Source organism: Pseudomonas sp. CNPSo 3701 (assembly GCF_028674975.1).
In the GTDB taxonomy this organism is placed as follows: domain Bacteria; phylum Pseudomonadota; class Gammaproteobacteria; order Pseudomonadales; family Pseudomonadaceae; genus Aquipseudomonas; species Aquipseudomonas straminea.
On record NZ_JAQZSI010000002.1, the window covers coordinates 55,647 to 112,481 of the forward strand.

Below are 56,835 nucleotides of genomic sequence, written 5' to 3' on the forward strand. Positions count from 1 at the left end.
GTGGTCATTCGCGTCAAGGAGCACCGCAAGCCGCAGCAGCTGGAACTCGATCAGGTGGCTGACAGCATCCGTGCCCAGCTGACCAAGACCCGTGCCAGCGAAGCGGCCAAGGCGGCTGGTGAGCAGCTGGTCAGCGATCTGCGCGATGGCAAGGCCAAGCCTGAGGGCGCCGAGTGGCAGGTGGTCGAAGCAGCTACCCGCAATCAGGATGGCGTTGATCCGGCCGTGCTGCAGGCGCTGTTCCGCATGCCCAAGCCGACCGGCGAGAAGTCCGAGTTCAGCGGCATTGCCCTGACCAATGGCGACTACGCCGTGATCCGCCTCAAGGGCGTGAGTGAGCCGGAGCAGGCGCTGAGCGACGAGGAGAAAGCCATGTACCGTCGCTTCCTCGCTTCGCGCAGTGGCCAGGAAGACTTCGCCGCGTACCGCAAGCAGTTGGAAAGCAAGGCTGATATCGAGCGCTTCTAAGCGCCGATCTGCCGCAATGACAAAGGCCCCGGTTTCGGGGCCTTTGTTTATCTGCAGGTTTTGCAGGAATCAGCTGGGCAGCCGCTGAACCTGCAGTGCACGTTCAGGGTGTGGCAGGTTCGGGTTTGACGCGGGTCATGAAGGCCGCTTCCAGAAGCTGCCGGGTGTAGGGGTGCTGCGGCGCCTCGAAGACCTGCCTGGCGTCGCCTTGCTCGACGACCTGGCCCTGTTTCACCACCATCAGTTGATGGCTGATCGCGCGAACCACGGCCAGGTCATGGCTGATGAACAGGTAGCTGAGGTTGTACTTGGCCTGCAGCGAGCGCAACAGGTCGACAACTTGACGTTGTACGGTGCGGTCCAGGGCCGAGGTCGGCTCGTCGAGCAGGATCAGCGCCGGCTTGAGCACCAAGGCCCGGGCGATGGCGATGCGTTGGCGCTGGCCGCCGGAAAACTCGTGGGGGTAGCGGTGCCGGCTTTCGGGATCGAGGCCGACTTCCAGCAGTGCATCGATGATCGCCTGTTCCTGCTCGGCCTCGTTGCCGATACGGTGGATGCGCAGGCCTTCGCCGATGATCATGCCGACTGTCATGCGTGGGCTGAGGCTGCCGAAGGGGTCTTGGAACACCACCTGCATTTCCCGGCGCAACGGCCGCACCTGGCGCTGTGACAGGCCGCCCAGGTGGTGCTCACCGAAACGGATGCCGCCCTGGCTGCCGATCAGGCGCAGGATTGCCAGGCCCAGGGTCGATTTGCCCGAGCCGCTTTCGCCGACGATGCCCAGGGTCTGGCCCCGTGGCAGGCTGAAGTTGATGCCATCCACGGCCTTGACGTGATCGACGGTCCGGCGCAGCAGACCCTTCTTGATCGGGAACCAGACCCGCAGGTCTTCGACCTCCAGTATCGGCTGCGCTTCTTCGCAGGCGACCGGATCGCCATCCGGCTCGGCCGCCAGCAACTCGCAGGTATAGGGATGCTGCGGCGTGGTGAACAGCATTTCGCAATCGGCCTGTTCGACCAGCTCACCGTTCTGCATCACGCACACCCGCTGGGCGATACGGCGTACCAGCTTCAGATCGTGGGTGATGATCAGCATGGCCATGCCCAGACGGGCCTGCAGGTCCTTGAGCAGTTCGAGAATCTTCAGCTGCACGGTCACGTCCAGCGCGGTGGTCGGCTCGTCGGCGATCAGCAGCTCCGGCTCGTTGGCCAGGGCCATGGCGATCATCACGCGCTGGCGTTGCCCGCCCGACAGCTCGTGGGGCAGGGCCTTTAGCCGCTTGTGCGGCTCGGGGATGCCAACCAGCTCGAGCAGCTCCAAGGTGCGCTGGGTGGCGGCCTTGCCGCGCAGACCCTTGTGCAGGGCGAGTACCTCGTTGATCTGCTTTTCGATGCTGTGCAACGGGTTGAGCGAGGTCATCGGCTCCTGAAACACCATGGCGATACGATTGCCGCGGATGCCGCGCAGCTTCTTCTCGTTCAACTTGAGCAGATCCTGGCCAGCATAGGTGATGCTGCCGCTGGGATGCTGGGCCAGCGGGTAGGGCAGCAGACGCAGGATCGAGTGGGCAGTGACCGATTTGCCGGAGCCGCTTTCGCCGACTAAAGCGAGGGTTTCGCCGCGGCGGATGTCGAAGCTGATGTGCTTGACCACACTGCGGCTGTGCTCGCCACTGACGAAGGCAACGGACAGGTCGCGGATTTCGACGAGGTTGTCAGGGTGGCTCATGTCATTTCCTCGGGTCGAACGCATCGCGAGCCGCCTCGCCTATAAACACCAGCAGGCTCAGCATGATGGCCAGTACGGCAAAGGCGCTGATGCCCAACCAGGGTGCCTGCAGATTGGACTTGCCTTGGGCGACCAGTTCGCCGAGCGACGGTGCACCGGCCGGCAGGCCAAAGCCCAGGAAGTCCAGGGCGGTCAGGGTGCCGATGGCGCCGGTGACGATGAAGGGCAGGAAGGTCATGGTCGAGACCATGGCATTGGGCAGAATATGGCGGAACATGATCGCGCCGTTGCGCATACCCAGCGCTCGGGCCGCGCGCACGTATTCCAGGTTGCGACCGCGCAGGAACTCGGCGCGCACCACATCGACCAGGCTCATCCAGGAGAACAACAGCATCAGGCCCAGTAGCCACCAGAAGTTGGGCTGCACGAAGCTGGCCAGAATGATCAGCAGGTAGAGCACCGGCAGGCCCGACCAGATTTCCAGAAAGCGCTGCCCCGCCAGGTCCACCCAGCCGCCGTAGAAGCCCTGCAGGGCGCCGGCAGCCACACCGATCACCGAGCTGGCGAGGGTCAGCGCCAGGGCGAACAGCACGGAAATGCGAAAACCGTAGATGATCCGCGCGAGCACGTCGCGACCCTGGTCGTCGGTGCCCAGCCAGTTGGCTGCCGAGGGCGGCGCCGGGGCAGGGACCTTGAGGTCGTAGTTGATGCTCGAGTAGCTGAAGGGGATCGGCGGCCAGATCATCCAGCCATTCTTTTCCTCGATCAACTCCTGGATGTAGGGGCTCTTGTAGTTGGCCTGTAGCGGGAACTCGCCTCCGAAGGTGGTTTCCGGGTAGCGCTTGAGCACCGGGAAGTAGTACTGGCCGTCATAGCTGACCACCAGCGGCTTGTCGTTGGCGATCAGCTCGGCGCCCAGGGTCACGAAGAACAGGGCGAGAAAGATCCACAGCGACCACCAGCCGCGCTTGTGGGCCTTGAAGCGATCGAAGCGGCGTTGATTGAGCGGGGAAAGTGCCATGGCTCAGGCCTCCCTGCTTTCGAAGTCGATACGCGGATCGACCAGGGTGTAGGTGATGTCACCGATCAGTTTCACGACCAGGCCCAGCAAGGTGAAGATGAACAGGGTACCGAAGACCACCGGGTAATCGCGGTTGATCGCTGCCTCGAAACTCAGGAGGCCCAGGCCGTCGAGGGAGAAGATCACCTCGATGAGCAAGGATCCGGTGAAGAAGATACCGATGAAGGCCGCCGGAAAGCCGGCGATGATCAGCAGCATGGCGTTGCGGAATACGTGACCGTAGAGCACTCGGGTGTTGCTCAGGCCTTTGGCCCGGGCGGTGATCACGTACTGCTTGTTGATCTCGTCGAGAAAACTGTTCTTGGTCAGCAGGGTGAGGGTGGCGAAGTTACCGATCACCAGCGCAGTCACCGGGAGCGCCAGGTGCCAGAAGTAGTCGTAAATCTTGCCACTAAGGCTCAACTCGTCGAAGTTGCTCGAGGTCAGGCCGCGTAGCGGAAAGAAGTCCCAGTAGCTGCCGCCGGCGAACAGCACGATCAGCAGAATGGCGAACAGGAACGCGGGAATCGCGTAGCCGACGATGATCGCCGAGCTGGTCCATACGTCGAAGGCGCTGCCGTGCCGGGTGGCCTTGGCGATGCCCAGCGGGATGGATACCAGATACATGATCAGGGTGCTCCACAGCCCGAGAGAAATGGACACCGGCATCTTTTCCATGATCAGGTCGATGACCTTGGCATCACGAAAGAAGCTGTCGCCGAAATCCAATTGGGCGTAGTTCTTTATCATGATCCAGAAGCGTTCGGGCGCCGACTTGTCGAAGCCATACATCTTCTCGATCTCGGCTATCAGTTCAGGGTCCAGGCCCTGGGCGCCGCGGTAGTTGGAGCCGGCGGTGGACACCTCACCACCGCCGCCACCGGAGATACGTCCAGTGGCGCCCCCGGCAGCGGCATCGAAGCCCTCCAGTTTAGCGATCATCTGCTCCACCGGGCCGCCGGGCGCGGCCTGGATGATCGCGAAGTTGATGACCAGGATGCCGAACACAGTCGGGATGATCAGCAGCAGGCGCCGCAGGATATAAGCCAGCATCTAGCGTTCTTCCTGCTCTGGGGTGGCCTTGTCGTCGCTACTGACCACTTCGCCGACCGGCTTTTCCTGCCACCAGGTCATCAGACCGTAATCGTAGAGCGGCGATTTCTCCGGATGGCCGAAGCGCTTCCAGTAGGCGACGCGATAGGCGTCCACGTAGTAGTTGGGCACTACGTAATTGCCCCACAGCAGCACGCGGTCCAGCGCCCGGGTGTGAGTGATCAGCGACTCGCGGGAATCGGCCTGGATCAGCCCCTCGACCAGCTTGTCGATGGCCGGGTCACGCAGGCCGATGAGGTTGCGGCTGCCCGGGTTGTCGGCGCTGCTGGAATGCCAGAATTCACGCTGCTCGTTACCGGGCGAGCTCGACTGCGGCCAGATCGCCGAGGTCATGTCGAAATCCCGCGAGCGCAGGCGGTTGATGTACTGGGAGACATCGACGCGGCGGATCTGCAGGTCGATGCCCAGCTCGGCCAGGTTGCGCTTGAAGGGCAGGATGACCCGCTCCAGGTTGGCCTGGGTATTGAGGAACTCGAAGGTCAGCTGGTTACCGTTGGCATCGACCATCTTGTCGTTCTCGATCCGATAGCCGGCTTCGGTGAGCAACTGGTAGGCGCGGCGCGCCTGGTCGCGAATGATGCCGCTGCCGTCGCTGACCGGCGGGGCGAAGGACTCGGTGAACACGCGGTCGGGAATCTGTCCGCGCAGCGGCTCCAGCAGCTTCAGTTCGGCCGGGCTGGGCAGGCCGCGGGCGGCCATTTCCGAGTTTTCGAAGTAGCTGTGGGTGCGCTTGTAGGCACCGTAGAACAGCTGCTTGTTGGCCCACTCGAAGTCGAATAGCTGGGCGATGGCCTCGCGTACTCGCGGGTCCTGGAACATCGGCTTGCGGGTGTTGAACACGAAGCCCTGCATGCCGGCCGGGTTGCGGTTGGGGAAAGCTTCCTGGATGAAACGCCCGGCGCGCAGGGCCGGTGAGTTGTAGCCGGTGGCCCAGTCCTTGGCCGAATACTCAAGGTTGACGTCGAACTGGCCAGCCTTGAAGGCCTCCAGGGCGACGGCCATGTCACGGAAGTACTCGATGCGGATCTGATCGAAGTTGTACAGGCCGCGAGAAACCGGCAGGTCCTTGGCCCACCAGTCCTTGACGCGCTCGAAGCGGATCGAGCTGTTCGGCGAGAAGTCGGCGATCCGGTAAGGGCCGCTACCCAATGGCGGCTCCAGGCTGCCGCGGGAGAAATCACGGCCTTGCCACCAGTGCTTGGGCAGTACCTGCAGCTGGCCGAGAATCAGTGGCAGTTCGCGGTTGCCGGCGTGCTTGAAGTTGAAACGCACGGTGCGCTCGTTCTCGGCTACCACCTCGGCGACGTCGGCATAGTAGTGCCGGTACATGGGGTCGCCGTGTTCGAGCAGGGTGTTGAAGGTGAATATCACGTCCTCGGCGGTCACCGGGTGGCCGTCGTGAAAGCGTGCCTTGGGGTTGAGAAAGAAGCGCGCATAACTGTCGTCGGCAGCTTTCTCGACCTTCTCGGCGAGCAGTCCGTATTCGGTGAAGGGCTCATCGGGCGAGTGGTAGGTGAGGGTGTCGTAGATAAGCCCGATGCGGTCGGCCGCGTTACCCTTGGGAATGAACGGGTTGAAGCTATCGAAGCCGTTGAGGCCCGGCAGACGCAGCACGCCGCCCTTGGGCGCATCCGGGTTGACGTAATCGAAATGCTTGAAGTTAGCCGGGTATTTCGGCGCCTCGCCGTACAGCGTCAGGGCGTGTTGCGGTGCGGCCTGGGCCAGGCTGGCGAGGCCAAGCAGCAGCAGGGCGCTGCCGTGCATCAGAAATGAACGCAAAGGATGCGTCATTGTGTGGTCTCCGTGGGTTTCAGCCACCAGGTGCGCAGCCCCAGCGTGTAGGGCGGCGTGGCGACGAAGGCAAAGCGGTTGCGGTACGCCAGGCGGTGATAGTCGATGTACCAGTTGGGAATGGTGTAGTACTGCCAGAGCATCACGCGGTCCAGGGCGCGGGTCGCGGCCACCTGTTCGTCGCGGCTGCGGGCCGACAGCAGTTTTTCGAGCAGGGCATCGACGACCGGGTCGTGGATGCCGGCGTAGTTCTTGCCGCCCTTCACGTTGGCCTGGCTGGAGTGGAAGTACAGCGATTGCTCCAGGCCCGGGCTGAGGGTTTGCGGCAGGGTGAGCAGGATCATGTCGAAGTCGAACTGATCAAGGCGTTGCTTGTACTGGGCGCGATCCACGGTTCTCAGGTTGGCCTGAATGCCGATGCTGGCGAGGTTCTCGGTAAATGGCTGAAGAATGCGCTCCAGATTCGGGTTGACCAGCAGGATCTCGAACTGCAATGGCTGGCCCTTGGCACTCATCAGCCGCTGGCCGGAGGGCTTCCAGCCGGCTTCGGCGAGTAGACCAAGGGCGCGGCGCATGGTTTCCCGGGGGATGCCCCGCCCATCGGTGACGGGCATCTTGAACGGCTCGGTAAATAGCTTGGCCGGCAGTTGCCCGCGAAACGGCGACAACAGCAACCATTCGGCGCCCTCCGGCTTGCCCTTGGCGGAAAACTCGCTGTTGGGGTAGTAGCTGGCGGCGCGGGTGTAGGAGCTGTTGAACAGGGTGCGGTTGGTCCACTCGAAGTCGAACATCAGACCCAGGGCTTCACGCACTCGCGCGTCCTCGAAGGTGGTGCGGCGCGTATTCATGAACAGCGCCTGGGTCTGGGTGGGAATCTGATGGGGGATTTCCGCGCGGATCACGTCACCGCGGGTCACCGCCGGAAAGCGGTAGTTGTTGGCCCAGTTCTTCGCCTGCTGCTCGATGTAGAAGTCGAATTCGCCGGCCTTGAAGGCTTCGAAGGCGACATGGCTGTCGCGGTAGAAATCCACTTCGACGCGGTCGAAGTTGTATTTGCCGCGGTTGACCGGCAAGGAGGCGCCCCACCAGTCCTTGACCCGCTCGAAGGTCAGGCTGCGCCCCGGATTGACACGCGTGATGCGGTACGGGCCGCTGCCCAGTGGCGGTTCGAAGGTGGTGGCCTTGAAGTCGCGGTTCTTCCAGTAGTGCTGGGGCAACACAGGCAGTTCGCCGAGGCGCAGGATCAATAGCGGATTGTTGGCACGCTTGAGCACGAAGCGCACGCGGTGGCGATTAAGAATATCGACCCGTTTTACTTCCTGCAGGCTGGTGCGGTACTGCGGGTGGCCTTCCTTGAGCAGCAGTCGGTAGGAGAACGCCACGTCATAGGCGGTGATCGGCTTGCCATCATGAAAGCGCGCCTCGGGTCGCAGGTTGAAGACCACCCAGCTGCGGTCTTCGCTGTATTCCACGGAGCTGGCGATCAGCCCGTAGCTGGAGGCCGGCTCGTCACCGGAGGGATCGTATTGCCCGGTGCCGGCCATCAACGGCTCGTTCAGCTCGGTCACGCCATATTGCAGAAAGTTGGCGGTAGCGACCGGGCTGGTGCCCTTGAGCGTATAGGGGTTGAGCGTGTCGAAACTACCGGCGGCCATGATGCGCAGGGTGCCGCCTTTGGGAGCTTCCGGGTTGACCCAGTCGAAATGGGTGAAGCTAGCGGGATACTTGAGCGCGCCGAATTGCGCATAGCCGTGGCTTTCGCTGAGCGTTGCCCAGGCCGGAAAGCTGGTGGCCAGGCCAAAAAACAGCGAGAGGAGGGGGCGTCTCAAGAGCAGTATCCGATCCGGGGCAGCAAGGTTTCCGTACAGTAACAGCTTGTCTGTACAGGAAAAAGAGCGGCCCCAGCGGTGAACTGCAAGTGTGTTGCAATGCGCGTCAGTTGGCCAGGCGCAGGGTCAGTACCTGGCCCGGTTTCAGGGCCTTGCCGGTGCGGGGATTCCAGCTTTGCAGCTTCTGCATCTGCACGTTGAAACGCTTGGCGATCATGTGCAGGGAGTCGCCCTTGCGTACCTTGTAATAGGTGACGTCGGCGACGGCTTTCGCGCTGGAGCTGTTGCCACCCTGCAGCTTGATGGTCTGGCCGACGCGTAGCGAGTTGCCCTTCAGGGCATTCCAGCGCTGGATGTCGTTGACCGAGACGTTATGCGCCTTGGCGATCTGCCAGAGGTTGTCGCCATTGCGAATGGTGTAACTGCGCGAGGCAACGGCAGTATTGACGGCGCGCTGCGGCGCCTCATCGGGCACCGCTTGCAAGCTGGTCGGCAAGCTCAGGTGCTGACCCACGGCCAGGGTATTGCCAGTGAGCTGGTTGAGCTCCTTGATGGTGGCCACGCTGAGTTCGTAACGATTGGCAATACCGTGCAAATTGTCACCGGCACGCACCACGTATTCCTGCAGACCACGGTCTTCGGGCTTGAGCGTCGACAGGTTGGCGGTCAGCAGTTCGACTTTCTGGGTCGGTACCAGCAGATGCTGGGGGCCGTCCACGGTCACGCGCTTCTTGAAGGCCGGGTTGAGCAGGTACAGCTCGTCTTCATCGACTTCGGCCAGGGCGGCGACGCGGGCCAGGTCCATGCGCTGCTTGAGCTCCACTTCCTCGAAGTAGGGCTCGTTGGCGATCGGCGCGAGGCTCACGCCATAGGCGTCTGGCGCCATGATCACCTGGGACAGGGCCAGCAGCTTGGGCACGTAGTTCTGGGTTTCCTGGGGCAGCGACAGGTTCCAGTAGTCGGTCGGCAAACCGAGCTTCTGGTTGCGCTCGATGGCGCGGCTGACCCGGCCTTCGCCGGCGTTGTAGGCCGCCAGGGCCAGCAGCCAGTCGCCATTGAACATCTCGTGCAGGCGCGCCAAGTAATCCATGGCTGCCTGGGTAGAGGCCGTCACGTCGCGTCGGCCGTCGTACCAGCGGGTCTGGCGCAGATTGAAGTTGCGCCCCGTGGAGGGAATGAACTGCCATAGCCCGACGGCATCGGCCGGCGAATAGGCGAAGGGGTTGTAGGCGCTCTCGATCATTGGCAGGAGCGCCAGCTCCATCGGCATGTTGCGCTCTTCGAGACGCTCGACGATGTAATGAATGTAGGGGTTGCTGCGTTCCCCAGCCTTCTCGACGAACGATGGGTTGCTGGAGAACCACAGGCGCTGCTGCTCGATACGCGGGTTGACGCCAATGGCGTCCTGCAATTTGTAGCCGCCGCGCACGCGCTCCCAGATGTCCTTGGGTTGCTCGGCCTTGGTCGTGCCGTTGATCCATAGCGGCTGATGCGGCGTTCTGCCGCTCAGATCCACCGCTGGCCCATTCTCCACCTGCTGTTGATCGAGGCTCTGGCAGCCGCTGAGCACAGCACAAACAGCCAGGGCGAGCGCTGGATAGCGCAAAGCCAATGCCTTTGAATTCAAGGAGTTAGGTCGAGAGGAGGGCATTGATTGTGGGGGGGGTCCTGGATCGAAAGTCGGGCGATTCTAGAAACCGATCCAGGAGTGGTCAAGTTTTGACCAGGATTTTGCGGGACAGTCGGCGCTTCAGAAGCGGTCTTTCCAGGCGCGTAGTGCGGCAAACACCTCGCTTTCGCTGGCCAGGGGGCGACCTTCGCGGCTGGCGATCATTTCTTTAACCGATGTTTCCGCAGCGCGCAGAAATGGGTTGGTCGCGCGCTCGAGCCTGAGGGTGGATGGCAGGCTGATCTGCCCGTGCTGACGCCACGCTTCGACCTGGGCGAAACGCTCGGCGATATCCGTATTCGCCGGCTCGACGGCCTTGGCGAAGCGCAGGTTGCTCAGGGTGTATTCATGGGCGCAATAGATCAGTGTGTCGTCCGGCAGAGCGGCCAGGCGCTGCAGCGACTGGTGCATCTGCACCGGCGTGCCCTCGAACAGGCGGCCACAGCCTGCGGCGAACAGGGTGTCGCCACAGAACAGCCAGTGATGATCGGGCTGATAGAAGGCGATATGGCCCAGGGTATGGCCAGGCACTTCGATGACCTGCAGGGGCAGACCCAGCACGTCTATATGGTCGCCATCGGCCAGTGCCTGGTCGCGGCCCGGAATGTTTTCGTTGGCCGGCCCAAAGACCCGAGCGCCGGTGTCGCGTCGCAGCTGCTCGACGCCACCAACGTGATCGTTATGGTGATGGGTGATCAGGATGTCGCTCAGCGTCCAGTCGCCATGCTCACGCAGCCAGGCTTGCACTGGGGCGGCGTCGCCAGGGTCGACCACTGCGACACGTTTTTGCTGCTCATCCTGCAGCAGCCAGATGTAGTTGTCGGAGAATGCGCTGAGGGCTTCGATCTTGATCATCAGGTGGTCGCCAAGCCGGGAACAAAGATGCATCTTAGGGGCTATTGACGCTTCAACGCGAGCCGTGTTCCCTCTGCGTGCAACGTCAGTGGACTCAGGGTGTCATTGGTAGAGATGGCCCAGCAGGTACTTTCATGAACGAGCATCCGATGAGCACGCGAACATGACCGACAATCCCTTCGCCCAGGCCGATGCCGACTGGTTGCAACTGATCGGTGCGGCCCGGCAATGGTTCGACGGCCCGCTGGGCCGCTTGCTGCTCGAGCAGGAGCAGCGTTTGCTCGACGAGGAACTGGCGCGTTTCTTTGGCGGCTATCTGGTGCATTACGGCCCCTGTGCGGACACGTCGCTGGAAACCCAGCAAATCCAGCGCAGCGTGCGCCTCGGGGCGCCATTCGCCGGTACGGAGATCGTCTGCGAGGAGCAATCCTGGCCGCTGGTCGAGCACGCCGCCGATGTGGTGGTACTGCAGCACGGTCTGGATTTCTGTCAGTCGCCCCACGGTTTGTTGCGCGAAGCCGCGCGCAGCGTGCGGCCGGGTGGTCACCTGCTGATCGTTGGCATCAACCCGATGAGCGCCTGGGGCGTACGCCATCTGTTCGCTCACGACGTGTTGCACGAAGCCCGCTGCATCGCGCCGCGGCGCCTGGGTGACTGGCTCAACCTGCTGGGCTTCGCGCTGGAGAAACGCCGCTTCGGATGTTATCGTCCGCCGTTTGCTTCGGCGGCCTGGCAGGCCCGGTTGGCTCCCCTGGAGCGCTGGGGTGGCGCCTGGCAATCGCCGGGCGGCGGGTTCTACGTACTGGTGGCGCGCAAGCTGGTGGTCGGCCTGCGCCCGTTGCGCCAGTCCCGCCGTGAGCCCATGGGCAAACTGGTGCCCATGCCGGTGGCCAAGATCAGCCGTCGCGACCGCGACGGCGCCTGATCCGGCCACGCAGATCGAAATCAGACCCTAGATAAAGGCGGCGCATGTCCGATCAAGTTGAGCTGTACACCGATGGTGCCTGCAAGGGCAATCCGGGCGTCGGTGGCTGGGGAGCATTGCTGGTGTTCCAGGGCGTGGAGAAGGAGTTGTGGGGCGGCGAGGCCGTGACCACCAACAACCGTATGGAACTGATGGGCGCGATTCGCGGCCTGGCGGAGCTGAAACGCCCGTGCAATGTGCGCCTGGTCACTGACTCGCAATATGTGATGAAAGGCATCAACGAATGGATGCCCAACTGGAAGAAACGCGGCTGGAAAACTGCCTCGAAGGAGCCGGTGAAGAATGCCGACCTGTGGCAGCAGCTGGATGAGCAGGTCAACCGCCACAATGTGACCTGGGAATGGGTGCGCGGCCATATCGGCCACCCCGGCAACGAGCGGGCCGATCAGCTGGCCAACCGTGGCGTCGAAGATATCAGGAGCATGAAGCGTGCGTAGAGTCGTACTGGATACTGAAACCACCGGTATGCCGGTAAACGATGGCCACCGGGTCATCGAGATCGGTTGTGTGGAGGTCGAGGGGCGGCGCCTGACCGGGCGGCATTTCCACATCTACCTGCAGCCGGACCGTGAGATCGATGAAGGCGCCATCGCGGTGCACGGCATCACCAACGAGGATCTCAAGGACAAGCCGCGTTTCAAGGATATCGCCGACGAATTCTACGAGTTCATCAAGGGCGCGCAGCTGATCATCCACAACGCGCCGTTCGACATCGGCTTTCTGAACAACGAATTTGCCCTGATCGGCCAGCACGAGCGTTCGGACATCGCGGCCTATTGCGACGTACTCGACACCCTGCAGATGGCGCGCGAGCGTCACCCGGGCCAGCGCAACAGCCTCGATGCCCTGTGCAAGCGCTACGGTGTCGACAACTCCGGCCGTGAGTTGCACGGCGCCTTGCTCGACTCGGAGATTCTCGCCGACGTCTACCTGGCGATGACCGGTGGGCAGACCAATCTGTCGCTGGCTGGTGAAGGCGCCGACGGTGATGGCAGTGGCCGCCAGCAAGCCACGCCGATTCGCCGGCTGCCCGCCGATCGCCCGCGTGGCGCGGTGATCACTGCGAGCGCCGACGAGCTGGCTGCCCATGCCGCGCGCCTGGCAGTCATCGAAAAGGCCGCCGGTGCGCCCGCGCTGTGGGCGCAGATGGAAGCGGCCGAGCAGGGCACATCCGCCTCCTGATCGGTCAATTGCGACCTTTTCGTACAGCGCTCTGCGCGAGGGGTTCCGTCCTCTGCGGCGAGTCTCTACCCTGAGGACATAGCGGGTTCATCCCGCATGACCTTAGGTGTAACCGATGTACAAAGACCTCAAGTTCCCGGTACTCATCGTTCATCGCGATATCAAGGCCGATACCGTGGCCGGCGAGCGGGTGCGGGCGATTGCCGCCGAGTTGGAGCAGGACGGCTTCACCATTCTGTCCACCGCCAGCTCCGCGGAAGGCCATATCGTCGCCTCGACCCACCACGGGCTGGCCTGCATTCTGGTCGCCGCCGAGGGCGCCGGTGAAAACCGCCACCTGCTGCAGGACATGGTCGAGCTGATCCGCATTGCCCGACGCCGCGCGCCGCAATTGCCGATCTTCGCCTTGGGTGAGCAGGTCACCATCGAGAACGCCCCGGCCGAGGCCATGGCCGACCTCAATCAGCTGCGCGGCATTCTCTACCTGTTCGAAGATACCGTGCCGTTCCTGGCCCGCCAGGTGGCCCGCGCCGCGCGCAATTATCTCGATGGCCTGCTGCCGCCGTTCTTCAAGGCGCTGGTGCAGCACACCGCGCAATCCAACTACTCCTGGCACACGCCGGGGCATGGTGGTGGCGTGGCCTATCGCAAGAGCCCGGTCGGGCAGGCGTTCCATCAGTTCTTCGGCGAGAACACGCTGCGCTCCGATCTGTCGGTCTCGGTCCCGGAGCTCGGCTCGCTGCTCGACCACACCGGCCCCCTGGCCGCCGCCGAGGAGCGCGCCGCGCGCAATTTCGGCGCCGACCATACCTATTTCGTGATCAACGGCACCTCGACTGCCAACAAGATCGTCTGGCATTCCATGGTCGGCCGTGACGACCTGGTGCTGGTCGACCGCAACTGCCACAAGTCGATCCTCCACGCCATCATCATGACCGGCGCGATTCCCCTGTACCTATCGCCGGAGCGTAACGAACTGGGCATCATCGGCCCGATTCCGCTGAGCGAATTCACCCGCGAGTCGATCCAGGCCAAGATCGACGCCAGCCCGCTGGCCCGCGGTCGCGAGCCCAAGGTCAAGCTGGCGGTGGTGACCAACTCCACCTACGACGGCCTTTGCTACAACGCCGAGCTGATCAAGCGCACCCTGGGTGATTCGGTCGAGGTGCTGCACTTCGACGAAGCCTGGTACGCCTACGCCGCGTTCCACGAGTTCTACGCCGGCCGCTACGGCATGGGCACCAGCCGCGAGGCCGGCGGCCCGATGGTATTCACCACCCATTCGACCCACAAGCTGCTGGCGGCCTTTAGCCAGGCCTCGATGATCCACGTGCAGGATGGTGCGCTATGCCAGCTCGACCGCGACCGCTTCAACGAAGCCTTCATGATGCACATCTCCACCTCGCCGCAGTACGGCATCATCGCCTCGCTGGACGTAGCCTCGGCGATGATGGAAGGCCCGGCCGGGCGCTCGCTGATCCAGGAAACCTTCGACGAAGCGCTGAGCTTCCGCCGTGCCCTGGCCAATTTGGGGCAGAGCCTGAGCAGCGAGGACTGGTGGTTCAGCATCTGGCAACCGCCGCAGACCGAGGGCGCCGACGATGTGGCGACGCCAGACTGGCTGCTGCAGCCGGAGGCCGACTGGCACGGTTTCGGTGACGTCGCCGAAGACTACGTGCTGCTCGACCCGATCAAGGTGACCCTGGTGATGCCCGGCCTTACCGCCGGAGGCCGTCTCGACGAGCGCGGCATTCCCGCTGCGGTGGTCAGCAAGTTTCTCTGGGAGCGCGGCCTGGTGGTCGAGAAGACTGGCCTGTATTCGTTCCTGGTGCTGTTCTCCATGGGCATCACCAAGGGCAAGTGGAGCACGCTGCTTACCGAGCTTCTGGAATTCAAGCGCAGCTACGACGCCAACCTGCCTTTGACTTCGGTGCTGCCTTCGGTAGCCCGCGAAGGCGCGCTGCGTTACCAGTGCATGGGCTTGCGCGACCTGTGCGATGCGCTGCACGACTGCTACCGCGAAAACGCCACCGCCAAATCGCTCAAACGCATGTACACGGTGCTGCCGGAAATCGCTCTGAAACCGGCTGATGCCTACAACCAGCTGGTGCGCGGCGAGGTGGAGGAGGTGCTGGTCGACGACGTCGAAGGGCGCATCGCTGCGGTGATGCTGGTGCCCTATCCGCCGGGCATCCCGCTGATCATGCCGGGTGAGCGCTTCACCTCGGCCACCCGCTCGATCATCGATTACCTGCGTTTCGCCCAGGCCTTCGAACAACGCTTCCCGGGTTTCGATGCCGATGTGCATGGCCTGCAGCGCCACGAGGGCGAGCATGGCAGTTACTACACCGTCGACTGCATCATCGAGAAGTAGGGCGCCCATTGGCGTGACGTGCACTGCGTCACGCCGACCATGATCGACTTTCCGGCGCCGCTTGCTATAGTGGCGCGATTGCTTTGCGGCGTGTGTCGCAGGCTATTCGGCCTGCTTCAAAAAGGATGACTTTCATGGGGCAATACCAAGCTTTTCGTGTCGAACTGCAGGAAAAGATCGCCCATGTGGTGATTGACCGCCCGGACAAGATCAACGCGATGAACGCCGCCTTCTGGACGGAGATCATCGATATCTTCCGTTGGGCCGATGAAACCGATGAAGTTCGCGTGGTGGTGCTGTCTGGCGCCGGCAAGCATTTCTCCTCCGGCATCGACCTCAACCTGCTGGCCCAGGTCAGCAGCCAGCTCGGCAAGGACGTGGGTCGCAATGCCCTGACCCTGCGCCGCAAGATTCTCGAACTGCAGGCCTCGTTCAATGCCGTCGACCAGTGCAGCAAGCCTGTGCTGGCCGCCATTCAAGGTTATTGCCTGGGCGGCGCCATCGATCTGGTCAGCGCCTGCGACATGCGCTATTGCAGCTTGGACGTGCAGTTCGCCATCAAGGAAATCGACATTGGCATGGCTGCCGACGTCGGCACCCTACAGCGACTGCCGCGCCTGATCGGCGACGGCATGCTGCGCGAGCTGGCCTACACCGGCCGCACCATCGAGGCTGCCGAGGCGCGGGAAATCGGTCTAGTTAACCGCGTATTCGAGACCCACGACACATTGCTGAGTGGCGTGATGGACATTGCCCGAAGCATCGCCGCAAAATCGCCGGTTGCCGTGCGCGGCACCAAGGCGATGATCGGCTACATGCGCGATCACCGGGTCGACGATGGCCTCGACTACGTCGCTACCTGGAACGCTGCCATGCTGCAATCGGCCGATCTGCGTGTCGCGATGATGGCCCATACGAGCAAGCAAAATCCCGAGTTCGCTGATTGAGCGCGGTTTCATCACCTGTGCGGGAGGCACATTAGCGAATGGTTTCTGGAGCATCGTCACTGGGCCTGGTTCGCGACGAACTGTTTGCCACGATCGAAGAGGCCGAAGCGAGTCTCGAGCAGTTCATTGTCGAGCGCAACAATGGCACCCTGCTGCAGCAGGCAGTCGACAACCTGCAGCAGGTGCGTGGCACGCTCAACCTGATCGAGCTGACCGGTGCGGAATTGCTCGCCCAGGAAGTGCTCGACCAAGCCACCGATATTCCGGCCGGCATCGGCAGCGAGCGCGACGCCCAGCTGGCGGCGCTCAGCAATGCGTTGCACGTGCTGCGTCGCTACCTCGAAGGCCTCGACGCCCATCGCCAGGAAATGCCCGAGCTTCTTCTGCCGGCGATCAATGATTTGCGTCAGGCCTGCAAACAGCCGCCGCTGCCGGAAAGCTTCTTCTTCAGTGTGCGGCTCGACCAGGCTCGCCCGCGCATGGTGCCGCCGGCACTGGACGCCGCCGCCAAGGAAAGCGAAGGCCGCCGCTTGCGGCAGATGTATCAGGTCGGCCTGTTGGGTTACATCCGCGAGCAGAATCCGGCAGGCAGCATGAAGCTGATGGGCCGTGCCATGAGCCGCCTCGACGGCCTGTTCGCCAACGAGCCGCGCGGGCGCCTGTGCTGGCTCGGCGCAGCCGCTCTGGAAGCACTGAACGATGGCCAACTGCTGCCGCGCAAGTCGCGCAAGCAACTGTTCTCGCGCATCGACCGCGAACTGCGGCAGATGCTGGTCAACGGCTCCTACGAGCCGCCGCGTAGCCTGCTCAAGGAGTTGCTGTATCTGGTGGCGCTATCCGCCGGCCGCGGACCACTGGCGGGCGAGGTGCGCGAGTTATTCGGGATCACCGCGCTGCCGTTCACCGATCACCTGCTCGAAGAGGAATACCAGCGCCTCTCCGGCCCTGGCAAGGCGGTGATGCGTTCGCTGAGTTCGGCGATTCGCGAAGAGCTGGCCAGCGTCAAGGACCTGCTCGACCTAAGTGAGCGCGGCACCCTGCAAGCCGATGGCCTAACCAGCCTGCATGCGCTGCTCGGCAAGCTCAGCAAGACCCTGGCCATGGTCGGCCTGAGCTCGGCCGGCAACTCTCTTGCTAACCAGTTGCCGACGGTCAGCGCCTGGTGCGAAGGCGCGCCGGTCGAGCCAGATCAACTTATCGCCCTGGCCGACGCCGTGCTGTATGTCGAAGGCATGGTGGCGACCTTGGAGCGCGGTGAGCGCATTACCGCGCCGCGTGCCGAGCCTGAAGTGTGTACCTTCGCCCAGCATCAGCTGTTCGAGGCGCGCATCGTGGTGCTCGACGAAGCTCGCGCCGGTCTGGCGCTGGCCAAGCGGGCGATCACGGCCTATCTGGAATCGGCTGGCGATCGTATGCACCTGTCCAACGTGCCGTTCAGCCTGCAGGCCGTGCGTGGCGGCCTGTGGTTCCTAGGTCAGGAGCGCGCGGCGAACCTGGTGGGTGCCTGCGCAGACTATATCCAGGCGCAGATGCTCGACACCGACCAGATGCCTGCTGAAGCTCGTCTCGAAGTGCTCGCCGATGCCCTGAGCAGTCTGGAATATTACCTGGAAGCCGATGCCGGCCTGGCCCAGCCCAGCGTGCTGGATCTGGCTGAAGAAAGCGTTCGCGCCCTGGGCCAAGAGGTGGCCGCCTGATGGCCGCGCATTGGCAACCCGGGCTTCTTGATAGTGATCAGCCTGGCGGGCTGATACTGGCCCATCACCGTCAGCATTTTCTCGGCGACACCAATGGCCTGCTGTTTCCCCGCGAGTGGTTGAAGCAGCAGGAACTGCCGGTGATCGCCGAGCATGGCCTGGGGCACTTTCGTGGCGAGCCGGTCTATCTGCTCGAGCTGCAGGGCAAGGCCGAACTGTCGGGCTGCCATTGGCAGTCGTTGCGCCAAGAGATGCTCGAAGGTGATGCCGAGCTGTTCCAGATGCTCGGTTTTGCCGCGCAGATCGGCACCTGGGCCAGTGACAACCGCTTCTGCGGCAGTTGCGCCACGCCGATGCTGCAGGTCGTCGGCGAGCGCGCCATGCAGTGCCCAGCATGCAGCTTGCGCCATTATCCGCGGCTGTCGCCGAGCATGATCGTGCTGGTCACCCGCGGTGATGAGGTACTGCTGGCCCGCTCGCCGCGTTTCGTCAGCGGCGTGTACAGTACCCTGGCCGGTTTCGTCGAGGCTGGTGAGTCCGTAGAGCAGTGCGTCGCCCGCGAGGTACGTGAAGAGGTGGGCGTCGAGGTTTGCAATATCCGCTACCAGGGCAGCCAGAACTGGCCGTTCCCGCATTCGCTGATGTTGGGCTTTCATGCCGATTACGCCGGCGGTGAGATCGTCATGCAGGAAGAGGAGATCGAGGACGCCCGCTGGTTCTCTATCCATGCGCTGCCACCGTTGCCGGCCTCGCGCTCGATCGCCCGTTACCTGATCGATTCGTACGTGGCCAGCCGTCTGGCAGGCCCTTGAAAAACTACCTACGTTGCCATTGCTGCGTTAAAAACAGCCTCGCGTGCGAGCCCAGTCAAAATGCTCATTTACAGCACGTAAACTGCGCTCTTGACTCACTTCGTTCGCCCTGCGGGCCAGCCTTCGGCTGTTACTCCGCTGCGCTACGTTTAGGCTGTTTTTTGTGGGGGCGCCCAGGCCTTGCACTGACTTCCTCGCCTACGTTTTTCAAAGGCCTGTTAGGCGGCGCTGAACCAGTGCTGCCAGACTAGCCGCGTCGTCAGTCCCAACACCACCAGAATGAAGACCGGGCGGATGAACTTCGAGCCGCCGCCAATCGCCGTGCGCGCGCCGAGAAAGGCGCCAGCCATCAGTGAAAAGCCCATGCACAGGCCCAGCACCCAGGCCACTTGCCCGGCGGCGATGAATACCGCCAGGGCACAGGCGTTGCTGATGAAGTTCATCGAGCGCGCCACACCGCTGGCACGCACCAAGTCCAGTGGGTACATGAGCAGCGTGCTGACCGTCCAGAAGGCGCCGGTTCCCGGGCCAGCCACACCATCGTAGAAACCCAGGCCAATGCCTTGCGGCCATTGCCGGCGGCTAGCGATGGGCAGGTCGGCGTCCAGCGGGGCGTCTGGCGTCTTGCCGAACAGCAGGTAGAGACCGCAGGCGAACACCACCACCGGTAGCATCTTGTTGATCCATTCGGCCGGCATCCAGTGCACCAGTACCGCGCCGCCAATGGCGCCGATGGAGGTGGCGACCATCGCATTCTTCCACTTGCCCGGGCTGAACAGCTTGCGACGGTAGAAGGTGTAGCTGGCGGTCGCCGAACCGAAGGTCGCGCACAGCTTGCTGGTGCCCAGTACCAGATGAGGCGGCAGGCCGGTAGTGAGCAGGGCAGGGATGGTCAGCAGACCACCGCCGCCGGCGATGGCGTCGATGAAACCGGCGATAAACGCGACCAGGGCGAGCAACAGCAGCGTCGTGGGATCGACGGCCATCTCAAAGGGAAGGGACATAAAAGGCGACCTGTATCCAATTGTGTGGCAACGGCGCTATTCGCAGGCGAATGCGCTGCGCATAATGCCGACATTTTCACTGACAAGGAATCGATTCGATGCAGTACGACGCGCTCGCCTGGGCAACGGCTCTGCTGGCATTGCTGGTGTTGTTCATCGCCCTGCGCATTCTGTTCGGCGGGCGCTGGTTTCTCGCCTGGCTGCGCGGCACCAGCGGCCTGATATTTCTCGCTGCTTCGGCGCTGGTGGGCCTGGTGGCCTACGACCTGAGCCGCTACGAGCCGTTGCCCGCCAACAAGCCACTGCTGGCCCTGAGCTTCCACCGTACGGCCAACGTCTATCAGGTGGATATTCTCGAGAATGGCGTGCAGCGCAGCGTCAATCTGGAGGGCGATCTCTGGCAACTGGATGTACGTTTGCTGCAGTGGAAGGGCCTGGCCGCGCTGATCGGCCTGGAGCCTGGCTACCGGCTGGAGAAGATCAACAGCCGCTTCCTGTCCATCGAGCAGCAGAGCCAGGCGCGTTACACACAGGCCGAGCTGACCAGCAGCTTGTACGGCGTAGACCTGTGGCGCTGGCTGCGCCTGGGCCAGCACGATCTGTTCATGTTCGATGCCCAGGCGCGCCGCGTGACCTACCTGCCGATGGCCGACCAGGCGGTGTTCAACGTCAGCCTGACACCAACTGGCCTGTTGGCCGAGCCGATGAACGAGGCGGCTCATCAGGCGCTCAAGGATTGGCAGTGAGTTGCTGCAACTCGTATGTGGCCCACGTGGAATAACTGGAACGTGCGGGATGCGGGAGCGGACGTCGAGCATAGCTTTTGTAGGAGAGGCTTTAGCCTCGAGCTCTTTGTTTGCCGTAATAAAAAGCTCGCGGCTAAAGCCGCTCCTACGAAATCGCTGTTGATTATCTGTGGGAGCGGGCCATGCCCGCGAAAAAATCACGAGCATGGCCCGTTCCCACAGGTAAAGCAGTTATGTCCGCTTGTCTATACCTAGCAATTCGAGTCGCGAACAGGTTTCAGGACAGGAACCCGCCATCGACATTCAACGCCACGCCCGTGGTGTAGCTCGACGCCTCGCTGGCCAGGTACAGCACCGCGCCGGCCATCTCGCTCGGATCGGCGACGCGCTTGAGCGGAATGCGCTGCAGGGCGAAGTTGAGGATCGCCTCGTTCTTGGTCAGCGCTGACGCGAAGCGCGTGTCGGTCAGCCCCGGTAGCAGGGCATTGCAGCGGATGCCGAACTGCGCGCATTCCTTGGCGAACACCTTGGTCATGCTGATTACCGCTGCCTTGGTCACCGAATAGATGCCCTGGAATTCACCCGGTGACACGCCGTTGATCGACGCCACGTTGATGATGCTGCCGCCGCCGTTCTCCTTCATCAGCTTGCCGCCTTCGATGGACATGAAGTAATAGCCGCGGATGTTCACATCGACAGTCTTCTGGAACGCGCCCAGGTCGGTATCCAGCACGTTACAGAACTGCGGGTTGGTCGCCGCGTTGTTGACCAGGATGTCGAGTCGCCCGTAGCGCTGGCGAATCTCGGCGAACACCGCCTGAATCTGCTCCATCTCGCCGATATGGCAGGCCATCGCCACGGCCTTGCCGCCCTTGGCGACGATGGCATCGGCGACGGTCTGGCAATCGTCGAGCTTGCGGCTGGCGACGATCACTTCGGCGCCCTGTTGGGCGAGCAGGTGGGCGATGGCTTCACCGATGCCGCGGCTGGCACCGGACACGAAGGCGATCTTGCCGTCGACGTCGAATAACTGGGTCTTGGACATGGCGTGGGTCTCAGTAAGGAAGGGCGTCAGAGCGATGAACGGGCGATGACCCCGAGGGCCATCTGTTCGAGCAAGGCGTTCATCTGCACGAAGGAGGCGAAGCGCTTGTCGGCGGTTTGCCCGTGGTAGTAGCGGTAGTAGATCTGCTGGACGATGCCGGCCAGGCGGAACAGGCCGTAGATGTAATAGAAATCGAAGCAGTCGATGCGGATGCCCGCGCGCTCGGCGTAGTAATCCACGAAGGCCTGGCGGGTCAGCATGCCGGGCGCGTTGCTCGGCTGGCGACGCATCAGTTGCACCGGGGCGGGGTCGTCCGCTTCGATCCAGTAGGCCAGGGTGTTGCCCAGGTCCATCAGCGGGTCGCCCAGGGTGGTCAGCTCCCAGTCGAGCACGCCGATGATGCGCAGTGGGTCGTTGGCATCGAGGATCACGTTGTCGAAGCGGTAGTCGTTGTGCACGATGGCCGGCCGCGGGTGGTCGGCCGGCATCTTCTCTTGCAGCCAGCTGCGGACCGCCTGCCAGCCGGGCGCATCGGGGGTGCGCGCGTTGTCGTAGCGCTCGCTCCAGCCGCTGATCTGCCGCGCCACGTACCCATCGGGCTTGCCCAGGTCGGCCAGGCTACAGCGTTGATAATCGACCTGGTGCAGCTCGACCAGGCGGTCGATGAAGCTCTTGCACAGGGAGGTGGTCTGATCGGCCGTGAGCTGCAGCTCTGCCGGCAGGTCGGCGCGCAGGATGATGCCGTCCATACGCTGCATGACGTAGAACTCGGCGCCGATCACCGATTCGTCGGTGCAGTGCACGAACGCCTGCGGGCAGTACGGAAAAGCGTCTCTGAGTTGGTTGAGAATACGGAATTCACGGCCCATGTCGTGGGCTGACTTGGCCTTGCGGCCGAAAGGCGGGCGGCGCAGTACCAGTTCGCGGTCGGCGTAGCGCAACAGGTAGGTCAGGTTGGAAGCGCCCCCGGGGAACTGGCTGATCTGCGGTTCACCCTGCAGATCGCTCAGATGGGCCTTGAGGTAGGCGTCGATGGCGCGGGCATCGAGTTCTTCGCCCTGGCGGATGGCGCCGGGTCGGTCGGTGAGTGTCATCCCTATCCCTTCTCGTTGTCATTGGCGGTGATGATCGGGTCAATCTAATCAGCTGGGCGGCCGCTCACAAGCGTGGCGCAGGCTTATCTATGTAGCTGTTGGTGGCGAATCAAACCCGTTGATACGCCAAGCGGCAGGGCAAAGATTGCCGTGAGTTATTTCGAGGTTGGCTCTGCCGATAACCCTAGGGGTGGTCGCCAAAATAGCGGGCAAAAAAAACCGGAATCCTGGGATTCCGGTTTCGCGATTCGAGCCGATTGCCTGTACTCAGACCGAGAACAGTTCGCTCAGCTTGAGCGCCAGCATCATGTCGCCTTCGGCGCGCAGCTTGCCGGCCATGAAGGCCTGCATGCCGTCGGTTTCACCGGTGGTGATGCCTTTGAAGGTTTCCTTGTCCATGATCAGGGTGACATTGGCGTCCGGGTGCTCGCCATGGCCCACGTCGCAGGTGCCGTCCTTGACGATCAGGTAGTGGTTGTCGGCATCTTCGATGTTGAACTGGAAAACCAGGTCCAGGCCTTCGGCGGCGCTGGGGTTGAACTTGGCTTTCATGGTTTGGACGATGTCTGCGACGCTCATGGTGGTTTCCTTGTGGTTTCCGATTGTTCTGCGCCCTTGCGGGCACGTTGACCGTCGCTCAGCGATAGGTAATGAGCGATGGAGTGTTCAACAGCTGCAAATGGGCGTGGCTGTTGAAGGAAGCTAGGGTCACCCGCTCGCCCTGGAACTTCAGGCAGCTTAGCGAGGTGTTGATGATTTGCCAGTTCATGGCGAACGCGCTGGCGACCGGCATGCCGGTCAGCAGGTGGATCAAGGCGGTGATGGTGCCGCCGGAGGTGAACACGGCGATGCGCTCGCGGGGCTGGGCGCTATTCAGCAACCGTTGCAGGCCGCCATTCACCTGATCGAGAAATGCCTGCCAGCTTTGCAGCGCCGGCGCGTCGTAGTCGCCGCCGATCCAGGTGTCGAGCAGGCGCACGAACAAACGCTGGAACTCGGCGCGGTTGTGCGCGGCATTACGCATCACCTCCAGCGCCTGGGGCTCGTGGGGCAGCAGCGCCGGGAGCAGGGCGCGGATCACCCCTTCGGCATCGAATTCGTTGAAGGCTGCATCGGTTTGCAGCGCAGGCGCCTCGGCAAGCTGTTCGAGCACCAGTCGGCCAGTATCGGCCTGACGCTTCAGGCTGCCGCTGACTGCGCGATCGAGCTTGAGGCCAGTCTCGGCCAGATGGCGGCCGAGCAAGATCGACTGGCGCTCGCCGAGCGACGAGAGGACATCGTAATCCTCTGCACCGAATGAGGCCTGGCCATGTCGAATCAGGTAGATGCTGCCCACGTGCGCTGCAACCCGCGAACCTTGAATGTGAGGCGAGGGTAGGAGGGATGGGCGGAAGCTGTCAACGAAAATTCATACGTTTGTTTGAATCGCCCGCGGTAAGGCTGAAAAGCGTGCGCTGACTGGTGGCTGCCCGGCGGCGCCGGTATGCTGGCCGATGCAGGCTGCCGCGCGAGGCGGCTGATTGGATAAAGGGGAAGTGTGTGGAGTTTCTTGCTGATTACGCAGGGTTTCTGGCCAAGACGGTGACGCTGGTGGTGGCCATTCTGGTCGTGCTGGTGGCGGTAGCCGTTTTGCGCAGCCGCGGGCGTCGCAGTGGTGGGCAGTTGCAGGTCACCAAGCTCAATGATTTCTACAAGGCGCTGCGTCAGCGCCTGGAACAGTCGATTCTCGACAAGGATCAGCTCAAGGCGCTGGGCAAGGAAGAAGCCAAGGCCGCCAAGGCGGCGAAGAAGCAGGCGCCGCAGAAATCGCGGGTGTACGTCTTGGACTTTGACGGCGATATCAAGGCCTCGGCCACCGAGGGCCTGCGCCACGAGATCACTGCACTGTTGAGCCTCGCCACGCCCCAAGACGAAGTGGTGCTGCGCCTGGAAAGCGGCGGTGGCATGGTGCACAGCTATGGGCTAGCCTCGTCGCAACTGGCGCGCATTCGTCAGGCTGGCGTGCCGCTGACGGTGTGCATCGACAAGGTCGCCGCCAGCGGTGGCTACATGATGGCCTGCATCGGCGAGAAGATCATTTCCGCGCCGTTCGCCATCCTCGGCTCCATTGGCGTGGTCGCCCAGCTGCCCAACGTCAACCGCCTGCTGAAGAAGCACGACATCGACTTCGAAGTGCTGACCGCCGGTGAATACAAGCGCACCCTGACGGTATTCGGCGAGAACACCGAAAAGGGCCGGGAGAAGTTTCAGGAAGATCTGGAGACCACCCACGAGCTGTTCAAGAACTTCGTGGCGCGCTACCGCCCTCAGCTGGAAATCGACGAGATCGCCACTGGCGAAGTTTGGCTCGGCATGGCAGCGCTGGAGAAGCAGCTGGTCGACGAATTGAAGACCAGTGACGAATACCTGGCCGAGCGGGCTCGCGAAGCCGACCTTTATCAGCTGCACTATGTACAGAAGAAATCCCTGCAGGAGCGTGTCGGCCTGGCTGCCAGCGTTGCGCTGGATCGCTTTGCCCTGACCTGGCTGGGGCGTCTGACCCAGCAGCGTTTCTGGTAACCCGCACCCTCCGCTCTGGCGGATCAAGGAGGTCTGGATGACGAGTTTCACTGCGCTGCAAGCGGCGCCCGACACCCACGGTCATTTCGCGATGCAGGTTGTGGATCGCGATGTGGCCGATCTGCCGGCCGGCGAGCTGCTGATTCGTGTTCGCTATTCCTCGCTGAACTTCAAGGATGCGCTGTCCGCCACCGGCCAGCGTGGCGTCAGCAAGCATTACCCGCATACGCCGGGCATCGATGCCGCTGGTGTGGTGGAGCATTCCAGCGCCGCCGAATTCACCGAAGGTGATGAGGTGATCGTCACCGGTTACGACCTGGGCATGAATACCGCCGGTGGGTTTGGTCAGTACATCCGAGTGCCTGCCAGCTGGGCGATCAAACGTCCTCAGGGTTTGTCACTGCGCGAGGCGATGATTCTCGGCACCGCCGGCCTGACCGCGGCACTGTGCGTCGACAAGCTGGAGCAGGCTGGCCTCGAGCCGCAGAACGGCCCGGTGCTGGTCACCGGCGCCACCGGCGGGGTGGGCAGTATCGCGGTGATGCTGCTGAACAGTCTCGGCTATCAGGTCAGTGCCGCCACGGGCAAGGCCCAGCAGGGCGATATGCTCAAGCGCCTGGGCGCCTCCCAGGTCGTGCCGCGGCTTGAGCTGCAGAGTGGCGCCGAGCGACCGCTGCTACGCGAGCAGTGGAATGGGGCGGTGGACACCGTGGGCGGCGACATTCTGTTCAACGTGCTCAAGGCCACCCGTTACGGTGGCAGCGTCGCCTGTTGCGGGCTGACAGCCGGTGTGGATTTCCAGGCCAGCGTGCTGCCCTTTATCTTGCGTGGCGTGAACCTGCTGGGCGTTGATTCGGTGGAGCTGCCGCTGGTGGTCAAGGCGTCGATGTGGGATCGGCTATCGCTGCAATGGAAGCTGCCAAATCTGGAAGCCCTGGCGACCGAAGTGGGGCTTAACGAGCTGCCGGCAGCCATCGAGCGCATCCTGCAGGGCGAGCAGGTCGGGCGGGTGCTGGTCAGGCTCGACTGAGGCTCGATAAACGCCCATAAAAAAACCCGCCTTTTGGCGGGTTTTTCATTCTTAGAGCCTGTTCACGATCTCGCGAGCTAGAGCCATACAAGGCAAAAACAGTCGATGTAAATGAGCATTCCGACTGGGCTGGCAATCCATCCTGTTTTTAACGCAGTAGGGCCGACGCGCAGCAGATCGTGAGCAGGCTCTTAGGCGCGGCGCCGGAACAGCGGCTGAGGCTGGTCCGCTGAGGCCTGATAGACCTCGGAGAACTCCTCGAAGGCTTTCAGGGCGTCTTCGGCGTCCTTGTCCTCGCGCAGGGCGAAGGCGTCGAAGCCGCAGCGCTTGAGCGCCCAAAGCTGGTCACGCAGTACGTCGCCGATGGCACGCAGCTCGCCCTTGAAGCCGTAGCGGGTGCGCAGCAGGTAGGCGGAGGACGAGTGACGGCCGTCGGTGAAGGCCGGGAAGTTCAGGGCGATGACCTGGAAGGCGTCCAGCGAGTCGACGATCGACTCGATCTCTTCCTCGGCGTCCAGCCACACACCTAGGCCGCCGTCGCGGGCCTTGAGAGCGTGGCCATGTTCGAGCCAGAGGTTCAGCGGCACGATCAGGTCGTCGCAGTTGGAAAGCTCTTCGAAGGCGGTTTCCTTGGGCAGAAGGTGCCAGCTTTCGTCGACGATCTGGCCGTTCTTAATGATTCGCTGCATATACGCGCTCCTTGAACGGGGCGACACCGATACGGCGGAAGGTGTCGATGAAACTTTCTTCTTCGGTGCGTTGCTCGACGTAGACGTTGACGATCTTGTCGATCACGTCCGGCATGTCGTCTTGGGCGAAGGACGGGCCAAGGATCTGCGCCAGGCTGGCGTCACGGCCGGCGCTGCCGCCGAGGGACACCTGGTAGAACTCCTGGCCTTTCTTATCGACGCCGAGAATGCCGATGTGGCCCACGTGGTGGTGGCCGCAGGCGTTCATGCAGCCGGAAATGTTCAGGTCGATGTCGCCAATGTCGAACAGGTAGTCCAGGTTGTCGAAGCGGCGCTGGATGGCTTCGGCCACCGGAATCGACTTGGCGTTGGCCAGCGAGCAGAAGTCGCCGCCCGGGCAGCAGATGATGTCGGTCAGCAGGCCCACGTTCGGCGTGGCGAAACCCTTGTCGCGCAGTTCGCCCCACAGGGTGAACAGCTGCTGCTGCTCGACGTCGGCGAGGATGATGTTCTGGTTATGGCTGTTGCGCACTTCGCCGAAGCTGTAGCGATCGGCCAGGTCGGCGATGGCATCGAGCTGCTTGTCGGTCACATCGCCCGGGGCCACGCCGGTGGGCTTGAGCGACAGGGTGACAGCTACATAGCCCGGTTTCTTGTGGGCGAAGGTGTTGCGCTGGCGCCAGCGGGCAAAACCCGGGTGCTCGGCGTCGAGCTGAGCGAGTTGAGCATCCTGATCCTGCAGCGCCTGGTAGGCCGGATCGACGAAATGCGCAGCGACGCGGGCCACTTCGGCGTCGGTCAGGGTGGTCGGGCCATCCTTGAGGTGCGCCCACTCGGCGTTGACGCGCTCGGCGAACACTTCCGGGGTCAGCGCCTTGACCAAGATCTTGATGCGCGCCTTGTACTTGTTGTCGCGACGGCCGTAGCGGTTGTAGACACGCAGAATGGCGTCGAGATAGGAAAGTAGGTGCTGCCAGGGCAGGAATTCATTGATGAAGCTGCCGACGATCGGCGTACGGCCCAGGCCGCCACCCACGGCGACGCGGAAGCCCAACTCGCCCGCGGCGTTCTTCACCGCTTCCAGGCCGATGTCGTGCACCTCGATGGCGGCGCGGTCACTGGCGGCGCCGTTGACGGCGATCTTGAACTTGCGCGGCAGGTGGCTGAACTCGGGATGAAAGGTCGACCACTGGCGGATGATCTCGCACCAAGGGCGCGGATCGATGATTTCATCCTTGGCCACACCGGCGAACTGGTCGGTGGTGGTGTTGCGGATGCAGTTGCCGCTGGTCTGGATGGCGTGCATCTGCACGGTGGCCAGCTCGGCGAGAATCTCCGGCACGTCTTCCAGTTCCGGCCAGTTGAACTGTACGTTCTGGCGAGTGCTGATGTGCGCGTAGCCCTTGTCATAATCGCGGGCGATTTGCGCCAGCTTGCGCACCTGGGTGCTGTTCAGCAGGCCGTAGGGCACAGCGATGCGCAGCATGGGTGCGAAGCGCTGGATGTACAGACCGTTCTGCAGCCGCAGCGGACGGAATTCTTCGCCGCTCAGTTCGCCACTGAGGTAACGGCGGGTTTGATCGCGGAACTGCTTGACGCGGTCCTCGACGATTTTCTGGTCGTACTGGTCGTATACGTACATGGGAATCCTGTTATCAGGCTGCTTGCCAGATCGATCGAGCGATTGCGGCGCGACAGTGTGGCTTGGTTCGGCAGCGAGCGGTTTGTCACTTGTCTACCGTGGCCCTGGCAAGCCGCCACGCATAATGCTTCGATGACCCGTTACAGCAAATCTGCGCGCACGGCCGCGCACTCCTCATGCGGAGCCGGGGCACGATACCAGTTCAGGTTTATGCGCAAAAGTGATGTTTGAATATAAGAAAAGAACTTTTGGTGCTAAGTCAGAATGCATGCATAACTGTGCTGGTGGATCGTTGCGCAAGTGCCTGGCAGGTGAGATTTTCCTTGCCTGACTATTGAGAATCATCCGCAACAATGTGATGGTTCGTTGACTGCCCGCAGCCTCCCAATACCGGGCGGCGAACAGGTGAAACGTCGACAATAATCTGCTTGTCGCACACATAAGGCCGGCCTTGTGCGCCGCCTGTCCCAGAGTTGAACGAAGAGGTTCTATGCAAACGCTTTCCGCGCGCAATGGCATGCTGCAGGCATGGGTTTCCCAGGTTCGTGAATCTCCGTGGGTGGCCGCCGGGCTGGGCATTGCTCTGTTGGTGGTGTTGTGGTTGCTGTTCAGTAGTCTGGTCAATATCTTCGATGGGGCGCACCCGGAGCGTATCCGTTATGCCCTGTATGGCGGCGGCGCGGGCTTTGCAGCAACCGCTCTGGGTGCGCTTGCGGCGCTGGCGCTGGGCAACATCAGCGTCAGGACCCAGGACAGCATGCTCGGCTTCGCGGCCGGCATGATGCTGGCGGCCAGCTCCTTTTCGCTGATCCTGCCTGGCCTGGAAGCGGCCGAAGTGTTGACCGGCAGCGGTTTGCGGGGCGCTGCGACGGTGGTGCTCGGGCTGGCCCTTGGTGTGCTGCTGATGCTCGGGCTGGACCGCTTCACACCCCACGAGCATGAAAGCGCGGGCGCGCAGGGGCCACAAAGCAGCCGGCTAAGCCGCGTATGGCTGTTCGTGTTCGCCATCACCCTGCATAACCTGCCGGAAGGTATGGCCATTGGCGTTGGCTTTGCCGGCGATGACATGCAGGTCGGCATTCCATTGGCAACCGCCATTGCCATTCAGGACATTCCCGAAGGCCTGGCTGTCGCCCTGGCGCTGCGCACCATCGGTGTATCGGTCTTGCGTGCGGCACTGATTGCAGCCGCCAGTGGCCTGATGGAGCCCCTTGGCGCGTTGGTTGGTGTCGGCATGTCGAGCAGCTATGCGCTGGCTTATCCCATCGGCCTTGGTCTGGCCGCCGGTGCGATGCTGTTCGTGGTATCCCACGAGATCATCCCCGAGACTCACCGCAACGGCCACCAGACGGCGGCGACTCTCGGGCTGATGGGCGGGTTTGCTGTGATGATGTTCTTAGATACGGCATTGGGCTGATAGGCATTTGCCCAGCGCTGATGCACACTGCGCCAGGTTTCGAGCTTCGTTAGTCACTATGGGATTGGCGCGTGCGCACAAGAGATGTCATGGCCCGTTTTCGTCACATCGGTGGCCTTCTGGTGCTGATGTGCGCCCTGAGCGGCCCGCTCGCCGCTCAGGAGGAGCCGTTGAATGTCTATGTTGGCCAGGGCCAGATGCCCTTCGCCGACGGCGTGGCCAAGGGCTCCGGGCTGTTCGGTGAGCTGATGCGTGAGCTGTGTACGCGCACGGCCCAGCAATGCGTGTTTCGCAGTGTGCCCTGGCGCAGGGTCTTGAGCGAGGCCGAAGGCGACCCCCATGGCATCGTGCTCAATCTGGGGCGTACCCCGGAGCGGGAGAATGGATTCGTCTGGCTGCTTGATGTGCTGCCCACGCCCTATGTGCTCGTCAGTCTCGACCGCACCTTCGACAACCTGAACGATGCCCTGCGGGCCGGCCCGGTGGCGGTGATGGCCGGTACCCCGCGCGCTGATGAACTGAAACGCATCCAAAGTGGCGACCAGCGTGTAGTGGAGGTCACCGATCCGCTGCAAGCTGCCGAGCTGCTGCGCAGCGGCCGCGTGGTGGCCTGGTACGAGATCGACTTGCGGGCTTTCTATCTATGGCGCGAAATGAATGCCCAGGCGCCGCTGCTGGCTGGCAAGCCGCTGAGCAGTACGCGCAGTCATATTGCTGGCAGCCTCAAACTGGAAGGTGCCGAGGCGCTGTCGCAGAAGATGACGGCGGCGTTCGAGGACATGCATCGCGATGGCAGCTGGCAGCGCATTCTCGTCAGTTATCTGGGGCTGGAGCGGTCGCGGGCTTTGCTGTCTGGCGGCTGGTAAGTCATGCTAGCGCCCTGAAACCCCGAGGAGCGCCTGATGAAGTACATCCACCAGCGCGAGCACCTCAACGAAGATGACCTGGTCATCATCGAATGCTCGCAACCCTGCAATATCCGCCTCATGAACGATGCGAACTTTCGCAGTTTCAAGAATGGTGGTCGCCATACGTATCACGGCGGCGCGTTCGACAAGTTTCCGGCCAAGATCACCGTGCCCAGCAGCGGTTTCTGGAACATCACCCTCGACACCGTAACCCGCAAGGCGATCAGCGTGACGCGCAAGCCGACCCTCAAGCACTCGATCAAGATCGTGCGCCGCTCGTCTTCAGATTTGTCCTGATGCGACTCAGATACTGCTGCTGTTGAAACCCTCGTCGATAAAAGCTTCGCGGCCGCCTGGAGCCAGACTGCAGATGGCCTCCAAGCCCAGATAGTCATAGCCGCGTTCTTGCTGGTCAGGATGACTGGGCTTCTCTTGGCAGCGAACCTGAATCCACAGCCGGTAGCCCTCGTCGCAGACCTCGTAGGTTTCCGACTCAATGTAGTACGTGCCGGCAAGATTATTGCGGCAGGGAAAAGCATCGATTTCGGGGAAGCACTGCTCAGGGTCATTGACGTAGGCATCAAGACGCCGTTGCAATTGCTCAGAAAGCGAACTCAGCAGAGGCGCAAACGCCTTTCGTGCTTTCTCGGCCTGAGGCCCATCCAGCAGTATGCGGTGCCGGGCGAAATCCGGCGCCCAGAGGGGTGGCGCGATGCGCTGCAAGATGATCATCCGTAGAGTGGCGCGATCAGTCTTCTGCGTCACTGCTCACCGCAGCGAGACAGGTCAGATGGTGTTCGCCAATGCGCCAACTGTCTTCTGCTGCCAGGTATTGCGCTTCCATCACCGCGTTGTAACTGAACTGCCAGCGTTTGCGTTCGCGGCCGTCTTGGGCCTCGATAGACAATACAACCGCCTCGCTGGCGAACGCCTCGTTCGCCTCAGCGGCCGCATCGGCCTGATCGAGTAGCGCGTCGTCGAGCTGGAAGTCGAAGGCGTGCAGGTCATCGATGACCAGCATGTCGGCGTTTTCCAGCTGGTCGAGCAGGTAGGTCGTTGTGTCGGTCATGGCAGTCCGGTCGTTCAATGGATTCAGTTCGCGAGGTAGGCGAGTACCCGCGGGTCTTTGTAAAGGGCCACCACGCCGTCGGCGATCGAGCCGCTGAGGTCCTGCTGGGCACTGGCGCCCGTAGCGTGATTGATGGTCATTTCGAAGCGTTGCCCATCACCCAGGCTGACGGTGAAGGTCATGGTGCCTTTCCAGTAGAAGAAGATGTAGCGGCTCTCCAGGTGCGTGACCTTGAGGTCGATGCGCTTGTCGCTTCCTGCGCTGACCTTGCCATGGCGTGCCAGTTCGAAGCGGGCCTGAGTCACCATGGTCTTGGTAACTTCGTGGTAATTCGACTGCAGGCGGGTGCCGCTTTGCGAATGCAGAATCACCGGCTCGGTCGCAGGCTGGGCATTTTCGATGGCGATCGTTCCTTTGACCGGGAAATCAGCTATCTTGGAAGCGGCCAGGTCGAACACTGGCGGGTCGAAGGCGATGGTGCCGCAGCCGGTCAGCAGGGCGAACAGAAAGAGGGCGTGTAGTCGGTAGTACATGGGTACGTCCTTGCAGAGAAAGAACCCGGCGACTGGCGCCGCGCGGGTTCGCAGGTCCTTGTGTTGGCTCAGTCGTCATAACCGAGGTTCGGCGCCAGCCAGCGTTCGCTGATGGCGATGTCTTGTGCCTTGCGCGCGGTGTAGCTTTCGATCTGATCCTTGTCGACCTTGCCGACGGCGAAGTACTGCGCCTCGGGGTGGGCGAAGTACCAGCCGGAGACCGCGGCCGCCGGGAACATGGCGTAGTGCTCGGTGAGGAACACGCCGCTGCGGCCCGCCTTGTTGTAGTCCGCTTCGGGGTCCAGCAGTTTGAAAAGCGTACCTTTCTCGGTGTGATCCGGGCAGGCCGGGTAGCCGGGGGCAGGGCGTATGCCCTTGTACTGCTCGCGGATCAGCGCCTCGTTGTCCAGTTGCTCGTCCGTCGCGTAACCCCAGTACTCCTTGCGCACGCGCTCGTGCAGCCACTCCGCGCACGCCTCAGCGAGGCGGTCGGCCAGGGCCTTGACCATGATCGAGTTGTAATCGTCGCCCTTGGCCTCGTAGGCCTTGGCCACTTCCTCGGCGCCGATGCCGGCGGTGGTGATAAAGCCACCCACGTAGTCGGTCACGCCGCTGTCCTTCGGCGCGACGAAGTCGGCCAGCGACAGGTTCGGCTTGCCGTCAGGCTTGATGGTCTGCTGACGCAGGTGGTGCAGGGTGGCGAGCTGTTCGCCGTTATTGCCGTACACCTCGATGTCGTCGTCACGCACCTGATTGGCCGGCCAGAAACCGAACACGGCGCGGGCCTTGATCAGCTTCTCGTCGATCAGCTTGCGCAGCATCGCCTGGGCATCGTTGAACAGGCTGGTGGCCGCTTCGCCGACGATCTCGTCGGTGAGGATGCGCGGGTATTTGCCGGCCAGGTCCCAGGAGATGAAGAACGGCGTCCAGTCGATGTACTCGGTCAGCACGTTGAGGTCGATATCGTCGAGCACCTTGGCGCCGGTAAAGCGCGGTTTTGGCGCGCTGTAGCCGGCCCAGTCGAACTTCGGCTTGTTGGCCACCGCGTTGGCATAGCTCAGGCGCTCGGTGCGGGTCGCGCGGGCGGCGGTGCGTTCGCGCACCACCACGTATTCGTCGCGGGTCTTCTGCACGAAGTCGGCCTTGAGCTCCTTGGACAGCAACTGGGTGGCTACACCCACGGCGCGCGAGGCATCGGTGACGTAGACCACGGCGTCGTTGCTGTACTGCGGGTCGATCTTGACCGCGGTGTGCGCCTTGGAGGTGGTGGCGCCGCCAATCATCAGCGGTAGCTTGAAGCCCTGGCGCTGCATTTCCTTGGCAACGTGCACCATTTCATCCAGCGACGGTGTGATCAGGCCGGACAGGCCGATGATGTCGCACTTCTCGGCGATGGCGGTCTGCAGGATCTTTTCCGCCGGCACCATCACGCCCAGGTCGACGATGTCGTAGCCGTTACAGCCCAGCACCACGCCGACGATGTTCTTGCCGATGTCGTGTACGTCGCCTTTCACGGTGGCCATGAGGATCTTGCCCTTGGCTTGCGGCTTGTCACCTTTCTCGGCTTCGATGAAGGGGATCAGGTGCGCCACGGCCTGCTTCATCACGCGGGCGGACTTGACCACCTGGGGCAGGAACATCTTGCCCGAGCCAAACAGGTCGCCGACCACGTTCATGCCGCTCATCAGTGGGCCTTCGATGACCTCTATGGGGCGCGCGCATTGCTGGCGGCACTCCTCGGTGTCCTCGACGATAAAGGCGGTGATGCCCTTGACCAATGCGTGCTCCAGGCGTTTGTCTACCGGCAGTGAGCGCCATTCCTCGTTCTCTACTTCCTTGGCGGCGCCGTCACCCTTGTACTTGTCGGCGATGGCAAGCAGCGCCTCGGTGGCGCCGTCGTGGCGGTTGAGCACAACGTCCTCGACCGCGTCGCGCAGCTCCTTGGGAATCTCGTCGTAGATTTCCAACTGGCCAGCGTTGACGATGCCCATGGAGAGGCCATTCTGGATCGCGTAGTAGAGGAAGACCGAGTGGATCGCTTCGCGCACCGGGTTGTTGCCGCGGAACGAGAACGACACGTTGGAGACGCCGCCGCTGGACAACGCATAGGGCAGGTTATCGCGGATATAGGCGCAGGCTTCGATGAAGTCGACGGCGTAATTGTTGTGCTCTTCGATGCCGGTGGCCACGGCGAAGATGTTCGGGTCGAAGATGATGTCTTCCGGTGGGAAGCCCACTTCATTGACCAGAATGTCGTAGCTGCGCTGGCAGATTTCCTTCTTGCGCGCTGCAGTGTCGGCCTGGCCGACCTCGTCGAAGGCCATTACCACCACGGCGGCGCCATAGCGCTTGCACAGCTTGGCGTGGTGCTTGAACTGCTCGACGCCTTCCTTCATGGAAATCGAGTTGACGATGCCCTTGCCCTGGATGCACTTCAGGCCGGCCTCGATCACCTCCCACTTGGAGGAGTCGATCATGATCGGCACGCGGGAGATGTCCGGCTCACCGGCAATCAGGTTGAGGAACCTGACCATGGCCGCCTTGGAGTCGAGCATCCCTTCGTCCATGTTGATGTCGATCACCTGGGCACCGGCTTCCACCTGCTGCAGGGCGACTTCCAGCGCCTCGGTGTAGTTCTCCTCGCGGATCAGGCGGGCGAACTTGGCCGAACCGGTGATGTTGGTGCGCTCGCCGACGTTGACGAACAACGACTGGCGATCGATGGTGAACGGCTCCAGACCGGACAGGCGACAGGCCTTGGGAATCTCCGGAATCGCACGGGGTTGGTACTTGGCGACGGCTTCGGCAATGGCCTGGATATGCGCCGGGGTGGTACCGCAGCAGCCGCCGATGATGTTGAGAAAGCCGCTGGCGGCGAACTCTTCGACCACCGCAGCCATCTCGGCAGGCGATTCGTCGTATTCACCGAAGGCGTTGGGCAAGCCAGCGTTGGGGTGCGCGGAGACGTGGGTGACAGCCTTGTTCGACAGCTCTTCCAGATAGGGGCGCAGGTCGGCGGCGCCGAGGGCGCAGTTCAGGCCCACGGAAATCGGCTTGGCATGGGCCACCGAGTTCCAGAACGCTTCGGTAGTCTGGCCGGACAGGGTGCGGCCGGAGGCGTCGGTGATGGTGCCGGAGATCATGATCGGCAGTTCGATGCAGTCTTCCTCGAACACCTGTTGCACGGCAAAGATTGCCGCCTTAGCGTTGAGGGTGTCGAAGATGGTCTCGATCAGGATCAGGTCGGCGCCGCCCTCGATCAGGCCGCGAGTGGCTTCGGTGTAGTTCTCCACCAACTCGTCGAAGGTGACGTTGCGGTAGCCGGGATCGTTGACGTCCGGGGAAATCGAGCATGTGCGGCTGGTCGGGCCGAGCACGCCGGCCACGAAGCGCGGCCGGTCCGGGGTTTCCAGGGTCTTGGCGTCGGCCACTTCACGGGCCACGCGGGCGCCGGCGACGTTCAGTTCGTAGACGATCGACTCCATGTCGTAATCGGCCTGGGACACCTGCGTGGCGTTGAAGGTGTTGGTTTCCAGGATATCGGCGCCGGCATCTAGGTAAGCCTTCTCAATGGCGGCGATGATCTGCGGCTGGGTCAGCAGCAGCAGATCGTTATTGCCTTTGACGTCGCTCGGCCAGTCAGCGAAGCGTTCGCCGCGGTAGTCAGCTTCTTCGAGCTTGTAGCTCTGGATCATGGTGCCCATGCCGCCGTCGAGGATCAGGATGCGTTCCTTGAGGGCTTGCTGAAGTGCTTGGAGGCGGGCGCTGCGATCTGGCAAAGGCATGGAAAAGGCTCTGAACGGGAGGCTACGACAAGGTCGCTGATGATAACAAACCTTGACGGCATTTCTGCGTCGCGCACTTATGCATGAATTATGTTCATGTTGCTGATGGCGTCCGGTGGCATGCAGGCATAGCGATGGCACAGGCGAGACGGCTAGAATGCGCGGCCAATTTCGTGGAATTTGTGCCATGCGCTGCCGGCTGCTGTTGACCCTTTGCCTCGTTCTGATCAGCCCGCTGACAATGGCCCAGGACATTTCCTACAGCCGCGACATCCAGCCGATCTTTACGCAGAACTGCGTAGCCTGCCATGCCTGCTACGATGCGCCATGCCAGCTCAACCTGGGCAGCGGCGAGGGAGCCGAGCGCGGCGCCAGCAAGGCGGCGGTTTACGATGGCACGCGCACCCACACCCAGGCCACCACTCGCTTGTTCATCGACGCCCATGGTGCGCCGGCCTGGCGCCGCAAGGATTTCCATTCAGTGCTGGAACAGCAGGACGGCCAGGCTGCATTGATGGCGCGCATGCTCGAGTTGGGCCACGCCACACCGCTGCCGGCCAACAGCAAGTTGCCCAAGGATCTGGACATCAGCATCGAGCGCGCCAACCAGTGCGCGCTGCCGGGCGAGTTCGCCGACTTCGCTAGCAAGAACCCCATGGCCGGCATGCCGTTCGCCGTTACCGGCCTTACCGAACAGGATTACCAGACGGTGCAGCGCTGGTTGCAGCAGGGCGCGCCGGTCGACGCGCAGGCGCTGCAGGCCAGCCCCGCTGAAGCCAAACAGGTCGCCGACTGGGAACGCTTCCTCAATGCAGACGGTGACGAACAGCGACTGGTCAGCCGCTGGATCTATGAGCACCTGTTTCTCGCCCATCTGTATTTCGAAGGTGGCGAGGCCGGGCATTTCTTCCAACTGGTGCGTTCGCGCACGCCCAGCGGCCAGCCAGTGGACATCATCGCCACGCGGCGCCCCAACGATGACCCGGGTACTGACATCTATTATCGGTTGATGCCGATCCAGGGTGTGATCGTTCACAAGACCCACATCACTTATCCGCTCAGCGCCGTCAAGCTTGCGCACGTGCGCGAGCTGTTCTTCGGCACTGACTGGCAGGTGGCTACGCTGCCGGGGTATGGAGTGCAGCATCGCTCCAACCCGTTCCTGGCATTCGAGGCGATTCCCGCCCAGGCGCGCTATCAGTTCATGCTCGATAACGCCGAATACTTCGTGCGCACCTTCATCCGTGGGCCCGTATGCCGCGGGCAGATCGCCACCGACGTGATCCGCGACAATTTCTGGGTTTTCTTCCAGGACCCGCAACACGATCTGTACATCACCGACCCGGCCTATCGCGGCGAAGCCACGCCGCTGCTGGCCATGCCCGGCCAACTCGACGAGATCGGCGATCTGCTGGGCCTGTGGCACAGCTACCGCGACAAGCGCAACGCCTACGAGGCCCTGCGCACTGACGGCTATCACGAGGCACCGCCACCGGAGTGGTCACAGATCTGGCAGGGCAATGACAACGCGCTGCTGTCGATCTTCCGTCAGCATGACAGCGCTTCGGTGCGCAAAGGCCTGATCGGCGAGATCCCGCAGACCCTCTGGTGGATGGATTACCCGCTGCTGGAACGCACCTATTACCAGTTGGTGGTCAATTTCGACGTGTTCGGCAATGTCTCGCACCAGGCGCAGACCCGCCTGTACTTCGACCTGATCCGCAATGGCGCCGAGCAGAACTTCCTGCGCCTGATGCCAGCCGATGCGCGCACGTCGATCTTCGGCGACTGGTATCAGTACAGCGGCAAGCTCAAGGCGTGGATGGATTACTACCCGCTGGACAAGAAGACGCCGAGCGGTTTGGCCTTGGGCGGTGATAATCCCAAGCACCAGTTCGCCGAGCAGTTGCTGCAGCGCTTCGATGGCCTGAATGCGCGGCGTGACCCGATCAATCGGTGCGGTGGCGAGCACTGCTATCGCGATGGCTTGCCGGCCGAGCTGCGTCAGGCAGAGCAGGCGCTGAGCCGCCTGGCATCGAAGCCGGCCGCACAACTCAGGGTGATCGAGCAACTGCCGGAGGCCACGCTGCTGCGGATTGAAGGCAAGGGTGGGCGCCGTGAGGTCTACAGCCTGCTGCGCAATCGCGCTCACAGCAATGTGGCCTTCATGCTCGGCGAGGAGCTGCGCTACCAGCCGCGTCTGGACACCCTGACGGTGTACCCGGAGGTGCTGAGCAGCTACCCGAACTTCATGTTTTCGGTACCCGCGGCCCAGGTGCCGGACTTCGTGACCGCCATGGAGCAGGCCCGCGACGCTAAAGCCTTCGAGAAGATCGTCGAGCGTTGGGGCATTCGCCGTACCCATCCGCAGTTCTGGCAATATTTCCATGACCTGACGGCGCATATCCGCGAGCACGAGCCGGTGGAGGCCGGCGTGCTGGACATGAACCGCTACGAGAACCTCTAGGCAGGCGGCGCTGCGCCGGCCGTAGAGCTTTGGCGCAGCGACCCTTGCGGCAAGCCCGTACAGCGCTTCGCCAATTCACCCGATCTTTCTCCCGCCACTGCGGTCGGACCCTGTGGCAGCCAATCATTCAGGGCTGCTGCTTACCGATTTCAACGAGAGGGAGCGTAGCGTTTCTATGCTGATTTCCGTGCAGGCACTTCGGGCTCTGGCGGCCTGGATAGTGGTTTTTCACCATGTCATGCAGGTGTTTTTCGATTTCAAGGCCGAGAGTTTCATGGGCCGTCTTTTCACCGACAAGGGCGCCGTGGGCGTCGACATCTTCTTCGTTATCAGCGGCCTGGTTATCTATTTGTCCACCCAGGGTAAGACCATCACGCCTTGGCGCTTCATGCTCAACCGCATCCTGCGTATCGTGCCGGCCTATTGGCTTTATTCACTGCTCGCCGCGTTGATCATCGCTTACGCCAACCCGGTGATGCCGGTGCAGCAGTTCGATCTGCATCACCTGTTGCTCTCGCTGCTGTTCATTCCGGCCGAGAATCCGGGCGGTTTCGGGCTCTACCCGACGCTCAACGTCGGCTGGACCCTGAACTACGAGATGTTCTTCTACCTGCTGTTCGCCCTGGCCTTCATGGTGCCGCAACGTCTGCGATTGGCCTTCGTCGCGGTGATGCTGATGATCTTCGGCCTCATGGCCACCCAGCCGTGGCTCAGCAATTTCTACCGCAACAGCATCGTCTACGAGTTCCTGTTCGGCGTGCTGCTGGGCATGGTCTATAGCCGCGGCTGGATCCGCCAGGGCCTGTGGGTGCCGCTGCTGGTAATCGCCGGCTCGCTGCTGGCCATTTACCACTTCGATACCAGCATGCGCCTGCTGCACTGGGGCGTGCCGAGCGCGCTGATCGTCGCAGCGTGCATTTCCATGGAGCCCTGGTTCAAGGACAACCGCCTGCTAGCGCGCATGGGCGACTGCTCGTATTCGGTGTATTTGCTGCACGTGATCATTCTGTCCCTGGGCTGGTACGTGCAGGCCAGCCTGGATCTCAACCCTTATGTGGTCATCGTCGCCTGCATGCCGCTGATCGCTCTGGCGTCCTGGGGCAGCTACGAACTGATCGAGAAGCGCTTCTTCGTTCAGGCCAAGACTTGGATCAACGAACGCTCGAACAAATCGCAGCTTCAAACCATATCCTGAGTAAAATAGTAGGACTTTATTCGCGGCGGTCATTTGGCGTACACTTCGCCACATGACCGTGAGGAGTTGCCATGAGCACCATTACCATTACCGATGCCGCCCATGATTACCTGGCCGACCTGCTGAGCAAGCAGAACACACCGGGAATCGGTATCCGTATATTCATCACCCAGCCCGGTACCCAGTACGCGGAAACCTGCATCGCCTACTGCAAGCCAGGCGAGCAGAAGCCCGAAGACCAGGCCGTTGGTCTGGCCAGCTTCACGGCCTGGATCGACGCCGTCAGCGAGCCGTTTCTCGAAGACGCCGTGGTCGACTACGCCACCGACCGCATGGGCGGTCAGCTGACCATCAAGGCACCGAACGCGAAAGTGCCGATGGTCAATGAAGACAGCCCGCTCAATGAGCGAATCAACTACTACCTGCAGACCGAGATCAACCCGGGCCTTGCCAGCCACGGCGGCCAGGTCACGTTGATCGACGTGGTCGACGAAGGCATCGCCGTGCTGCAGTTCGGCGGTGGTTGTCAGGGTTGCGGCCAGGCCGACCTGACCCTCAAGGAAGGTATCGAGAAAACCCTGCTCGAGCGCATTCCGGAGCTCAAGGGCGTTCGTGACGTGACCGACCACAGCAATCGTGAAAACGCGTATTACTGATTGCAATGTGTGCAATGACAAGGCGACTTCGGTCGCCTTGTCTGCTTTGGCATGCTTCACTTCATTCAAGTGTTAGAAATATCGGATGGCGTTCTGCTATAAGTGGCAGCAACGCTCCCAAGGATGGCGCCGCTGTCGGATAGCCGCCGCAGCCAAGCCGGATCAGGCCCACCTCTTGAGGCGTATCGATGCCCACCGCATCTCTTCTCGTCTGTGATGACTCCAACATGGCTCGCAAGCAACTGCTGCGTGCCTTGCCTGCTGAATGGCCCGTAACCATCAGCCAGGCCGCTAACGGCGAAGAAGCGCTCGAACAGCTGCGCGCCGCTCACTTTGATCTGCTTCTGCTCGACCTGACAATGCCGATGCTTGATGGCTATGGTGTGCTCGCGGCGCTGAAAGCTGAAGGCCGTGCGCAGAAGGTCATCGTGGTGTCGGGTGACGTGCAGGATGAAGCCATCCGCCGCGTCAAGGAACTTGGCGCCCTGGCATTTCTGAAGAAACCTGCCGACCCCGAGTTGCTGCGCCAGACCCTGGACCAGCTCGGCTTTCTGCGTGCCGCGCCAAGCGCTGCGGTGCCCACCGCGCTGCCCGAGCCCAAGGTATCGTTTCGCGATGCTTTCCGTGAGGTGGTCAACGTGGCCATGGGCCGCGCTGCTGCATTGTTGGCCCGAGTACTCGGCGTCTTCGTGCAGTTGCCGATTCCCAACGTCAATATCCTCGAAGTCAGCGAGTTGCACATGGCCCTGGCAGACGCCCAGCGCGGCAATGGGCTGACCGCGGTTTGCCAGGGCTATATCGGCGAGGGCATCGCTGGCGAAGCGCTGCTGATCTTCCATGACTCGGAAGTGGCCGATATGGCCCGGCTGATGCAGTGGCAGCAGCACAACCATTCGTCCATGGAAATGCTCCTGGACATGTCCAGCATCATCATCGGCGCTTGCCTGAGTGGTATCGCCGAGCAGCTCGACGTGAGTTTCTCCCAGGGCCACCCGCAAATACTCGGTGAACACGCCTCCATCGACGAGCTGATTCGCATCAATAGCCAGCGCTGGCGCAAGACTCTGGCGGTGGAGGTGAGCTACAGCATCGAAGGCCATGACATCCACTTCGATCTGCTGCTGCTGTTCACCGAAGATTCGGTGTCGTTGCTGACCAACAAACTCGCCTACCTGATGGAATAAGCCGCATGGCCGAGAGCATGGATTTAAACGATTTCCACTGGCTGCTGGCCATCGTGCAGAGCATCGATGTCGGCGTGGTGGTGCTCGACCGCCAGTACAACGTGGAAGTGTGGAACAGCTTCATGGAGAACCACTCCGGGCGCAGCGCGCGGGATGCCGCCGAGCGCTCGTTCTTCGAGCTGTTTCCCGAGGTCGATGAAGTCTGGTTTCGCAACAAGGTGGAGAACGTCGTCACCCTGGGCACGGCGGCCTTCACCATCTGGGAGCAGCGGCCCTATCTGGTGAGGTTCAAGAACTACCAGCCGATCACCGGCGTGGAAGACTTCATGTACCAGAACACCACCATCCTTCCGCTCATGGCCACCAACAGCAAGATCGAGCACCTGTGCGTGATCATCTATGACGTGACGGGTGTCGCGGTGAACAAGCGTCAGTTGCAGAGCATCAGCGACCAGTTCAAACATCTGTCGCGCACTGACCGGCTCACTGGCCTCAACAACCGGGGCCACTGGGAGGAGGAGCTCAAGCGCGAGCACGCCCGCCATCGCCGTTACGGCAGCAGCGCGGCGTTGGTGATCTTCGATATCGATCACTTCAAGAAGGTCAATGACACCTACGGCCACCAAGCCGGCGATACGGTGATCCGGAGCGTGGCTCAGGTGCTGCGCGAGCAGTTGCGCGATACCGATATCGCTGGGCGTTACGGCGGCGAGGAGTTCGTGGTGCTGCTGCCGGATATCGACGCGACCGGCGCGCGAATCTTCGCCGAGCGCCTGCGCATGCTGGTCGAGCGCCTGCAGATCAGCCACGACGGGCAGGTGATTCCCTTCACCATCAGCCTCGGCGTGGCCGACCTCAGCGAGCCCAGCCACGATCACCAGCAGGTCATCCAGTGGGCCGACCAGGCGCTTTACAACTCCAAACGCAATGGCCGCAACCAGGTGACGGTGTTCGGCTTCTAGCCGGCCACTGGGAGCCTGGGGGCTGGGCGTGCTAGCAACACTACCATCAGGGCTATGGCCAGCAAGGGCAGCATGGCCAGGTTGACCTGGAACCAGCCCAGCCCGGTGATCAGCGCACCGGATGCGAAAGCTGCGCAGGCGGCGACGCTGCCGTTGGCCAGTTCCATAAGCCCCTGTGCCTTGCCGCGCTCGGCTGGTTCGTGTGCCTTGGCGAGCAGGGTGGTGCCAGCCACCAGCATCAGATTCCAGCCAATGCCCAGTAGCAGCGAAGAAATCAGGAAGTAGGCCTGTGACTGGCCACTTATCCCGACCAATGCACTGCACGCCAGTATTCCAATACCGACAAAAGCTACCGGCCTGCTGCCCAGGCGGTCCACCAACGGGCCGGCAATCAGAGCGGGTAGGAACATGCCGAGCATGTGCCACTGGATCACCTGGGTGGCGTCTGCCAACGGCAAACCACAAAAACTCATGGCCAGCGGAGTCGCGTTCATCACCAGAATCATCAGGCCATGGCCAATAGCGGTCACCGCCAGCGCGCAGCGAATCGCCGGGCGGGCCAACAGGCTGCGCAGGTCGCCGCGCGGCGCCACGGGAATTGCGCCCTCGCGTAGGGCACTGAGCAGCACTAGGCCAAGCAGCGCCAGCCCAGCCAGCAACAGGTAAGCACCGACAAACGGCGTGCTCACGGCGTTGCGCGCCCAGAGCGTCAGGCTCGGCGCGATCAGCGCTGCGCAGATGCCGCCAGCGATCACCCAGGCGGCAGCGCGTCCCTTGTGGGCGTCGTCCACAGTCTCCAACGCCGCAAAGCGGTAATACATGGCGGAAGCCTGGTAGACGCCAATCGGCAGGGCACCCAGGCAGAACAATACGAAGTTTTCCAGCCAGACACCCGAGGCGCTGATCAGGCCGCCGAGAATGCCGGCTGCTGCGCCCAGGGTCAGGCCGGGCCTACGCCCATGGCGCTGCATGAACAGCGACAGCGGGTGAGTGGCCAGCAGGTTGCCGAGCACCAGCAAGGCCAGGGGGAGGGTGATCAGGCTGTTGTAGGGAGACAATTGCATACCGATCAGCGCGGTGAGTGTGATGCCGATCAGCGAGCAGCTCCAGTACAGCGCCTGGGCGAGGAACAGAATCAGCAGCGCCCGATTACGCACCAGCAGCATCGCATCTTCCCGCTTTGAGCAAGCGTAAGATCGAGGGCGGGTTGGCCGCCAGCTTGGCAACTGGGCGGACTGGCCGGCGCACAAGCTCGCCGCTGCAGTTGGGGCAACGACCGTTGAGGTGGGTGTCGGCACAGGCGTTGCAGTAGGTGCATTCGAACGAGCAGATGCGCGCGTCCAGAGACTCGGGAGGCAGATCTCGGTCGCAGCATTCGCAGTTGGGGCGTAGTTCAAGCATGGCTCATCTCCTGACCGAAACGTTCGGCGTATTGCTGGGGGCTGATGGACAAATGTTTGTGAAAGACGCGGCGCAGGTTTTCCGGATGGCCGAAGCCTGTGAGGCGCGCGACAGTGCTGATCGAGGCCTGGGCGTCCTGCAGCAGGGTGCGGGCAGCCTCCAGACGCACACGCTCCACGTAGCCCGCCGGTCCGGTGCCCAGCTCTCGGGCGAATACGCGGGACAGGGTGCGCGGCGTCATCCGCGCCCTGTTGGCCAGGACGTCGAGGGAGAGGTCGCTGCCCAGGTTGGCAGGAATCCACTCCAGCAGTTCGGCCAGGCGCGGCGTACGGCTGGGCTCCGGAGCAAGCAGGGCGCTGAACTGGGCTTGGCCGCCCGGGCGGCGCAGGAACATCACCAGCCGCCGCGCCACGGCCAACGCCATGCCGCGACCGAGATCCGCTTCAACAAGCGCCAGCGCCAGGTCGATTCCTGCAGTGACACCCGCGGAGGTGAACAGGTGCTCGCTACCATCGCCCGCGTCTGAGGCGTAGGTGTGCAGGCAGTCGCTGTCGACCAGCAGCTTGCCATCCTGGCGCAGGGTGTCGATATCGGCCCAGTGGGTGGTCACCCGTCGGCCGTCGAGCAGGCCGGTGCGCGCCAGAATCAGCGCACCCGAGCAGACCGAACCCAGGCGGCGTATCTGGGGTTCGGCAGCACGCAGCCAGCTCAGCAGCGGCTCGTTTTCACATTGCCGGGCTTCACCGGCACCACCGGGAATCAGCAGGGTGTCCAGATTGGAAGGATCTACGTCGCGCCATGCAGCGTCAGCCACGATGCACATGCCGGCGGAGCTGGAGATGGGGCCGGGCTGCTCGGCAAGCAACAGCAGGCGATAGGCGTCGCCCAAGCCGTGGCGGTTACGTTCGACGTTGGCTGAGGCGAAAACCTGCAGTGGGCCGACCACATCCAGGCTCATGAAGTCCGGGTAGATCAGCGCGGCAATGCATTTGCGGTCGTCCATGGCGGCCCCTCGGCGTAAGAGGTGGCCAGTGTGCTGAAGAAGGGTTATGGCGGCAACGACATAAAACCCACAAATCTTGCCACTATTCAGGCGATGGGCAGCTTTTCCAGAAAACGCATCAGCAGGCTCTCTTCGCTGCGCAGCCCCTTGCGTGCAGCCGCCAAGCGCAGGTCAGCCAGAGCGCCGGCATGGAAGGCTTCGATTAGCGCCGGGTGGATGTAGCATTTGCGGCACACCGCGGGCGTGTTACGCAGCTCTTCGGCGACCTGTTTGACCATGTTCACCACATGCTTCTTGGCCGAGCTTTCCGGCTGCCATTCCAGTTCGCGCAATAGTGTCAGCGCCAGGGCGCTGCCGGCCCAGGTGCGATAATCCTTGGCGGTGAAGTCGGCGCCGGTGAGTTCGCGCAGGTAGTTGTTGACGTCCGTCGAAGTCACCGTGTGGCGCTCGCCGCCGGCATCCAGGTACTGGAACAGGTGCTGGCCCGGCAGCTCCAGGCATCGGCGAATGATGCGCGCCAGGCGACGGTCGCTGACCTCCACTTCATGCTCGATGCCGCTTTTGCCGCGGAAATGGAAGCGGATGGCGCTGCCTTGTACCTCGACATGCCGGTTGCGCAGGGTGGTCAACCCGTAGGAGCGGTTCTCCTTGGCATAACGTACGTTGCCGATACGAATCAGCGTGTTGTCGAGCAGGGTGATCACCGTGGCCATGACCTTTTCGCGGCCATGCTCGGGCAGCAGCAGGTGCTGTTCCACGGTCTGGCGCAGTTTCGGCAGTGCCTTGCCGAACATCAGCAGGTTGGCGTACTTGTCGGTATCACGCACTTCACGCCAGCGCGGGTGATAGCGGTACTGCTTGCGCCCGCGGGCATCGCGGCCGGTCGCCTGCAGGTGACCTTTGGGGTCAGTGCAGATCCACACGTCGACATAGGCCGGCGGTATCGCCAGCGCATTGATGCGGGCGATCTCTTGGGCGTCACGGATGCGTTCGCCATTGGACTCGAAATAGCAGAACTTGCCGCGTAGCTTGCGGCGGGTGATGCCGGGCCTGCTGTCGTCGACGTAATTTAGGTCGTTGGGCAGTTCGGGCGTTATCGACAGGCTGGTCATCGCGTTGCGCTCCCGATCATGCCGCGAGCAGGCAGTAGAAAACCACCGACGGATACGGCGACGCGATACAAGAGGGGCGGCAGAATCAAGAAGAGGTTTTGCATGCCGATCAGCTCATGACAACAGTTAAAGACTTAGCCCTTGGAATGCGAGGGTAAGTTCAGACTTTAACGGATGCGCCGGCGCGAACGGATAAAGGCGGGGAGGGGTATAACGTTGAGACAAGTTGCCGCACCCGAAGGTACGGCAACTGGCAAAACAACTGCCGAGGAATTATTCCGGCATGCTCCAAGGGGCGAGATCGAAGCCCTTGCTGCTGAGCTCATCACGGGATTTTTTCAGGGCCTTGGCCAGCTCCTGAGGGTCGCTGTAGATGCTGCTGGTCAGTTGCGCACGATCGATCAACGGTGTGTTGGTGCGGTCGACGATGGTCAGGCTCAGTACGCCTGTACCGTCCTGCGGCGCCCAGGCCACGCAGTGGAAAGGTTGAAAGGCGCGGTCGGCAATCAGCAGTGCATCATTGAAACGCAGCGAAGCGTTCATGGGGTCGGTTCTCCGAGGGTTTCCCAATGATTCATAGTGTCAGCGAGCTTGTTTAACGCTGACGTTCCTAGCTGTTGATGTTTCGATGAGGCCTGCAAGTCACATCCAAATTAATTAATTTTCAAAAAAACTGAAAATCATCTTGTGAAGTTGACGGGCATCAAGGTTTTCAAGTGTGGCGGCACGCCGTTGGGCCGTGCACTTAATGTTTAACCACAGAAAATGGCATCAACACCAAATAGGAAAATGGCCCAGCTAATCAGTTCCGTTAAGCTCAGATTTTTTATTAATAGGGGCAGTCGTTTAACTTGCTTAAAACAATCTGTGGCGGTTTTCTGACTGCCGTCTTGGGCGCCCGGCAATGGCCTGCGAAGCGTTATAGCGCGACCAGTCGATCGGCCAGGTGCCCCGTCTCGGTCAGTTCGAGAAATTCGTCGCCCATGCGCCGGCTTTCGTCCATGGCCTGGCGCCAATAGCGCTCGCGTCCGGCGTCGTCGCTCAGGAAGCGGGTGAAATCCTTGCGATCCGGCAGCTTTCCGTAGGGCAGGCGCGCCAGGTAGTCGCGCGAAGGCGCCAGTAGCAACACATCCTGCAAGCGCATGGCATCGCCACGGCGCCAAGGCATACCCTTGTCGAACCAGCCGGGAATGATGCGATCAGTGAAGTGAGGATAGAGCACCACGTCATCGCCGCTGTAGGGCAGGTCGAGGTGGTAGTCCAGCAGGCCGCCGTCGCGGTAGGTGCCGGGGCCGGCGCCGGGAATGTCGCGCACGCCCTGCATCACGAAGGGGATCGAGCCGGAAGCCAGCAAGGCGTGGCGCAGGTTGCCGACATCCAGGGGCAGGCAACGTGAGGGAAAATCGGTCAGCGGATGCAGCGGCGGCGCCAGGCGAGCGTCATGCAGGATCACCCTCTCGAAATGACGAGCCAGACGCGGGCGACCGAGCAGGTTGCTGCCAATCACCGACGACAGACCAAGACCCAGAGAGCGGCGGTCGTCTTCAGCCAGTCGGCCGTGGCTTTTCACCACGACGATGTTGAGCCGGTAATGCGGATTGTCGAGTACGGCTGCATCCTGCTGTTGCAGCAACTCGTCGAGCATCTGCACGCAGCGTGCGCTCACCTCAGCGATGCTCACGCCCTTGGCGAAGCGCATGCCGGTATACAGCTCGCCAAGGCGCTGCAACGCCGCGGCAGGGTCTGGCAGGCAGGCGCTGGCGAAGCGCCAGGAGCCGATGGACGCGCCGATGAGCGAGCGTTCCCTCGGCGCTCTTGCCAGCCAGTCACCGAACAGCGCGATATCCAGGCCCTGAATGCCCAGCGCCTTGGGGCCGCCTGCTGCGCCTGGTAGGGTGCCAACATCATCAGGCTGCAGGCCGCGTTCGCGAATGCGCGTCATCGCACGCTGGCCGACCTTGAGGGTGAGGGCAGGGAATTTGATCTGAATGGCGCTCATGCCAACCTCCGCAGAAGAGGCGCCAGTATAGAGATGTGGAGCGCGTGGGTCTGTGGGTCAATTCAGGTTGAATTAAGTCGTTGCCCTTAACCTGAGCATCGTCGAAATACGATTACTCAGGAGATCACCATGAAGAAATTGACTGCCCTGTTCGCCATCGCCGCCCTGACTACCGCCGCCGGTATCGCTCAAGCCCGTGACCTGGGCCCGGATGAGGCGCTGAAACTGCGTGACGCCGGCACCATCCAGTCGTTCGAGAAACTCAACGAGGCTGCCCTTGCTGCCCATCCCGGCGGTAAACTGGGCGACACCGAACTCGAGGAAGAATACGGCCGCTACCTCTATCAGGTAGAGATCCGCGACGCCCAGAACCGCAAATGGGACGTCGAACTGGATGCTACCAACGGCACCATCCTCAAGAACCACCAGGATGATTGATGAAAGGCAATGGTGTTTTTCGCTACATCTGCATCGTCTCGCTGGCCGCACTGACCTGTGCGGCCAGCGCTCGTGATCTTGATCAGGACGAAGCGCGGGATCTGCGTCTGAGCGGCGTGATCCTGCCGCTCGACCAGCTGATGCGTGCCGCCCTGGAACGCTACCCCGGCGCGACCCTGCTCGAAGCCGAGCTGGAAGAGGAGGACGATGTCTTCGTCTACGAAGTGGAGCTGCTGACCCGCGAGGGCGTGGTTCGAGAGCTGGAAATCCATGCCCACGACGGCAAGATTCTGAAGGATGAGGTAGACGACTGACATGCGCCTGTTGCTGGTTGAAGACCACGTACCGCTTGCCGATGAACTGACCGCCTCGCTGACCCGCCAGGGTTATGCCGTGGACTGGCTGGCCGATGGCCGCGACGCCGTGTACCAGGGTGCCAGTGAGCCCTATGACCTGATCATTCTCGACCTCGGTTTACCCGGCAAACCGGGCCTCGAGGTGCTGCAGGAGTGGCGTCAGGGTGGCCTGGTCACCCCGGTGCTGATTCTCACCGCCCGCGGTTCCTGGGCCGAGCGCATCGAAGGCCTCAAGGTCGGTGCCGACGATTACCTGACCAAACCCTTCCATCCGGAAGAACTGCAGTTGCGCATCCAGGCGCTGCTGCGCCGTGCCCGCGGCCTGGCCAACCAGCCGCAACTGCAGGCCGCCGGCTTGCAGCTGGACGAAAGCCGCCAGTGCGTCAGCCGTGGCGACGAGCAAATCGAACTCACCGCTGCGGAATTCCGCCTGCTGCGCTACTTCATGCTGCATGCCGGGCAGATCCTTTCCAAGAGCCACCTGGCCGAACACCTGTACGACGGCGAGACCGAGCGCGACTCCAACGTCATCGAGGTGCACGTCAATCACCTGCGCCGCAAGCTCGGTCGCGAGGTGATCGAAACTCGCCGCGGCCAGGGCTATCGGTTCACCGGTAGCGCCGCTTGAGGTCGATCCAGCGACGCCTGAGCCTGGGGCTGATCAGCGTACTGCTGATCATCGGCCTGTTGCTGGCGCAAACCTGCCTGTGGCTGTTCGACAGTAACCTGCGCCGCTACATGCAGACCGGGCTGGAGGAGGAAGCGCAGTCGCTGCTGATTGCCCTGGTACGCGGGCCGTCAGGCATCCAGCTCGACGAATCGCGACTTGGTGCAGCCTATCACCGGCCTTATTCGGGCCTGTATTTCCGCATCGATTTTTCCGACAAGAGCTGGCGCTCGCGCTCGCTGTGGGACAGCGAACTGCAGCCTTCTCTGGTCGATGGCCTGCAACCGGAGTTGCAGGATGGCCCCCAAGGCCAGGTACTGGTGGCATTTCGTGGTGAATACCGGCGCTTTGGGCAGGACCTGACCATCACCGTGGCCCGCGATTACACGCCGGTGCTCGATAGCTTCCGGCGCGTGCAGCGCATCGGTCTGGGGTTGGGGCTGGGCAGCTTGGCGCTGATCCTGTTTCTGCAGCGCATAGCGGTAGGTCGCGCCCTACGCCCGCTTGAACAGACCCGCGTGCAGATCGCCCAGCTGCAGCAGGGCCAGCGCTCGGAACTGGACGAGCAGGTGCCCGAGGAGCTGGAGCCGCTGGTCGAGCAGATCAATCACTTGCTGGCCCATACCGAGGAAACCTTAAAGCGCTCGCGCAACGCCCTCGGCAACCTCGGCCATGCGCTGAAGACGCCCTTGGCGGTGCTGGTCAATCTGGCCTCGCGGGATGAACTGCGTGCGCACCCCGAGCTGCGCGATAACCTGCTCGAACACTTGCAGCAGATCGAGCAGCGTATTGCTCGCGAACTTGGGCGCGCGCGCCTGGCTGGCGAGGCGCTGCCCGGTGCGCATTTCGATTGCCAGCAGGAGCTGCCGGGGCTGTTCGCCACTCTGGGCATGATCCACGACAGTGGTATCGAACTCAGCTGGCAGGCTTCGCCGCCCGATCTGCGGCTGCCGCGTGACCGGGAGGATCTCTTGGAGTTGCTCGGCAATCTGCTGGACAACGCCTGCAAATGGACGGACAGCCAGGTGCGGCTGACTGTCGAACGCACTGACAAGGCCTATGTGTTGAGCGTTAATGATGACGGGCCGGGTATCGACAGCGAGCGCCGCGATGAAGTGCTCAGCCGCGGCATTCGCCTGGACGAGCAGACCGCGGGTCACGGCCTGGGGCTGGGCATCGTGCGCGACATCGTCGATGCCTGGGACGGCAGCATTTCGCTGCACGACAGCGAATTGGGCGGTTTGCAGGTCCGCATCGAGCTGCCGCTGCGCGCGCGTAATTGCGCCTAATAGAATTCCCGGGTTTCGCTTCGCTCTACCCGGGCTACGAAGGCGGATCACCCGGGGTGATCCGCCTCGCGGCTTACATGCCGTTGGTAAAGGCCGGGTTGCCCAGGTCGATGCTGGCACGCACGGGTTTCAGCGCTTCGCCGTACTTGGCCAGAATATCCAGCGTGTAATCGATACGGGCGCGGATGCGACTGTCGTCCTCGTCCGCCGGTTGCACGTCGTTGAGCACCTTGGTCACCGCGCGAATGATCAGGTGCTCGGGCAGGTAGTTGATCCGGCAGTTCTTGTAGCTGGAGCTGCGCAGCTCGGCAATCGGGCTGCCACCGCCGATGCCCGACGACACGCCGACCAGCAGGCCGGGCTTGTGGGCCAGTTCGGCCTTGCTGGCATAGATGAAGAAGTTCTTGATCGCCGGGCCGGCCATGCCGTTCCACTCCGGTGCGATCACCACCACCGCGTCGGCGCGTTGCAGACGCGGGCCGTAGTCGGCCCAGGCGCCGGCATCTTCGGCCGGCCACAATGGCAGCGGGCCAGTACCGAGGTCGATGACCTGGCTGAGCTCGGCATTGGTCTTGCCCAGGGTGATCAGGCGTTGGCGCAGGAATTGGGCGACCTTGGCGGATTGGCTGTCAGGGCGGCTTGAGCCGGCGATCAGAACGATATCGAGCATGTGCATCCTCCGTTGATAAAGGACGTGAAGCTAACATCGGCGGTTAGCGCCGCAAAGGACGTTTGTGCGATTTGCTCCAAGCCTTCACTGCTTCAAGCCAGCAGCGTTTTTGACACTAAGGTCCGCTTGCGGCAGAGTGCGACGCTTTTTGTAGCCCGCCATCCCTGGCGGCAACCCCATGGGCCCTGGCGAGCGATGTGAGAAGTCGCTCCTGGATTGGTGGCCTGCCTTTTCCGGCAGCCACCTGATTGCGCCGCGCCCATGGCGATTCGAGGAGCTTTTTCATGAACGCTGTCATCGCCGCCGTCGCCATCATGCTGATTCTCAGTCTCTGCCGCGTGCACGTGGTGGTATCGCTGATCATCGGTGCCCTGGCAGGTGGCATGATCGGCGGTCTGGGCATGGAGGGCTCGTTGGCAGCCTTCAACAAGGGCCTGGGCGGCGGCGCTACCGTGGCGCTGTCCTACGCCTTGCTCGGCGCCTTCGCGGTGGCGATCGCCAAATCCGGCCTGGCCCATGCGCTGGCAGACAAGGCGCTGGTGATGGTAGGGCGGCAGGACGAGCAGGGCGGCGGGGCGCTGAAGTGGGTACTGCTGGGGCTGCTGCTGGTCGTGGCGATTTCGTCGCAGAACATCCTGCCGATTCATATCGCCTTTATCCCGCTGTTGGTGCCGCCGCTGCTCTACGTCATCACCCGCCTGCAGCTAGACCGCCGGTTGATCGCCTGTGTGCTGACATTCGGCCTGGTAACGCCCTACATGTTTCTGCCAGTGGGCTTTGGCAATATCTTCCTCAACGAGATTCTGCTGGCCAACGTGGCGCGCAGCGGCATGGACGTGAGCGGTGTGAACGTCAGCCACGCCATGCTGATTCCGGCCATCGGCATGCTCGTCGGCCTGGCGTTGGCGCTCTACAACTACCGGGGCAAGCGCAGCTACGATCTGGAACGGGTCGAGCGTACCGAGCGGGTGGATGTCAGCTACAACACGCGCAGCCTGATCGTCGCCGGCGTCGCGGTGGCGATCGCCTTCGCTGCGCAGCTGTGGCTCGATTCGATGATCATCGGCGCGTTGCTCGGTTTCGTGGTGTTTTCCGCCTCGGGTATCGTGCGCTGGAAGGAAACCGACGGCCTGTTCACCGAAGGTATGAAGATGATGGCGATGATCGGTTTCATCATGATCGCCGCCTCCGGTTTCGCCGAGGTGATGCGCGAGACCGGGGAAGTGAAGGGGCTGGTCGATGCCAGTGCAGCGCTGATCGGCGACAGCAAGGGCCTGGGCGTGCTGATGATGCTGCTGGTTGGTCTGGTAGTGACCATCGGTATCGGCTCGTCGTTCTCCACGGTGCCGATCATCGCGGCGATCTTCGTGCCTCTGTGCGCGCAGCTGGGCTTCAGCCCGTTGGCCACGGTGTGCATTGTCGGCGTCGCCGGGGCCATCGGCGACGCCGGTTCGCCTGCCTCGGACTCGACCCTGGGGCCGACAGCGGGCCTCAACGTCGACGGCCAGCACGACCACATCTGGGACACCGTAGTGCCTACCTTCCTGCACTACAACCTGCCGCTGCTGGCATTCGGCTGGGTTGCAGCTATGGTGCTGTAACAGGCGCAGTCATGCGCTGGCTGTGGCGGACTTTCTTAAGGTTTTGCCAGTGGCTGCCGATGACTGGAGTAGAAGCCATCGTCTGGCTTTGCCTGGTCATAAGGAAAACAAAAATGCGCCTGACCTTGAAAGCCAAAGTCATCTTGTTGGCCCTGGTTCCTGTTCTGCTGTTTGCCGTGGTGCTCAGCGGTGCCGCCGCCAAGGTGCTGTACAGCCTTTCGGAGGACGAAGTCAGCGAAACCCGCGAGCGACTGCTCGACGAGAAACGCAACGAGCTGCAAAACTACAGCGCCATCGCCATGGGCGCCGTGCAGAGCCTGTATGACGCCGCGCCGAATGGCGACTTGGAAAGCCGCAAGCAGGCCATCGCCATCCTGTCGAAGATCAAATATGGCAAGGACGGCTACTTCTTCGGTCATGACTCCAATGTAGTGCGCCTGTTTCGCAGCGACAGCCCCGTGGACGTCGGCAACAGTCTGAACGACCGGCGTGACGTCAATGGCGTCTATGTGAACCGCGAGCTGGTGCGCGTCGCCAAGGACAATACCAACTTCGTCAACTATTCTTCGCCGCTGCCCGGCAACGAAGCTGTTCAGGTGCCCAAACTCGCCTACAGCTACTATCTGCCCAAGTGGGACATGGCCCTAGGCACTGCGGTGAACCTGGACGGCGTCGAGGAACAGATCGCTGAGGTGCGTGCCGGCATTGATCAGCGGGTGAGTACCATCATCACCAGCATCTTGATCATCGGTGCGGTACTGCTGGTGATCTTCGGTGTGGTCGGCGGCATTCTGGCCAACACCTTTCTACGTCCGCTGCAGCAGATCAAGGCCAACCTCGACGACATCGCTGCCGGCGATGGCGACCTGACCAAGCGCCTGCCGGTCACCAGCCGTGACGAACTGGGCGAGCTGGCGGGCTCGTTCAACCGCTTCGTCGACAAGGTGCATGGCCTGGTGCGGCAGATCAGCGAAATGACCGGACACCTGACCGAACTGGTCAGTCAGGTGGCTGCCCAGGCGCAGCGTTCCGAGCAAGCCATGGAGCGGCAACGCCATGAAACCGATCAGGTGGCCACGGCTATCAACGAGATGTCCGCCGCAGCCCACGAGGTGGCCAAGAGCGCCCAGGGCGCTGCCGAAGCGGCGCAGCAGACCGACCGAGAGGGGCAGGTGGCCAAGCAGGTGGTTGACGGCAGTATCGAGCGCATCCATTCGCTGGTTGGCGACATCCGCGGCAGCGGCACGTCGCTGGACAGCCTGCAGAAGGATGTGCACTCCATCGTCAGCGTGCTCGACGTGATTCGCTCCATCGCCGAGCAGACCAACCTGCTGGCGCTCAACGCGGCTATCGAAGCCGCCCGTGCTGGGGAAGCCGGCCGTGGTTTTGCGGTGGTGGCCGATGAGGTCCGCGCTTTGGCCAGCCGCACCCAGCAAAGCACGCAGGAAATCCAGGGCATGATCGACCGCCTGCAGAGTGGTACCCGCGACGCGGTCAATTCCATGCGCCAATCCAGCGATGCCGGCGAGCTGACCAGCGAGCAGGCCAACAAGGCCGGTGCTTCGCTGGACGCCATCGCTGGGCTGATTGGCACCATCAACGCCATGAACGCGCAGATCGCCAGTGCTGCCGAGGAGCAGACCGCGGTGGCCGAGGAGATCAACCGCAGCGTGCACCAGATTGCTGGCGCGGTGGACAGCGTCGCCGACGAAACCCGTCAGGGCGCCGAAACCGCGCGCAACCTGGCGCAGCTCGGTCAGGGCCTGCAAAATCTGGTGGGGCAATTCCGTATCTAAGGCCGCGAAGTGAGCAAGGACGCTCGCCCCGCCAATAAGAGTGCACTTTGTCGGCAGCAGGGGAGACTAACGGGCATACCCCCTTGTGTGACCGGACCATGCCGACGACTTCCCTAGAAAAGAAAGCTTTCATCCTCCTGCTTGCTCTGGTGACTATCGCCTTCATCTGGATACTGCTGCCGTTCTACGGCGCGGTGTTCTGGGCGGTGGCGCTAGCCGTGGTGTTCGCTCCGCTGCAGCGTCGCCTGGCTCGGCGAATCGGTGGGCGCGGCAATCTGTCGGCCCTGCTGACGCTAATCGTCTGCCTGCTGGTGGCGATTCTGCCGGTGATCTTCATCACCTCGGCGATGGTCGCCGAGGGCACCAGCATCTATCAGCGCATCGACTCCGGCGAACTGGACGTGGGCGCCTACGTGACCAGCACCAAGGAAATGCTGCCGCCGTTCCTGCAGCGGCAGATCGACCGCGTGGGAATGGGCAATATGGCCGATCTGCAGGAAAGCATCACCAGCGGCGCCGCTGCTGGTAGCCAGTACCTGGCAACCAAGGTGTTCGCCATCGGCCAAGGCACCTTTCAGTTCGTGGTTAGCTTTTTCATCATGCTCTATCTGCTGTTTTTCCTGCTGCGCGATGGCCAGGAGCTGGTACGCGACATTCGTATGGCCGTGCCGCTGGGCGACAACACCAAGCGCCGCCTGCAGATCAAGTTCACCCGAGTAGTGCGTGCCACCGTGAAAGGCAATATCGTCGTGGCTGCCGTACAGGGCGCGCTGGGTGGTTTGATTTTCTGGATACTGGGCATTCCCAGCCCGCTGCTGTGGGGCGTGCTGATGGCCTTCCTGTCGCTGTTGCCAGCGGCCGGTGCCGGTATCGTCTGGGCGCCGGTGGCGGTGTACCTGCTGCTTAGCGGCGATATCTGGCAGGGCGTGGTGCTGACCCTGTTCGGGGTACTGGTGATCGGCCTGGTGGACAATATCCTGCGCCCGATTCTGGTCGGCAAGGATACCCGGATGCCCGATTACCTGATCCTGATTTCCACCCTCGGCGGCATGGCCTTGTTCGGCCTCAACGGCTTCGTGTTGGGTCCGCTGATCGCTGCATTGTTCGTTGCCAGCTGGAACCTGTTCGCCGGCGGCAAGAAGATCGTCAGGTTGCCCGAGTAATTTCCCGCTTCACCCTAAACGGCTGCCCGAGTGCAGCCGTTTTTCGTTATCACGCACGGTCTTAACGTCCCGTAGCCTAGGTAGCGCGAAGCAAACTCGGGGTCTTCGCCCTGCGAAGTCTTTCGTCGCCAATCCTGCGCATCGCTTCGCTCAGCAGCAGGCTACGAAAAGCACTATTACCGAAATCTGTAGGCTGGGTGAAATCCGGGGAGCAGCTGCCAGACGTTTTAAGGAGGCTCGCACCCATCACACATAAACAAAAACGGCTGCCCTGATGCAGCCGTTCTTTCATGACGCGACTCTGATCAGAGCGCGACAGCAGCCAGGCCGGCCTGCTGGACCAGATCCAGCAGCGGCTGCGGGTAAACGCCGAGCACGAAGGCCAGGGCCGCCACCAGCATCAGCATGATGCCGCCGGCACGTTGGCCCCAGTTGAACGGTGCATCGTGACGCTGCAGGTTCGGCTCGTTGAGGAACAGGGTCACCATCACGCGCAGGTAGTAGAACACTGCGATGGCGCTGCCCAGAACCAGTGCGCCGATCAACCACCACAGTTGCGCCTGCACACCCGCGGCGATCACGTAGAACTTGCCGATGAAGCCTGCAGTGAGCGGAATACCGGCCAGCGACAGCATCATCACGGTCAGCACCGCGGTCAGGTATGGGCGGCGCCAGAACAGGCCGCGGTACTCATACAGCGCGTCGGCGTCACGGCCGTTGTAGGGCGTCGACATCAGGGTGATCACCCCGAAGGCGCCCAGGCTGGTCAGCACGTAGGTGGCCATGTACACGCCGATGGCTTCCACGGCCAGGCCCTTGCTGGCAATCAACGCCACCAGCAGGT

General features: G+C 62.4%; 52 protein-coding genes (2 of these 52 running past the window's edge). 26 read left to right on the forward strand and 26 right to left on the reverse strand.

Features of this window, described 5'->3' with window-relative positions:
- Positions 1–468, forward strand: partial view of a SurA N-terminal domain-containing protein gene (locus tag PVA39_RS07080; protein WP_274123489.1) — the final stretch only. Its footprint begins 1,392 nt before the window's first position; 468 of the gene's 1,860 nt are visible here — the last part of the coding sequence; its start codon lies beyond the left edge, outside the window; its stop codon occupies positions 466–468.
- A 103-nt stretch (positions 469–571) separates the two neighbouring features.
- Here the strand turns inward: PVA39_RS07080 and PVA39_RS07085 are convergent, their stop codons facing one another.
- The 7 genes from PVA39_RS07085 to gloB form a co-directional block, all read right to left on the reverse strand.
- A complete protein-coding gene (locus PVA39_RS07085) occupies positions 572–2,197 on the reverse strand; it encodes an ABC transporter ATP-binding protein (protein WP_274123490.1) in 1,626 nt (541 codons plus the stop codon).
- A 1-nt stretch (position 2,198) separates the two neighbouring features.
- Positions 2,199–3,218: an ABC transporter permease gene (locus PVA39_RS07090; RefSeq protein ID WP_093504873.1), complete on the reverse strand. Its 1,020-nt coding sequence runs from the start codon at positions 3,216–3,218 to the stop codon at positions 2,199–2,201.
- Between the two features lie 3 nt (positions 3,219–3,221).
- Positions 3,222–4,310, reverse strand: coding sequence for a microcin C ABC transporter permease YejB (locus PVA39_RS07095; protein ID WP_093504871.1), 1,089 nt, complete (start codon positions 4,308–4,310; stop codon positions 3,222–3,224).
- Positions 4,311–6,161, reverse strand: coding sequence for an extracellular solute-binding protein (locus tag PVA39_RS07100; RefSeq protein ID WP_274123491.1), 1,851 nt, complete (start codon positions 6,159–6,161; stop codon positions 4,311–4,313).
- Positions 6,158–7,990 (reverse strand): extracellular solute-binding protein, encoded by a 1,833-nt coding sequence (locus PVA39_RS07105; protein WP_443200946.1) that lies wholly within the window; start codon positions 7,988–7,990, stop codon positions 6,158–6,160. The genes PVA39_RS07100 and PVA39_RS07105 overlap by 4 nt, the downstream gene beginning before the upstream one ends.
- Positions 7,991–8,096: 106 nt before the next feature.
- Entirely contained in the window at positions 8,097–9,641 is a 1,545-nt protein-coding gene (locus PVA39_RS07110; protein WP_274123493.1) for a LysM peptidoglycan-binding domain-containing protein, read from the reverse strand.
- A gap of 99 nt (positions 9,642–9,740) precedes the next feature.
- Positions 9,741–10,514: a hydroxyacylglutathione hydrolase gene (gene gloB, locus PVA39_RS07115; RefSeq protein WP_274123494.1), complete on the reverse strand. Its 774-nt coding sequence runs from the start codon at positions 10,512–10,514 to the stop codon at positions 9,741–9,743.
- A gap of 163 nt (positions 10,515–10,677) precedes the next feature.
- Between gloB and PVA39_RS07120 the strand changes: the two genes are divergently transcribed.
- From PVA39_RS07120 to nudC, 7 genes are all read left to right on the forward strand, one after another.
- Entirely contained in the window at positions 10,678–11,439 is a 762-nt protein-coding gene (locus PVA39_RS07120; RefSeq protein WP_274123496.1) for a class I SAM-dependent methyltransferase, read from the forward strand.
- 44 nt (positions 11,440–11,483) lie between these two features.
- A complete protein-coding gene (rnhA, locus tag PVA39_RS07125; protein ID WP_093504859.1) occupies positions 11,484–11,936 on the forward strand; it encodes a ribonuclease HI in 453 nt (150 codons plus the stop codon).
- Positions 11,929–12,681: a DNA polymerase III subunit epsilon gene (gene dnaQ / locus PVA39_RS07130; RefSeq protein WP_147175858.1), complete on the forward strand. Its 753-nt coding sequence runs from the start codon at positions 11,929–11,931 to the stop codon at positions 12,679–12,681. The genes rnhA and dnaQ overlap by 8 nt, the downstream gene beginning before the upstream one ends.
- Positions 12,682–12,796: 115 nt before the next feature.
- A complete protein-coding gene (locus PVA39_RS07135) occupies positions 12,797–15,055 on the forward strand; it encodes an arginine/lysine/ornithine decarboxylase (RefSeq protein WP_274123497.1) in 2,259 nt (752 codons plus the stop codon).
- A gap of 134 nt (positions 15,056–15,189) precedes the next feature.
- On the forward strand, positions 15,190–16,002 hold the full coding sequence (locus PVA39_RS07140) for a crotonase/enoyl-CoA hydratase family protein (RefSeq protein WP_274123498.1): 813 nt from the start codon (positions 15,190–15,192) through the stop codon (positions 16,000–16,002).
- Between the two features lie 38 nt (positions 16,003–16,040).
- Entirely contained in the window at positions 16,041–17,699 is a 1,659-nt protein-coding gene (locus PVA39_RS07145) for a ferrous iron transporter B (protein ID WP_274123499.1), read from the forward strand.
- Positions 17,699–18,511, forward strand: coding sequence for an NAD(+) diphosphatase (gene nudC, locus PVA39_RS07150; protein WP_274123501.1), 813 nt, complete (start codon positions 17,699–17,701; stop codon positions 18,509–18,511). The genes PVA39_RS07145 and nudC overlap by 1 nt, the downstream gene beginning before the upstream one ends.
- A gap of 218 nt (positions 18,512–18,729) precedes the next feature.
- Here nudC and PVA39_RS07155 read toward each other — a convergent pair whose 3' ends face one another.
- Positions 18,730–19,515 carry a TSUP family transporter gene (locus PVA39_RS07155; protein ID WP_274123502.1) on the reverse strand — a complete coding sequence of 262 codons (786 nt, stop codon included), beginning with the start codon at positions 19,513–19,515 and terminating at the stop codon, positions 18,730–18,732.
- Between the two features lie 98 nt (positions 19,516–19,613).
- Here PVA39_RS07155 and PVA39_RS07160 point away from each other — a divergent pair, with 98 nt between their 5' ends.
- Positions 19,614–20,261: a hypothetical protein gene (locus PVA39_RS07160; RefSeq protein WP_274123503.1), complete on the forward strand. Its 648-nt coding sequence runs from the start codon at positions 19,614–19,616 to the stop codon at positions 20,259–20,261.
- 277 nt (positions 20,262–20,538) lie between these two features.
- Here PVA39_RS07160 and PVA39_RS07165 read toward each other — a convergent pair whose 3' ends face one another.
- The 4 genes from PVA39_RS07165 to PVA39_RS07180 form a co-directional block, all read right to left on the reverse strand.
- Complete coding sequence (locus PVA39_RS07165) at positions 20,539–21,306, reverse strand: SDR family oxidoreductase (RefSeq protein ID WP_274123504.1); 768 nt, start codon at positions 21,304–21,306, stop codon at positions 20,539–20,541.
- Between the two features lie 26 nt (positions 21,307–21,332).
- Positions 21,333–22,400, reverse strand: a complete 1,068-nt coding sequence (locus PVA39_RS07170) for a phosphotransferase family protein (protein ID WP_274123505.1) — start codon at positions 22,398–22,400, stop codon at positions 21,333–21,335.
- Between the two features lie 267 nt (positions 22,401–22,667).
- Positions 22,668–22,979 (reverse strand): SCP2 sterol-binding domain-containing protein, encoded by a 312-nt coding sequence (locus PVA39_RS07175; RefSeq protein ID WP_013791366.1) that lies wholly within the window; start codon positions 22,977–22,979, stop codon positions 22,668–22,670.
- 58 nt (positions 22,980–23,037) lie between these two features.
- Positions 23,038–23,736: a histidine phosphatase family protein gene (locus tag PVA39_RS07180; RefSeq protein WP_274123506.1), complete on the reverse strand. Its 699-nt coding sequence runs from the start codon at positions 23,734–23,736 to the stop codon at positions 23,038–23,040.
- Between the two features lie 203 nt (positions 23,737–23,939).
- Here PVA39_RS07180 and sohB point away from each other — a divergent pair, with 203 nt between their 5' ends.
- Both sohB and PVA39_RS07190 read left to right on the forward strand, forming a co-directional pair.
- Positions 23,940–24,959, forward strand: a complete 1,020-nt coding sequence (gene sohB / locus PVA39_RS07185; RefSeq protein ID WP_013791368.1) for a protease SohB — start codon at positions 23,940–23,942, stop codon at positions 24,957–24,959.
- Between the two features lie 37 nt (positions 24,960–24,996).
- Entirely contained in the window at positions 24,997–25,989 is a 993-nt protein-coding gene (locus tag PVA39_RS07190) for a YhdH/YhfP family quinone oxidoreductase (protein WP_274123507.1), read from the forward strand.
- A 191-nt stretch (positions 25,990–26,180) separates the two neighbouring features.
- Here the strand turns inward: PVA39_RS07190 and PVA39_RS07195 are convergent, their stop codons facing one another.
- Entirely contained in the window at positions 26,181–26,678 is a 498-nt protein-coding gene (locus PVA39_RS07195) for a DUF934 domain-containing protein (RefSeq protein WP_013791370.1), read from the reverse strand.
- Entirely contained in the window at positions 26,662–28,320 is a 1,659-nt protein-coding gene (locus PVA39_RS07200; protein ID WP_093504833.1) for a nitrite/sulfite reductase, read from the reverse strand. Before PVA39_RS07200 ends, PVA39_RS07195 begins: the two co-directional genes overlap by 17 nt.
- 490 nt (positions 28,321–28,810) lie before the next feature.
- On the opposite strand from PVA39_RS07200, the gene PVA39_RS07205 reads away from it, so the two are divergent.
- The 3 genes from PVA39_RS07205 to PVA39_RS07215 all read left to right on the forward strand — a co-directional run bounded on the left by PVA39_RS07205 (position 28,811) and on the right by PVA39_RS07215 (position 30,942).
- On the forward strand, positions 28,811–29,737 hold the full coding sequence (locus PVA39_RS07205; RefSeq protein WP_093504830.1) for a ZIP family metal transporter: 927 nt from the start codon (positions 28,811–28,813) through the stop codon (positions 29,735–29,737).
- An 89-nt stretch (positions 29,738–29,826) separates the two neighbouring features.
- Positions 29,827–30,603: a substrate-binding periplasmic protein gene (locus PVA39_RS07210; protein ID WP_274123509.1), complete on the forward strand. Its 777-nt coding sequence runs from the start codon at positions 29,827–29,829 to the stop codon at positions 30,601–30,603.
- A 36-nt stretch (positions 30,604–30,639) separates the two neighbouring features.
- Entirely contained in the window at positions 30,640–30,942 is a 303-nt protein-coding gene (locus tag PVA39_RS07215) for a DUF1883 domain-containing protein (protein ID WP_093504826.1), read from the forward strand.
- A 6-nt stretch (positions 30,943–30,948) separates the two neighbouring features.
- Here the strand turns inward: PVA39_RS07215 and PVA39_RS07220 are convergent, their stop codons facing one another.
- From PVA39_RS07220 to metH, 4 genes are all read right to left on the reverse strand, one after another.
- On the reverse strand, positions 30,949–31,368 hold the full coding sequence (locus tag PVA39_RS07220; RefSeq protein ID WP_274123511.1) for a hypothetical protein: 420 nt from the start codon (positions 31,366–31,368) through the stop codon (positions 30,949–30,951).
- A gap of 25 nt (positions 31,369–31,393) precedes the next feature.
- The gene (locus tag PVA39_RS07225) at positions 31,394–31,714 is read right to left on the reverse strand and encodes a DUF5629 family protein (protein ID WP_274123512.1); all 321 of its coding nucleotides are present in this window, start codon (positions 31,712–31,714) and stop codon (positions 31,394–31,396) included.
- Positions 31,715–31,737: 23 nt separating this feature from the next.
- On the reverse strand, positions 31,738–32,247 hold the full coding sequence (locus PVA39_RS07230; RefSeq protein ID WP_274123513.1) for a hypothetical protein: 510 nt from the start codon (positions 32,245–32,247) through the stop codon (positions 31,738–31,740).
- Between the two features lie 68 nt (positions 32,248–32,315).
- The gene (metH, locus tag PVA39_RS07235) at positions 32,316–36,032 is read right to left on the reverse strand and encodes a methionine synthase (protein ID WP_274123515.1); all 3,717 of its coding nucleotides are present in this window, start codon (positions 36,030–36,032) and stop codon (positions 32,316–32,318) included.
- A gap of 187 nt (positions 36,033–36,219) precedes the next feature.
- On the opposite strand from metH, the gene PVA39_RS07240 reads away from it, so the two are divergent.
- The 5 genes from PVA39_RS07240 (at position 36,220) to PVA39_RS07260 (ending at position 42,496) form a co-directional block, all read left to right on the forward strand.
- Positions 36,220–38,499 (forward strand): fatty acid cis/trans isomerase, encoded by a 2,280-nt coding sequence (locus tag PVA39_RS07240; protein ID WP_274123516.1) that lies wholly within the window; start codon positions 36,220–36,222, stop codon positions 38,497–38,499.
- A gap of 175 nt (positions 38,500–38,674) precedes the next feature.
- A complete protein-coding gene (locus PVA39_RS07245; protein WP_274123517.1) occupies positions 38,675–39,694 on the forward strand; it encodes an acyltransferase family protein in 1,020 nt (339 codons plus the stop codon).
- A 71-nt stretch (positions 39,695–39,765) separates the two neighbouring features.
- Positions 39,766–40,350 carry a Fe-S biogenesis protein NfuA gene (gene nfuA / locus PVA39_RS07250; RefSeq protein WP_093504814.1) on the forward strand — a complete coding sequence of 195 codons (585 nt, stop codon included), beginning with the start codon at positions 39,766–39,768 and terminating at the stop codon, positions 40,348–40,350.
- 188 nt (positions 40,351–40,538) lie between these two features.
- Positions 40,539–41,534 (forward strand): response regulator, encoded by a 996-nt coding sequence (locus PVA39_RS07255; protein WP_274123518.1) that lies wholly within the window; start codon positions 40,539–40,541, stop codon positions 41,532–41,534.
- Positions 41,535–41,539: 5 nt separating this feature from the next.
- Positions 41,540–42,496: a sensor domain-containing diguanylate cyclase gene (locus tag PVA39_RS07260; protein WP_093504810.1), complete on the forward strand. Its 957-nt coding sequence runs from the start codon at positions 41,540–41,542 to the stop codon at positions 42,494–42,496.
- Here the strand turns inward: PVA39_RS07260 and PVA39_RS07265 are convergent.
- The 6 genes from PVA39_RS07265 to PVA39_RS07290 form a co-directional block, all read right to left on the reverse strand.
- Positions 42,493–43,659, reverse strand: a complete 1,167-nt coding sequence (locus PVA39_RS07265) for an MFS transporter (RefSeq protein WP_274123804.1) — start codon at positions 43,657–43,659, stop codon at positions 42,493–42,495. The two genes, PVA39_RS07260 and PVA39_RS07265, sit on opposite strands and share 4 nt — an antisense overlap.
- On the reverse strand, positions 43,646–43,897 hold the full coding sequence (locus tag PVA39_RS07270; protein ID WP_274123519.1) for a DUF1272 domain-containing protein: 252 nt from the start codon (positions 43,895–43,897) through the stop codon (positions 43,646–43,648). Before PVA39_RS07270 ends, PVA39_RS07265 begins: the two co-directional genes overlap by 14 nt.
- Positions 43,890–44,900, reverse strand: coding sequence for a GlxA family transcriptional regulator (locus tag PVA39_RS07275; RefSeq protein WP_274123520.1), 1,011 nt, complete (start codon positions 44,898–44,900; stop codon positions 43,890–43,892). The genes PVA39_RS07270 and PVA39_RS07275 overlap by 8 nt, the downstream gene beginning before the upstream one ends.
- Positions 44,901–44,986: 86 nt before the next feature.
- Positions 44,987–46,012: a DNA topoisomerase IB gene (locus PVA39_RS07280; RefSeq protein ID WP_274123521.1), complete on the reverse strand. Its 1,026-nt coding sequence runs from the start codon at positions 46,010–46,012 to the stop codon at positions 44,987–44,989.
- A gap of 273 nt (positions 46,013–46,285) precedes the next feature.
- Positions 46,286–46,555 carry a hypothetical protein gene (locus tag PVA39_RS07285; RefSeq protein WP_070887438.1) on the reverse strand — a complete coding sequence of 90 codons (270 nt, stop codon included), beginning with the start codon at positions 46,553–46,555 and terminating at the stop codon, positions 46,286–46,288.
- A 376-nt stretch (positions 46,556–46,931) separates the two neighbouring features.
- Positions 46,932–48,011 carry a patatin-like phospholipase family protein gene (locus PVA39_RS07290; RefSeq protein WP_274123523.1) on the reverse strand — a complete coding sequence of 360 codons (1,080 nt, stop codon included), beginning with the start codon at positions 48,009–48,011 and terminating at the stop codon, positions 46,932–46,934.
- 129 nt (positions 48,012–48,140) lie between these two features.
- Between PVA39_RS07290 and PVA39_RS07295 the strand changes: the two genes are divergently transcribed.
- The 4 genes from PVA39_RS07295 to PVA39_RS07310 are packed head-to-tail and all read left to right on the forward strand — an operon-like array spanning position 48,141 to position 50,761.
- Positions 48,141–48,449, forward strand: coding sequence for a PepSY domain-containing protein (locus tag PVA39_RS07295; protein WP_274123524.1), 309 nt, complete (start codon positions 48,141–48,143; stop codon positions 48,447–48,449).
- Positions 48,449–48,763, forward strand: a complete 315-nt coding sequence (locus tag PVA39_RS07300) for a PepSY domain-containing protein (RefSeq protein WP_027905349.1) — start codon at positions 48,449–48,451, stop codon at positions 48,761–48,763. Before PVA39_RS07295 ends, PVA39_RS07300 begins: the two co-directional genes overlap by 1 nt.
- A 1-nt stretch (position 48,764) precedes the next feature.
- Entirely contained in the window at positions 48,765–49,433 is a 669-nt protein-coding gene (locus PVA39_RS07305; protein ID WP_013791393.1) for a response regulator transcription factor, read from the forward strand.
- Positions 49,430–50,761, forward strand: coding sequence for a sensor histidine kinase (locus PVA39_RS07310; RefSeq protein ID WP_274123525.1), 1,332 nt, complete (start codon positions 49,430–49,432; stop codon positions 50,759–50,761). The genes PVA39_RS07305 and PVA39_RS07310 overlap by 4 nt, the downstream gene beginning before the upstream one ends.
- Positions 50,762–50,834: 73 nt before the next feature.
- Here the strand turns inward: PVA39_RS07310 and PVA39_RS07315 are convergent, their stop codons facing one another.
- Positions 50,835–51,431: an NADPH-dependent FMN reductase gene (locus PVA39_RS07315; protein WP_274123526.1), complete on the reverse strand. Its 597-nt coding sequence runs from the start codon at positions 51,429–51,431 to the stop codon at positions 50,835–50,837.
- Positions 51,432–51,715: 284 nt separating this feature from the next.
- Between PVA39_RS07315 and PVA39_RS07320 the strand changes: the two genes are divergently transcribed.
- The 3 genes from PVA39_RS07320 to PVA39_RS07330 all read left to right on the forward strand — a co-directional run bounded on the left by PVA39_RS07320 (position 51,716) and on the right by PVA39_RS07330 (position 55,991).
- Entirely contained in the window at positions 51,716–53,032 is a 1,317-nt protein-coding gene (locus PVA39_RS07320; RefSeq protein WP_274123527.1) for a Na+/H+ antiporter family protein, read from the forward strand.
- Positions 53,033–53,145: 113 nt separating this feature from the next.
- Complete coding sequence (locus tag PVA39_RS07325) at positions 53,146–54,828, forward strand: methyl-accepting chemotaxis protein (protein WP_274123528.1); 1,683 nt, start codon at positions 53,146–53,148, stop codon at positions 54,826–54,828.
- A gap of 98 nt (positions 54,829–54,926) precedes the next feature.
- Positions 54,927–55,991, forward strand: coding sequence for an AI-2E family transporter (locus PVA39_RS07330; protein ID WP_274123529.1), 1,065 nt, complete (start codon positions 54,927–54,929; stop codon positions 55,989–55,991).
- A gap of 305 nt (positions 55,992–56,296) precedes the next feature.
- Here the strand turns inward: PVA39_RS07330 and nuoN are convergent, their stop codons facing one another.
- Positions 56,297–56,835 carry the end of an NADH-quinone oxidoreductase subunit NuoN gene (gene nuoN / locus PVA39_RS07335; protein ID WP_274123805.1) on the reverse strand. Its footprint extends 949 nt past the window's final position, so 539 of the gene's 1,488 nt are visible here — the last part of the coding sequence; its start codon lies off the right edge, out of view; its stop codon occupies positions 56,297–56,299.

Excerpts from the sequence above, each read along its gene's own strand:
- PVA39_RS07085 (WP_274123490.1), bottom strand. The coding sequence starts at position 2,197 with ATGAGCCACCCTGACAACCTCGTCGAAATCCGCGACCTGTCCGTTGCC.
- PVA39_RS07090 (WP_093504873.1), bottom strand. The coding sequence starts at position 3,218 with ATGGCACTTTCCCCGCTCAATCAACGCCGCTTCGATCGCTTCAAGGCC.
- PVA39_RS07095 (WP_093504871.1), bottom strand. The coding sequence starts at position 4,310 with ATGCTGGCTTATATCCTGCGGCGCCTGCTGCTGATCATCCCGACTGTG.
- PVA39_RS07100 (WP_274123491.1), bottom strand. The coding sequence starts at position 6,161 with ATGACGCATCCTTTGCGTTCATTTCTGATGCACGGCAGCGCCCTGCTG.
- PVA39_RS07110 (WP_274123493.1), bottom strand. The coding sequence starts at position 9,641 with ATGCCCTCCTCTCGACCTAACTCCTTGAATTCAAAGGCATTGGCTTTG.
- gloB (WP_274123494.1), bottom strand. The coding sequence starts at position 10,514 with ATGATCAAGATCGAAGCCCTCAGCGCATTCTCCGACAACTACATCTGG.
- PVA39_RS07120 (WP_274123496.1), top strand. The coding sequence starts at position 10,678 with ATGACCGACAATCCCTTCGCCCAGGCCGATGCCGACTGGTTGCAACTG.
- rnhA (WP_093504859.1), top strand. The coding sequence starts at position 11,484 with ATGTCCGATCAAGTTGAGCTGTACACCGATGGTGCCTGCAAGGGCAAT.
- PVA39_RS07135 (WP_274123497.1), top strand. The coding sequence starts at position 12,797 with ATGTACAAAGACCTCAAGTTCCCGGTACTCATCGTTCATCGCGATATC.
- PVA39_RS07140 (WP_274123498.1), top strand. The coding sequence starts at position 15,190 with ATGGGGCAATACCAAGCTTTTCGTGTCGAACTGCAGGAAAAGATCGCC.
- PVA39_RS07145 (WP_274123499.1), top strand. The coding sequence starts at position 16,041 with ATGGTTTCTGGAGCATCGTCACTGGGCCTGGTTCGCGACGAACTGTTT.
- nudC (WP_274123501.1), top strand. The coding sequence starts at position 17,699 with ATGGCCGCGCATTGGCAACCCGGGCTTCTTGATAGTGATCAGCCTGGC.
- PVA39_RS07155 (WP_274123502.1), bottom strand. The coding sequence starts at position 19,515 with ATGTCCCTTCCCTTTGAGATGGCCGTCGATCCCACGACGCTGCTGTTG.
- PVA39_RS07160 (WP_274123503.1), top strand. The coding sequence starts at position 19,614 with ATGCAGTACGACGCGCTCGCCTGGGCAACGGCTCTGCTGGCATTGCTG.
- PVA39_RS07165 (WP_274123504.1), bottom strand. The coding sequence starts at position 21,306 with ATGTCCAAGACCCAGTTATTCGACGTCGACGGCAAGATCGCCTTCGTG.
- PVA39_RS07170 (WP_274123505.1), bottom strand. The coding sequence starts at position 22,400 with ATGACACTCACCGACCGACCCGGCGCCATCCGCCAGGGCGAAGAACTC.
- PVA39_RS07175 (WP_013791366.1), bottom strand. The coding sequence starts at position 22,979 with ATGAGCGTCGCAGACATCGTCCAAACCATGAAAGCCAAGTTCAACCCC.
- PVA39_RS07190 (WP_274123507.1), top strand. The coding sequence starts at position 24,997 with ATGACGAGTTTCACTGCGCTGCAAGCGGCGCCCGACACCCACGGTCAT.
- PVA39_RS07195 (WP_013791370.1), bottom strand. The coding sequence starts at position 26,678 with ATGCAGCGAATCATTAAGAACGGCCAGATCGTCGACGAAAGCTGGCAC.
- PVA39_RS07200 (WP_093504833.1), bottom strand. The coding sequence starts at position 28,320 with ATGTACGTATACGACCAGTACGACCAGAAAATCGTCGAGGACCGCGTC.
- PVA39_RS07205 (WP_093504830.1), top strand. The coding sequence starts at position 28,811 with ATGCAAACGCTTTCCGCGCGCAATGGCATGCTGCAGGCATGGGTTTCC.
- PVA39_RS07210 (WP_274123509.1), top strand. The coding sequence starts at position 29,827 with ATGGCCCGTTTTCGTCACATCGGTGGCCTTCTGGTGCTGATGTGCGCC.
- PVA39_RS07215 (WP_093504826.1), top strand. The coding sequence starts at position 30,640 with ATGAAGTACATCCACCAGCGCGAGCACCTCAACGAAGATGACCTGGTC.
- PVA39_RS07225 (WP_274123512.1), bottom strand. The coding sequence starts at position 31,714 with ATGACCGACACAACGACCTACCTGCTCGACCAGCTGGAAAACGCCGAC.
- PVA39_RS07230 (WP_274123513.1), bottom strand. The coding sequence starts at position 32,247 with ATGTACTACCGACTACACGCCCTCTTTCTGTTCGCCCTGCTGACCGGC.
- metH (WP_274123515.1), bottom strand. The coding sequence starts at position 36,032 with ATGCCTTTGCCAGATCGCAGCGCCCGCCTCCAAGCACTTCAGCAAGCC.
- PVA39_RS07240 (WP_274123516.1), top strand. The coding sequence starts at position 36,220 with ATGCGCTGCCGGCTGCTGTTGACCCTTTGCCTCGTTCTGATCAGCCCG.
- PVA39_RS07245 (WP_274123517.1), top strand. The coding sequence starts at position 38,675 with ATGCTGATTTCCGTGCAGGCACTTCGGGCTCTGGCGGCCTGGATAGTG.
- nfuA (WP_093504814.1), top strand. The coding sequence starts at position 39,766 with ATGAGCACCATTACCATTACCGATGCCGCCCATGATTACCTGGCCGAC.
- PVA39_RS07255 (WP_274123518.1), top strand. The coding sequence starts at position 40,539 with ATGCCCACCGCATCTCTTCTCGTCTGTGATGACTCCAACATGGCTCGC.
- PVA39_RS07260 (WP_093504810.1), top strand. The coding sequence starts at position 41,540 with ATGGCCGAGAGCATGGATTTAAACGATTTCCACTGGCTGCTGGCCATC.
- PVA39_RS07270 (WP_274123519.1), bottom strand. The coding sequence starts at position 43,897 with ATGCTTGAACTACGCCCCAACTGCGAATGCTGCGACCGAGATCTGCCT.
- PVA39_RS07275 (WP_274123520.1), bottom strand. The coding sequence starts at position 44,900 with ATGGACGACCGCAAATGCATTGCCGCGCTGATCTACCCGGACTTCATG.
- PVA39_RS07280 (WP_274123521.1), bottom strand. The coding sequence starts at position 46,012 with ATGACCAGCCTGTCGATAACGCCCGAACTGCCCAACGACCTAAATTAC.
- PVA39_RS07285 (WP_070887438.1), bottom strand. The coding sequence starts at position 46,555 with ATGAACGCTTCGCTGCGTTTCAATGATGCACTGCTGATTGCCGACCGC.
- PVA39_RS07290 (WP_274123523.1), bottom strand. The coding sequence starts at position 48,011 with ATGAGCGCCATTCAGATCAAATTCCCTGCCCTCACCCTCAAGGTCGGC.
- PVA39_RS07295 (WP_274123524.1), top strand. The coding sequence starts at position 48,141 with ATGAAGAAATTGACTGCCCTGTTCGCCATCGCCGCCCTGACTACCGCC.
- PVA39_RS07300 (WP_027905349.1), top strand. The coding sequence starts at position 48,449 with ATGAAAGGCAATGGTGTTTTTCGCTACATCTGCATCGTCTCGCTGGCC.
- PVA39_RS07305 (WP_013791393.1), top strand. The coding sequence starts at position 48,765 with ATGCGCCTGTTGCTGGTTGAAGACCACGTACCGCTTGCCGATGAACTG.
- PVA39_RS07315 (WP_274123526.1), bottom strand. The coding sequence starts at position 51,431 with ATGCTCGATATCGTTCTGATCGCCGGCTCAAGCCGCCCTGACAGCCAA.
- PVA39_RS07320 (WP_274123527.1), top strand. The coding sequence starts at position 51,716 with ATGAACGCTGTCATCGCCGCCGTCGCCATCATGCTGATTCTCAGTCTC.
- PVA39_RS07325 (WP_274123528.1), top strand. The coding sequence starts at position 53,146 with ATGCGCCTGACCTTGAAAGCCAAAGTCATCTTGTTGGCCCTGGTTCCT.
- PVA39_RS07330 (WP_274123529.1), top strand. The coding sequence starts at position 54,927 with ATGCCGACGACTTCCCTAGAAAAGAAAGCTTTCATCCTCCTGCTTGCT.